This is a genomic window from Ruoffia halotolerans (genome assembly GCF_014049385.1).
In the GTDB taxonomy this organism is placed as follows: Bacteria; Bacillota; Bacilli; order Lactobacillales; family Aerococcaceae; genus Ruoffia; species Ruoffia halotolerans.
This window is the reverse complement of the sequence record NZ_JACAOA010000013.1, coordinates 1-54,110: the sequence shown is the minus strand read 5'-3', so window position 1 is coordinate 54,110 and position 54,110 is coordinate 1. Positions and strand designations below refer to the sequence as shown.

The window sequence follows — 54,110 nt, the reverse complement described above, 5'->3', positions numbered from 1 at the left end:
TTAATTACTTATTTATTTTTAATTTTATTTTATTGAAAAACGATCTGCTAATAACTCTAAAGCGTTGATTCGATTTTCGATTTTTGGCATTAATGGAATGATTAACATTTCATCCGCTTGAAATTGATTTACTAAATGATCCAATTGTTTCTTAACTGAATCAATATCTCCGACAACCATTCTTGTACGATTAGCTTGTACAATCTTTAAATCCTCTTGAGTAAATTGATAATTCTTTGCCGTTTCAACTGATGGAAATTGCTTAAATTCATCAAAGTGGTTTTTACCTAGTAACCAAACATCTAACGCTTTTTGAAGTTCTTTTGCTTCTGCATCTGTGTCAGCTACAACGACAAATGGCGAGAACATGACGATTGGTTGCTCTACTGCTTTTGATGCTTTAAATTCACTTCTATATATTTCAGCCGCATCTTTCCCAACATTCAATTTATCACTGCTTGCATTTGGAAATAAACCAAAAGTCAATCCAAGTCCATTTTTAGCAGCGTTTTTTGCACCTCTAGTACTAGTTGTTAACTGGAACATCTGGGGCACTGTATCGACCTTAGGATTGGCCGTAATATCATTTAAACGATGATCAAAGTCATTTGTATCTGTCACGTATTTATATAAATCTTGAATACTTTGATTATAAGGTAATTTTCGCTCTTTCGTTTCATTTAATGCTTTGTTAACTAAATTAGTTCCTAAAGAATTACCAATACCTAAATCAATACGGTTTGGATGAAATGCTTCTAACATTCTAAAGTTTTCCGCCACTTTATATGGGCTGTAATGAGGTATCATCACGCCTCCTGATCCAATTCGGATTCTCTTTGTCGAATCAGCAATATGCATCATTAACATTTCAGGGGAACTACTTGCAAACGCTGGAACATTATGATGTTCTGCCACCCAATAACGATGAAAACCTAATTTTTCTGCAACTTTCGCTAAGTCAGTGGATTCTTTTACCGCAGTTTGTACATCTTTTAATTCATCAATTTGAGCATAATCTAATACACTTAATTTAATCAATGATTTTCTCCTCTCAAATAACTGTTATAACTTATTATTATTACTGTATCATAATTATTATCTTTCTAATAGTGATTACCTTTAAAGTAGTCTACATCATGATTTTGTCTGTTATAGCAAATAATATGAACTATGATATAATGACCCTATTAAACTTATGAAGGGGTCGTATCATGTACGTAATTGAACATATTCGAAACGGTGTTGAGGTGTTAGATCATGCTACTCAATTAGCTATGCATATTTATGCTTTAGAAAACATTAAGTTGGATGAATCCTTAATTTTCCCATATCGACCAAGTGCTTCCGTCCAAATTGGAAAGTACCAAAATACCGTTGAAGAAGTAAACCAAGAATATATATCAGGAAACAATATTGATATTGTTAGAAGAGAAACAGGTGGTGGTGCTATCTATATGGATAGAAACCATGCGAATTTTGTTTTTATAATAGACGATCCTTCTACAAATTTTGATAAAAATTTCGATCGTATTTATCAACCAACAATAGATGGATTAAAACATTTAGGGGCTAAAAATGTCGGCCGTAAAGGTCGAAATGACCTTGAAATTGATGGTCAAAAAGTTTCTGGTGCAGCTGTCACTATTCAAAAAGGTCGATTATATGCAGGCTACTCTCTTCTTCTAGATATAGATTTTGATGCTGTCGAAAATGCATTGCGACCAAATCGCAAAAAAATAGAATCTAAAGGGATTAAGTCAGTGCGACGTCGTGTTACACCAATTCGTTCACATCTAGCCCAGGAATATCAAGATATCACAGTGGAAGATTTCGAAAAAACTATGTTAATGCATTTGTGTGGTGTTAATCATCCAGACGATATTAAGTATTACCGACTATCTGAGGAAGAATGGGCGGCCATTGATAAGATTGCTGAAGAAAAATTCGCTAATTGGGAGTGGAATTATGGTAAATCGCCACGTTACGATTATAATGCTGATGGTCGTTTTGAAGGCGGAACGGTATCGCTAACGCTCAATGTAGATAAAGGGAGAATTCAAAAAATCCGTATTTATGGAGACTTTTTTGGAAAAGCTGATATAAAAGATATCGAAAATGCTTTAATCGGAACACGTGTTGAACGTAAAGATTTATTAGAAGCTCTTACACCAATTGAACTTAATGAGTATTTTGGTAAGATTACAGCCGAAAATATCATTGATTTGATTTTAGAACAATAAATAGTATAAAACATAGTAAAAAGAGGCTTTATCCAACGATATAGCCTCTTTATCTTAAATTATGTATCCTACTCTAAGAAATCTTTTAATTGCTTAGAACGACTTGGGTGGCGTAATTTACGTAATGCTTTCGCTTCGATTTGACGAATACGTTCACGTGTGACGCCAAACACTTTACCTACTTGTTCTAAAGTGCGAATATTCCCGTCATCTAAACCAAAACGAAGACGTAATACATTCTCTTCACGATCAGTTAAAGTATCTAGGACATCTTCCAATTGTTCTCTTAATAAAGAACTTGAAGTAAATGCTTCTGGACTCATAGCCCCTTCATCTTCAATGAAATCACCTAAATGTGAGTCATCTTCTTCACCGATTGGTGTCTCAAGGGAAACAGGTTCTTGAGCAATCTTGAGAATTTCACGGACTTTTTCAGTCGGTAAATCCATTTCAGCACCAATTTCTTCTGGAGTCGGTTCTCTACCTAAATCTTGTAATAATGTTCTTTGTACACGTACTAATTTATTAATAGTTTCTACCATATGTACAGGAATACGAATTGTTCTTGCTTGGTCAGCAATCGCTCTTGTGATTGCTTGACGAATCCACCACGTAGCATAGGTAGAGAATTTAAATCCTTTATGGTAGTCAAATTTATCAACAGCTTTCATTAATCCCATATTACCTTCTTGAATTAAATCTAAGAAAGACATACCACGCCCAACATAACGCTTTGCAATCGATACAACTAAACGTAAGTTTGCTTCTGCCAATTCTTGTTTAGCTAAGTCATCGCCATCTTCAATTCGTTTTGCAATGGACACTTCTTCATCTGCTGTAAGTAAATCAACGCGTCCAATTTCTTTTAAATACATACGAACTGGATCGCTTACTTTGATTTTAGATACGGCTGCTGAAGACGCTGTTGTTGACTTGTCACCTTCTTCTGCTCGTACCATTTGTTGTTTAGTTGGTCCACCATCGTCACCAACGACCGCAATACCACTATCTTCAACTTGTTGAATTAATTTATCAATAGCATTTGCATCCAGTTCGTATGGACTAGCAATTGATTCTGTTAATTCATCATAATGAATTTGACCTAACGTTTCCTTTTCAGCAATTAATAGTTTCGTTGCTTGTTCTAACGTAAGTGATAACTCGTTACTTCTTTCTTCTTTTACATGCTCTTGTTGAGGATCTTTTTGCTCGATTGTTTTTCCATCTTGCTGTTGTTGCTGTTCTTCTTGAACTTGATCTTTTTCAGTCATATAAGTAAGCCCCCTAAATTTCTTTAATCTGACGCGTTAAATTCATGATTCTTGTTAAAGTATGATTCATTTCTGAATAATCTTGTTGTTTTTGATATTGAACAACTTTCTTTCTTAATTCATTGATCTCTTGTTGAATAAATTCTTGCTGTAAAACTTTAAAGCAATCATCTAACAGTTGACGAGTAAAATCGAATAATTCTTGTTCCCACATTAACGAAGTTAAAAAATGACTTACTTGGGTATCGTTTATTCTATCAATGATACCAGTGAGTGGCAAATGATTTCCTTCGTAATAATATCGATCTAGCTCAAAAAATGCTTTACTTGTAAAATCATGAAAAAATACTGGAGGATTACTTAACTCTTCCATATAATCCCATGCCTCTTCGAAATAAATCAAATAGAATATAATTTGCTTTTCACTATTAAATGCTCGTTTTGATTTAATTTGCAAAGCAAGTTCTTGTGTTATAATTGGAGCATTTGAAAAACTAGCTTGAGGTGGTTCCACACTATTATTTTGATTAGTGGGTTGCTTGTAATTATTAGGTCGAATATCACGAGCACGATTGACCTGCTCGGTAATGATTGCTTCCGAAAGATGATACTCATTCACTAAATCATTAATTCTTAATTGTTGTTCAATAGGTGATTTGATTTGGCTAATTAATTCGATAACTTTTTCAATATATTGTGCAAGTTCATATTCATCGTTTAAATTATAATCTTTCTTAAAAAAATCTCGATTAAACTCAAATTGCGAAATGCATTGATTAATTAATTGTTGGAAACTATCTTTCCCGTGTTCCTTAATCCATTCATCAGGATCAAGTTTATTAGGTATCTGAATTGCTTTGATTTCTGCATTCGTAATACCTTGAGCTGTCTGAAAAGCTCGACTCGTTGCTTTTTGTCCAGCATCATCGCCATCAAAGGCAAAAATTAAAGTGTTCGTCATTTTACTTAATTGTTTTAATTGATCCTCTGACAAACTTGTTCCCATCGAAGCAACCACATTCTCGTATCCTGCTTGATACAAACTAATGACGTCCATATAACCTTCTGCAATTAACACTTTATTCTGATTACGTATAGGTAATCTAGCATTGTCTAAATTATAAATTAACTTACCTTTTTTAAAAATGCTCGTTTCAGGTGAGTTTAAATACTTGGCCGACTTTTCACTATTCTCTTGAAACACACGTCCTGAAAAAGCCACAACATCTCCTCTACTATTACGAAGAGGAATCATAATTCGGTTACGAAAACGATCAATTAATTCACCAGAGTCAGCCATATAAAAAATACCTGAATCTACTAGCTGTTCGGATGTAAAACCAGCCTTTTGTAAATATTGGACTAATAATTGCGAGTTATTTGGCGCTAAGCCAAATTGAAACACTTCTAACACTTCTTTTGTTAGCTGTCTTTGAATTAAGTAATCATAAGCTTCTGCACCATTATTTGTGCTCATTAAGTAGTAGTGGTAAAAATCATTTGCTTTTTCGTGTATATCATATAAATAACTAAATTCTTGCTGCTTTGAAGGTTGAGCTTGAATATATTTTTCATCAACCGTAATATTCGCAAACTCAGCTGCTTTTGCTACAGATTCAGTAAAAGAAATACCTTCAATTTCTTGTAGAAAACTAAAGATATTCCCCCCTCTCCCACAACTAAAACACTTATAAATTTGCTTTGGCTGTGAAACTGAAAAAGAAGGATTGTTATCCTCATGAAAAGGACATGAGGCCATGTAGTTTGTCCCACGCTTATTCAATTGAACATATTGTCCAATGAGTTCGACGATATCAACATTACTTTTAACCTCGTTGATAACTTCCTCTGGAATATAACTCAATTGAAATCACCTCTATTATTTCGAGTTAATTAGTGTAACTTTTGCTTGGTTTTGCCATGTATAACAGAATCGCACCGATACTAAATTGCACAATAAGAGCAAACAATCCTTTTAAAGAATCGCCTGTTATCTGCGCTACAACTCCTAAAATAGTCGTCCCTAATACGGAAGAGAACTTCCCGAAAATATTATAGAAACCATAAAACTGATTACTTTTCTCTCTAGGAATAATCTGACCAAAGTAAGAGCGACTTAAACCTTGAATTCCACCTTGAGCCGTTCCGACTAGCACAGCTAAAATCATAAAATCGGTAAATGAATCTAAACTTAATCCGAAAATACAAATAACTATATAAGTAGCAATACCAACAAATAACATTGTTCTAGTGCCAAAACGTCTAGCTAAATACCCGTACATAATAGAACATGGGAATGCTACGATTTGAACGACTAGCAACATTATGATAAGTTCATTTGCTGATAAGCCTAAATCTGTACCTACTGAAGTGGCCATCGCAATGATTGTTCCGACACCATCTATATAAAAGAAATAACCAAATAAAAACAAATAGATATGTGGATATTTCTTTAATTCTTTTACAGTAGCAGTTAATGATTTCACCGTCGTTTGAATAATACCTTCAGTTTTTTCTAAGTAATTCACTTGATTCACATTCTTCCAATATGGAATTGTAAAGATAAACCACCAAGCAGCTGTAAGTAAAAATCCAATATTAACAGTGACATTCGCAGGAAATATCCCTGTTAATTGGAACACCATAAATATTAAAAAGGGAAATACGCTACCGATATAACCTAAACCAAAGCCAGTTGAACTGACTTGATCTAGTCGTTCCGGTGTTGTTACATCCATAATCGAACTATCATAGAATATATTAGCTACGTGAAAACCAAATGAAGAAATCGCATAAACAACTAATAATAAAAAACAGTTACCATTTCCAATAAACATCATTGAAAATACAGCAATAATACCTAAGAGTGTTGAAATAGTGAATAAAGGTTTTCGATACCCTTTATAATCAGCACTCGTCCCAAGAAAAGGGGCTAAAACAGCTGTTAGAACTGTGGCAATCGCATTGGTATATCCAAGATAAGCCGTTGAGTCTGCCCCACTTATACCTCCTGCATCCGCAACAGACTTATAAAATATTGGGAATATAGCTGTTGTTATCATTAAGGAATAGGCTGAGTTTGCCCAATCCTGAAACATCCAACTCCACTCTGCTTTATTAAACTGACCTTTAAGTTGCTTAAACATTGTATTCTCCTGTTCTCTTGTTAGTTGATTTGACTTTCAATTACTTCCCAAATATCTTCTTTCCCTTCGGCTGTTTCAGAAGAGAATAAAAACAATGCATCACTCGTTGGTAATTCTAGCTTTTTAGTGAACATCGAAATATGTTTATTTCGCTGGCTTCTTTTAATTTTATCAACTTTTGTTAAAACAATCGCATATGGAATGTCTAATTCATCAGCAAATTCTTTCATTTGAATGTCTAATTCTGTCGGTTCATGACGAAAGTCCATTAATAACAAGAGAGTTACTAAGTTGTCTCGGTTTGTTAAGTATTCAGTGATCATTTTAGCCCATCTAGCACGATCAGTTTTGGATACTTTCGCATACCCGTAACCAGGAACATCTACAAATCGGAATTTATCATCCATATTATAGAAATTTAATGTTTGAGTTTTACCTGGTTGGCCTGATGTTCTAGCTAAGCCTTTTCTTTCGATCAATGTATTAATAAATGATGATTTTCCTACATTTGATCTTCCTGCTAAAGCAATCTCAGGTTTATCCATCGATGGATACTGTTCAAGCTTTACTGCAGTTATTTCGAGTTTTGGATTTTGTACTTTCATATTATGCTGCCTCGCTTTTATGAAATTTTTCGATTGTCATTACTATAGTATTCAGGTTTATGTGCACCTTCGACATTTTCCTTCGTAATAATTATCTTAGCGATATCTTCACGGCTTGGCACTTCGTACATAATTTCTAACATCACATTCTCGATGATTGATCTTAATCCACGTGCACCAGTTCCGCGTTCAAGCGCTTGTTGAGCAATTGCTTGAAGTGCCTCTTCTTCAAATTCAAGTACTACATTATCCATTGATAATTGTTTTTTGTATTGTTTAACAAGTGCATTTTTTGGTTCTGTTAGAATTGAAATTAAATCTTCTTCTGTTAATTTCTCTAAGGCTGCAGTAATAGGGATACGTCCAATGAATTCAGGGATTAGTCCGAACTTAAGTAAATCTTCAGAAGTTACTTGTTGCATTAAACTCTTCGTTTCATCAACTTTTCCAGTTGTTTTACCAAAACCAATGACTTTACTTCCTAATCTTTCTTTTACAATCGTTTCGATTCCATCAAAGGCACCCCCAACGATGAATAAGATGTTCTTAGTATCTAATTTTAAGAATTCTTGGTTTGGATGTTTACGTCCACCTTTAGGAGGTATATTTGCTTCTGTACCTTCTAATATTTTTAATAAGGCTTGTTGGACACCTTCACCACTGACATCCCGTGTAATTGATACATTTTCACTTTTTCTAGAAATTTTATCAATTTCATCAATGTATATAATACCTTTTTCTGCACGTTCAATATCATAATCTGCGGCTTGAACTAATTTTAATAGAACGTTCTCAACATCTTCCCCCACATAACCTGCTTCAGTTAGTGTGGTTGCATCAGCAATCGCAAATGGAACATTTAATGTTTTTGCCATTGTTTGTGCTAAGAAAGTCTTACCTGATCCTGTTGGCCCAATTAAAGCGATGTTACTTTTTTGTAACTCCACTTCATCATCATCCATCATATTCTGGTTCACTCTTTTATAATGATTATAAACAGCAACAGAAAGTGATTTTTTAGCTGCATCTTGTCCGATAACATAATCATCTAAAACGTCTTTAATTTCGCTAGGAATTAGCATTTTTACAGGTTCATGAGTTCTTTCACTTTTCAGTTCTTCGTCGATAATGTTTTTACATAATTCGACACACTCATCACAAATATATACATCTGGTCCTGCAACAATTTTATTAACCTCATCTTGTGATTTTCCACAAAAGGAACAGTAGAAATTAGTCATATCCGATGTTTTTTTTGCCATTTATTATCCTCCTTAATTTCCTTTAAAAATATAAATAACATCAAAAGAGGGATGCAAAGAAGCCCCAAATTAAACACTAGTGACTCTTGCAATCCCTCTATAATATTAATCTTTAATCCTTATTATCTTACTTTTCTTCTGCAGAGTCAACAATGATGCTCATTGCTTTCTTCATCTTGATATCTGAATTTAACATGTCGTCAGATACAAATCCACGAACTTGGTCAACTTCCATACCATATTGTTCAGCAAGAGATTTTACTTCTTCTTCTTTTTCTTCGTCGCTTACTTCAAGGTTTTCAGCTTTAACGATAGCTTCTAATACTAGGTTCGTCTTAGTACGTAATTCAGCTTCTTCTTCGAATTGATCATGTAAGTCTTGAGATGTTGTACCAGTAATTTGGTAGTACATTTCAGGTTGAATACCTTGACGGCTTAAGTTATTTAAGAAGTAGTCCATTTGACGGTGAATTTCTTCATGAACCATTGCCCATGGAATGCCACCTTCAACTTCTGCATTGTCAACAGCCTGGCGTAAAGCTAAGTCTTCAAAGATGTCTTTCGCTGCTTGTTGTTTTTCTTCTTCTAATTGAACACGAATTTTGTTTTCTAATTCTGCTAATGTTTCAACTTCGTCATCAACGTCTTTAGCGAATTCATCATCTAATTCAGGTAATTCAGTAGCTTTAACTTCGTGTACTGTTACTTTGAACACAGCTTCTTTACCAGCTAACTCTTCAGCTTGGTATTCTTCAGGGAAAGTAACATTAACATCTACGTTATCGCCAGCTTTAGTTCCAACTAATTGCTCTTCGAAACCAGGAATAAATGAATTTGATCCTAATTCTAATGAATGATTTTCTGCTTTACCACCATCGAATGCTTCAGTATCTACGAAACCTTCGTAATCGATAACTACAGTATCTCCTTCAACCGCTTCTGAATCTTTAACAACTAATTCAGCTAATTTCTCTTGGCGAGATTTGATTGCGTTTTGAACATCTTCATCAGTTACTTCAGTATCTTGTTTTTCTACTGATAATCCTTTATATTCACCAAGTTGAACATCTGGTTTTAATGTAACTTCTGCTTTCATTACCCAAGGTTCTTTTTTACCGATTGTTTCGATATCAAATTTTGGTTGTCCAACCACATCTAAACCTGCTTCTTTAACTGCAGCTTCATATGCATCTGGTAATACAGCGTTTAAAGCTTCATCATATAATGCTTCTTCACCATATACGTTGTTAAAAATCTGACGTGGAACTTTCCCTTTACGGAAACCTGGAACTGATACAGTTTTTTGTACTTTTTTAAAGGCTTGGTCTAATCCTTTTTTTACTTCCTTTTGAGGAATTTCAAAAGTTAATGTACCTTCATTGCCTGTTGTTTTTTCAAAATTTGTAGTCATTAAGTTAACCCTCCAACACTTCTTGTTTTACATACCTTTGTATTCTAACCGATAATTGCCCTTTTGTAAACTGTTTTACTCAATAATTCGTACAGATATAGCCTACGCAAGTCTTTTTTCAATATAATATCACATATTATTCATGTTTCAACATGCAACTTATGATAAAATACAATCTATGTTTGAATAATTGTTTATTATTTTTAGTCAATTGAATTAAATTTATGTTTTATCTCTATTTTACCTATCTAACAGTTTAATTATTAGTTATAATGAAAAATAGTGATAAGGAGTGACATCATGGTGAAATATCCAATGGGACATGGTCCTAAAAAACAAATCAAATTAAAACGAAATAAGAGAATAAACTATGGAAGCCGAGGTATGTCTCTTGAAGAACGCTTGAATAAAAGTAATGAGTATTACCTATCTCATAACTTAGCAGTCATTCATAAAAAACCCACTCCGATTCAAGTTGTTCGAGTGGATTATCCAAGACGAAGTGCTGCTCGGATCACAGAAGCATATTACCGTCATGCTTCAACGACGGATTATAATGGCGTATATCAAGGCAAGTACATTGATTTTGAAGCGAAGGAAACTAAAAATAAAACAAGCTTTCCTTTATCTAATTTACCAGAACATCAACGAGAGCATATGCTTTCTTGTTTAGATCAAGGCGGTATCGCCTTTTTAATTGTATCTTTTAGTGAATTAGATGAAATTTATTTACTACCTTATCAATACATACATCAATATATAAATAATAATAACAAACAAAGTCTAACTTATGATTTTATCAAGGAGAATGGTTATGAATGCCCAACTGGTATTTTTCCGATGATTGATTACTTAAAAGCTCTTGATGAATACTTGTTAGAAAATAATTAAAGTTACTTTGTAGAAAGGATGTCGTAAATGGCAACTGGAAGTCGTGTAGAACGCAAAAAATATAGAAATAAAAATAATAATAAAGGAAACAAAAATAAACGCAATCGAAAACCGAAAAAAATCGTCAAACGAATTTTCATTTTGCTCATTATGCTATTTTTCATTGCTGTCATTGGAGGAGCAGGGGTTTTCGGTTATTACGCAATGAATTCCCCTGAAATTAGCTTCAGTGATTTGCAAGGTCAAGTTTCGAGTAAGATTTATGATAAGTCTGGTGACTTAGTTAAAGAACTTGGAGGTCAAAATAAAGATGTCATGGAGGCATCGGAAATCCCACAAGTATTAGAAGATGCGGTTATCGCTATTGAAGATACTCGTTTTTATAATCATAATGGCGTTGACCCGATAAGAATTGTTGGTTCACTAATTGCAAACCTTCGAGCTGGAGGAATTGTTCAAGGTGGTAGTACTATTACTCAACAATTAGTAAAACTATCTGTATTCTCAACTGATTTCCAAGACCAAACATTAGAACGTAAATCTCAAGAAGCTTGGCTCGCAATGCAGATTGAACAAGAATATAGTAAAGAAGAGATATTAACTTTATATTTAAATAAACTATTCTATTCAAATAATGTCTATGGTGCCAAAACAGCTGCTAAGGAATTCTTCGGAAAAGATATTCAAGAAATTAATTTAGCTGAAGCTGCCCTTTTAGCTGGTCTTCCTCAAGCACCTTCTATTTATGATCCTTATACAAATCCTGCTGAAGCTAAAGAACGTCGAGATTTAGTATTAGCAGTTATGTTAGATCGAGAAATGATATCCCAACAACAATATGATGAAGCTGTTAATACGTCGATTGAATCAATGTTAGTTCCCTTATCTAACAGCTCAACAAATAAAGTTGATTTAGTCATTGATGCTTACTTAGATGTTGTCGCTCAAGAAGTGCAAGATAAGATGAACATCAATATCTATACTGATGGCGTTGAAGTTTATACGAATATGGACTATCAAGCTCAAGAAAAACTTTACGATACGGTGAATAATAATCAAGCGGTTGTCTTCCCTGATGATCAAATGCAAACGGCTGCTTCTATTGTAGATGTGGATAATGGTCAATTAGTTGCCCTGATCGGTGGACGTAAACAAGAAGTTGCGATGGGGTTAAACCGTGCAAATACATTGAATCGCTCAATTGGTTCAACTATGAAACCTTTATCAGCCTATGGCCCTGCCCTAGAATACTTAAACTTCTCTACAGGTACATTGGTTGTTGATGAGCCGTATACCTATTCAAGCGGTCAAGAATTTTATAACTATGACTTTGAATATGAAGGTAATATGACACTTCGTGAAGCTTTAGCCGGCTCACGTAATATTCCAGCTTTAAAAGTACTTCAAGCTGTTGGATTAGATAATGCCTATGCCTTTTTACAAAAGATGGATATCAATATCCTCAATGACAACAAACGTGAATTAGTCGAAGCGAATGCCTTAGGTGGAGGAATTACACCTATTCAATTATCAGCAGCCTATGCTGCCATCGCAAATTATGGTGAATACAATAAGCCATATACGGTGAATCGTGTTGTTACTTCTGCTGGTACTGAAGAAATATTCGAAACTGAAACGCGTCAAGCAATGAAAGATACTACTGCTTATATGTTAACAGACATTCTCAAAGATGTGCCTGGTGTATTTGCTAGTAGTTCTGATATTGAAGGTATTTACCATGCTGGTAAAACTGGAACAACGAATTATACAGAAGACCAGTTAGCAACTCTTGGTTTAGACCAAGGAACATATGCTGCTCCTGATGGTTGGTATGTCGGAATGAGTCCTCAGTATTCAATTAGTTCTTGGGTAGGTTATGATAATCCAAATGAACCTGGTAATTACTTGACACTTGAAGAAACTGCCATTCCTCAGCATATCTATCGTGAAATGATGACTTATTTAATGACTGATGTACCAGTAACAGATTGGGAGAAACCAGAAAGTATAGTTGAAGTAGAAATTGAAAAATATACTGATCCAATTTTATTACCGGGTCCATATACTCCTGCAGAAGCTAAATCGAACGAATTATTTATTAGAGGTCAGGAACCTACAGAACAATCACTCGCTTACGGTCGTTATATTAATCCTCCAACTGGATTTTACGCAGAATATGATCAAGAGAATAAAGTAATTAATGCTCAATGGGCACCATTGACTGAATCTGGACAGTTCGAATTATCTGTGAACGGACAAGTTGTTTACACCGGAACGAATACTGCATTCCAAATTCCTGCAGAAAGTTATGGAGAATATGTCTTAAGATTACGAATCGTTGATGGTAATAGTAGTTCTGACGTGATGATTATTACACTAACGTTAACAACTCAGGAAGATTTTTCCGGGGATGAATCTGAAAGCGAAGATGAGACAACTTCTTCCGACGATGAATCAGAAGAATCTAGACCAGAAGGAACAGAAACTGAATCTGGACCAAATGGGAATGAACTACCTGAAGAAAATCCAAGTGTTTCCGGTACGGAATCTGAATCAGAAAATAATCCATTGTAACAAAAAGAGTGAAAGAGAATAAAATTCTCTTTCACTCTTTTTTTGCTTTTATGGTGACAACCATCGACCAATTTGTTGGTCGGAATGATAAACAGCCTTATCTTTATCTTCTTCACTTACTTCAAAATCACTTAAACTTTGCGGAACCAAATATGATACTAAAAATATTGAGGATGGATTAATAAATCCAATAGTTTCAAACTGTTGATCATTTAAATGATATTGAACTCCTAGTCTCTGTGGTTCATTGACTTGATCAGAGAAACTTAATAGTCGTTGAGAAGTATAGTATATATTTCCTTTAGCTTCTATATAATAATATGTACCATCACTCCCCTAGTATTCAACCTCTTGAGTTAATTGTTCTGCATCGTAAAATGGGAGTGCCTCAAAATATTTCTTCATATATCCTTGCTTATAAAGTGACAGTTCCGAATAGGAATAAGGAAAGTCAAAAAATATTTTCTTCTCATATTTGCGATTAGCAGCATTAATATAACTATTCAAAGCAATCATTTCATGATGTTCTTCGTACCCTCGGTAAACAAACATCCCAGTTATAAACCAGAAAATAATCGTTACTAATGCGATAACTTGTACGATTCTTTTTTTAATATAAGCAATTGAAGCAAAAAATATTATACCTAATACGCAACTGATTGCGACAAAAATCCACATATCATTAAAATAAAACTGTTCCATTGCAAGCCATTGTTCAAACATTTTGACGTCCCCAATCTAAAGTCATCTAATTTATTTAGTATAATTTTATAACTATATGATATAATAATTTACATAATAGTTATAAGGAGTTATATAATGAAAAGTAGTTATTCTAATAATAACGCAAGAAGACTAGTTATTCTAGGTCTTTTTATTGCATTAATCATCATTCAAAGTTGGGTACCCTTCCTTGGCTTTATTACCATTGGGCCAATTGCAATGACTATTATTCCCATTACGGTAATATTAAGTACATTGTGGCTCGGTACACGAGATGGTATGATTTTAGGCCTAGTTTTTGGTTTAAACTCACTTGCTCGTGCATGGCTTATTGGTAATCCGATAGAAAGAATGATCTTCACGTCGCCTTTAGTTAGTGTTTTACCACGAATTCTTATGCCACTTCTTTTAGGTTTATGTATTAAATATATTCTTGATCGTTTTTCTGATTCTACTAAAGGTGCTGTCGCAGGCTTCATTGGTAGCATCTTAAATACGATTCTAGTTCTTGGCGCTATTGGAATCTTCAAACCTACAGAATATATTGGCGCCATAGATGGCGCAAATGTCAGTCAATTATGGCCGATTTTATGGGGAATTGTTACGGCCAATGGTATTCCAGAAGCGATCTTAGCAACAATTATTACACCCATTATCTTCATAGGGGTTAATCGCTCAAGACGTTAAAAAAATAGCTTCAAAGTGATTTCACTTTGAAGCTGTTTTTTTATACGTCTTCTAAATATTCATAGCATTTCTTACTTCTAGCAGTACAGTAATATCTTCCGAATAGAACTAACAACTGATGTGCATGGCTCCAATATTTTTCAGGTAATTTTTCCATTAATATCTTCTCTACTTGTACGGGTGTAGCATCTTCAGGTACGATATTTAATCTCTTGCATACTCTTTCAACATGAGTATCTACAGCAATCGCAGGTGTATCAAAAACAACTGAAAGTACAACATTTGCAGTTTTTCGTCCTACTCCAGAAAGTGACATCAAATCTTTACGGTTATCAGGGATCTTCCCATCAAATTTATCAACAATATCTTTAGCAGCACTTACTATATACTTCGCTTTATTGCGATAAAGTCCAAGTGTTTTAATGTATGGTTCAACTTCCTGAGCTTTGACTTGACTCATTGATTCTGGATCTGGAAAAGCTTCAAATAAGGCAGGTGCTATCTTATTCACTTGTTTATCTGTTGATTGTGCACTTAACATTACAGCAACTAGCATGTGGAAGGGATCATCATAGTCTAATTCAGATTTCGCATCTGGAATTAATCGATCCATCCGGTGGATAATATCAAGAACTTCTTCTGAATTTAATGTCATATGTCTCTCCTATTAATTATTGTCCCAGTAATTAAGTGGTATTTCGATATGCTCATATTGTGAATCATCCACCATTTGTGAATTATTCTGATTATTTCGATTCTCAAATCGCTCGATGTCTCTTTGAGCTTCTTCTGCCGTTCGAATATTTTTCTTTTCCCAATTGAGTAAAATACGATCAATGTATTTTAAACTCAATGCTTGGTTTAAAACTGCTTGTTTTAAAGCTAATTGAATTAATTTTTCATCGTATTTGGAAATATTTACCCAGTCATTTAAGGTTTCTAACTCAATCTGTGTCAACTGTCTTCCAAATTCTTGTTCAAATGATGTTACAATATTTAATCCTTCATTTTTGGGAGTAGAAAGGTTCTTTTTCATATATTGTGCGCTCTGAGCACTTTGTTGGAAGTTTATCTCATCTAACTTGTCGAATAATGGTCTCAAAGTATAATGATCAGTTTGTTTGCCTTCATTATTCGGCACTAATTCGATTTCTAAGAAATCTTTATTCATAAGTTGACTTAATGTATCGCTCACTTTGTGACTACTCCAACCAAGATCAATGGATATACGGTTCATATCTTCAGATAATCTTCCTCGATTGATTTGAGAAAAAATATATAATAATAAAACCATTTGGTCACCGGTTAATTCAAGCTGATGGTATTGATCAAAAAGAATATTAGGTACCGACGTAAAACCGTCTTTAATCCAATCATAAGCCGTGCTTCTCATATCTTCTTTAACTCCCTTCTATTAAAATTTTCCCTATAAACGCATAAAAGCCATCTGAAAATGGCTTTTACACAATAAATAATTTGTCTTATGGATATAAACGGTTTAATAATCTTGGGAATGGGGCTGTTTCTCTAATATGCTCAATTCCAGATAACCAAGCCACTACACGTTCAAGACCCATTCCAAACCCACTATGTGGTACGCTACCATAACGTGAAATATCTAGGTACCATTGGTAAGCATCTAAATCTAAACCAAATTTAGTAATGTTTTCTTTCATGATTTCGTAATCATTCTCACGTTCTGAACCACCTATGATTTCACCATATCCTTCTGGTGCAATCATGTCGGCACATAAGACTGTACGAGGATCTTCAGGATTAATCTTCATGTAGAATGGTTTAATTGCTTTTGGATAATTAACAATAAAGATTGGACGATCGTATTTACTAGCGATAAATGTTTCATGAGGTGAACCAAAGTCGTCTCCCCATTCAATATCATCGAAGCCATTCTCTATTAATAATGCAATGGCATCAGTATAAGATACACGGGGGTAAGGTAATTTCGTATATTCTTCTAACGTAGCAACATCACGTTCTAAAGTAGATAAAGCTGAACCACAATGATCAATCACATTACGTACAATAAAAGCAACATACTCTTCTTGTACTTTTAAGCTTTCCTCATGATTGTAGTTTGCCATTTCAGGTTCCATCATCCAAAATTCAATTAAATGACGACGTGTTTTTGATTTTTCTGCTCTAAACGTTGGTCCAAATGAGAAAACTTTACCAAAAGCCATTGCTGCAGCTTCTAAGTATAATTGACCACTCTGTGATAAGAATGCATCTTCATCAAAGTATTTAGTATGGAATAACTCAGTTGTACCTTCAGGAGAGCTTCCTGTTAAGATAGGAGGATCCACTTTAATAAAACCACGATCATTATAGAATTCATAAGTTGCTCGAATAATTTCATTACGAATTTGCATTATAGCATGTTGTTTTGATGAACGTAACCATAAATGACGGTGATCCATTAAGAAGTCTGTTCCATGATCTTTAGGTGTAATTGGGTATTCATGACTTTCACCAATCACTTTAATTGATTCAACTAACAGTTCATAACCTAAACTTGAACGGTCATCTATTTGGATAACACCTGTTAATTCAACACTAGTTTCTTGTCCTAAGTGTTTAACTAACTCAAAAGTCTCTTCGCCTACTTGGTTTTTTAACACGACACCTTGGAAGTATTCGTGTCCATCGCGTAATTGTAGGAATGCAATTTTCCCACTACTTCTTTTGTTTGTAACCCACGCATGAATTTTTACTTGTTTATCTACATAGTCGCCTGCTTGGCGCATTGTAATTGTATCCACAATATTCCCCCTATAATCTTAAATATTAGCGATAGTTTGAATCCATTCGCCATTTGACGCATTAATATAATAATACGATAGTGTATTATTATCAGCTTTAAATGAAATCTCCCAAACGGGTTGCTTGCCCATCATCCCAAGACGTGGTCGTAATAGTTTCGTTGGTTCATTTTCACTGAGTGTAATTGATAAGGCATCTTGATGAGATATGATATCTTGAGAAGTAAAATACTGAATATCTCCTCCGTCTTGCGTAACAATTGCATATATTTGATTTCCATTTTCATCTGTAAAATCAAGTGTAAAGTAAGATTCATCAATAGTTACCCAATAGAAATCGTTAACTTCTTCGACAATATGATCTAAAGAAACTAAATCAACAGTTTCCTCTTGAGCTTGCACCATCGAACCCATACTTTGCGAATAGATAAATAATAATGCAACAAGTACAATTAACAATATAATTGTTAATCCTGATACTACTTTACGGTTCAACGTTTGGCCTCCTTCCAACATTACTTTCTAATTTTATGACCGTTATATAATAACATATTTTTGACGTAAATTGAATAAACACTTAATGTAGTTAGTTCAATATATTAATTTCAACCATTGACTCTAATTGATCTAATATTTCTTTTGTATAGTACTTTGTATATAAACGCTTATCCAAAATATAAAGCTTTTCATTCGCATAATTGTTACTAATAAAATTGATGACGTTTTTAATTCTTTGAATCATTTGTGGTAGTAATATATCATCAAATAATTCGGTTTGATCTTTTGTTTTCTTTAGATAATGATACTTCGCTTGGATTTTAGTTTCACCTGGAGATTGAAAAGGTAAATTATATAACAGAACTGAAATTTCAGTTTGCTTATCTCCCCAAAGAAGTTCAGTAAAACTTCTTTCTCTAAGAATAACAATAACTTTTTCAGTTTCATGAATCCGCCTTCTAATTCGATTTAAACTACCTGTTATGGACTCAGCTAAGATATGATAATCTTTAGAAATTTCATCATTAAGAATTAACTTATGGAACAAATCCGAAACTAAAAACTGATTCGGCATAATAATTATTATTTTGTCACCTAACAGCTTTCGATCACTATTTATAAAGTCAGATAAATCCGAAATTCGTGTGGCATTATCTTCACCTTGAATAAATTCAACAGGATGATTTATGATGTGTTTATTTTCTTTGAACAATGTTGGGAGTTTTAAATAATCGAAGGCTGCATCCAATTGAATCCAATTGGAATCTCCAGTCATTCTTGAATTATAATAGTTTCCTGAACTAACTAATAATACACTTTGCATTTCAAGTAGCCAAGTAAGACTTTCTTTCTTAATACGAATAGGCTTCACTTGAATAGAAATATTATAAAATTTATTATTGACTCGTGTTGCACTGATTGTCATATAATTGCTTTCGTCATTCATCAAATTCATTTGTTCTAGTTTGTTTATGAAGCGATGTAAAAGTAGCACTGGTTGATTAATTTTCTTCAGCTTTTCAGACTCAACATCTAATTGCTTATAAAAACTAGCTAATTTATCTCTAATCTTATTGGCAAAGTCCATGATCTTATTCGCGTCATCGGATTCAATATTCACGAAAGTTTGAACTTTTTCTTGTTGAATTCTGTTATCAAATGATTCTTCTTTTAATATATTGCTGATTATCGAAATCAAATTATTACTTAAATCTCTCATCGATAGAATCTCTTTGCTTAAATGAACAATATACTGATTATCACTGTAAACTTGTTGCATATCATCGAATAAATTAAGTAATTGATTATTAAAATCACTCAATTCAATATTACTTTGTTGAATAAAGCGAGCAGAATCAATAAAAGAATTAACATTACCTATAATTAATTTTCGACTGAATAAATACTCTATTTGATCTCTGTTTTTTAGCATCATACTGTTTAAATTAGCGTCATAAGTTATAATGATATTTGCTTTTTTAGCATACTCAATTACTTGATGAAAATTCGTATGATTCTTGACTAATAAGTCCTTTGTCTGATGTTTGTTTAATAAGTTTTTAATAGACAATTCTTTATTTATTTCGCTAAAATCGCCGAATTTTGACAAAGATTGCCAATGTATAGATGCCGCTATTACGAGTAATTCCTGTTGATTATTACGTTTAAAATTATATTGAAGAATATACTTCTCGAAAGCTTTTTCATGTAAATAATTTCCTTGAGACTTTAATAAAGCTATCTTTTCTAATGATGTGTGATTTACTATCAAGTCATTCCAATAATTCGATTCATCTAATGTTGGAAAAGATAATAAATAACGCCCCTCTTTTAAGTTTGTTTCATTAAATATCACATCATACGGAATGGGACGATGCGTATCTTCTAACACAGCATAAGGATGGTTTTGCCATTTTTCATTTATAAATTCAGAAAGGGTTAGGTTCTGTTTAGGTAAGTTTTCACTTTCTAAATTTACTTCTGTCCTTTTGTCACTAACTATCTCGTTTAAAATAAACTTATCTGGATTAGTAAAAAATTCTATTTCATTATACCTCAGGTTCCTTAAGAAAGGCTCCATTCGACTAAGAGTCTCAATCGGAATCTTTTTCGCAATTTTAGCTAACTCACTCACAATATCAACAGTGATTAATGCATCTGAATAGGCATCATGAGCTTCACTATATTCTAAATTAAAATGACGACTTAAATCAGTTAAATTAAACCCGATTGAAGTTGGAACGATAATTTTCGCAAGAACTACTGAATCTAAAGCGATAGGATCAAATTCCAGATCAAATCTTTCAAAACTTTCTTTAAGTATACGTAAGTCAAAGCCTAAATTATGAGCAATAAAGACACAATCTTTGAGTCTCTCATGCCATAAAGTTGCTACACTATTAAATTGTGGTGCATTCACCACATCTTCTTCTTTGATACCCGTTAACTTAGCAATGTGTTCTGGAATCTCGCGATTAGGATTTATTAACATCGAATATGTATTAACAATATTGCCTTCAGATATAATAATTGCTCCAATTTGGATGATTCGGTCACCCTCGTCAATATTTGGACCAGTCGTTTCAATATCAACGATTGCAATTTTATTCTTTAACCTAGGCATACAAACACTCCTAATCTATACTGCCACTATTTTTTATATAAGCTTCAATCATACTATAAGTATTTTCTAGTTCCATTTCAATAATTAATCGTTCTATCTTATCTAACCATGCCCCAATTTCTGGACCGCCTTTATTAAGATTAAGGATTGTCATAACATCTTTTCCATTAACGGCTATATCTTTTTTGCTTTTAATAGGTAATGCGTTGTAGATATCATCGACAAATTTATGGTCTAAAAATTGGGTTTCAAATAAAAAGTCTTCAACAAGTTGAACATTCGAGTAGTCATAATTGTAAACTTCCCAACTTGTAATTTGTTCTTCTTTAAAGTAGTCAAACAATTGAATCATTTGGATCACATCTTTAATAAATGCATTACTGTGTGTCCATTCTTTTAAGAAACTTCTGATTGTTTCTGGCTGAATGATTCCCATGTGCTTTAGCATTCTAGCCCACACTAAACGCTCATCTCGTAAAGTATTGTGGATGTTTTTAAAATCTTTACTTAATTCAGTCATGACTGTTTCTACTAACGCTTGCGTAAACCCAAGCAAATAATCGGCTAAGCCTGTGTTTACGAGTAACTGAGCTTTATCTGCAAATGAATCCCCTAGTAAAAATTTACTAAATTCAATTCTGATTCGTTCAATTGAAATATGTTGTAAATTTGCTTTTAAAGTTTGAATCGCTTTAAATGACTCTTCTTCTATCTCAAAACCTAGTTGAGAGGCGAATCGAATCGCTCTCATCATTCTTAAAGCGTCTTCTAAGAAGCGCTCTTGTGCATTACCAACACATCTGATTAGATGGTCATTTAAATCCTTTACACCACCGTGGTAGTCATATAATTTGCCATGACGGTCAAATGCCATCGCATTAATTGTAAAATCACGTCTTAATGTGTCTTCTCTTAAATTTCGAACAAAATTTACTTGATCCGGCCGTCTAAAATCAGTATAGTCGCCTTCCGTTCTAAAGGTTGTTATCTCATAAGGTGCTTTATCAACAACGACTACAATCGTACCGTGTTCTTTCCCGACATCAAATGTAATTGGAAACATGGCTTCAACTTCTTCTGGTCTTGCACTGCTTGCAATATCAATATCATTAATTTTTTTATTTAATAATGTATCTCTTACACAACCCCCAACAAAATAAGCCTCATATCCATGAGACTCAATTTGTCCTAATACAGGAATTGCTTCTTGAAATAATGGATCTGTCAGTGATACAAACATATTATTCACCTTTCAATTTTTCAATTTGTGTTAGATAATAACTCACTTTATCAAAGTCGTATTTCTCTAATGCGGTATTTAAATCTTTATTTAATAAAGATAGTTTCGTCTCCAATGAAATTTGATATAGACTGTCTTCTAAGTCCATCAAAAATTGTAGATTTTCTGGGATATACGGATTATCTTCAAAAACATCAAATCTGTATAGCTGCTGATAAAGGTGGGGAATATCCAATTCAACATAAAAATCTTGCTTTGAAAAACGATGATTCAAGCGAATATCATGAAAGGCTTGGTCGCTCAAAGTATAACTTAGCAGATCTTTATAATAAATAAAAGGCAGTTTTGTATTCGAATTAAAGGAAATGTAAATTCCACGCGGAGCGTACTTTGCCCCTTCAGAAAATAGTATATTATTCATTAGCTCAGAATTTGTTGATAGAAATTGCAATAAGTAATTCACAGATGGATTAGAATGTTGGTAATTTGAAATTAACCATTTTAAAAATTGTCTTTTTCTTTCATTTCTCTCCATTTTCTTACTCCCAATCTTTATATTGATCTAAATCTGAAAAGTCATTTTTAGACTGTATTTCTTTACTCAAAGCTTTCAATTTTGGTATATCATAAAATGTATTATTATATTGTTTAATGACTTCTAATGCCTTCTCTACTTCTTTATTCGTAAAATAAAAGTTAGCTAGACGGAAAGCTACTTCCTCGTGAGGAAGTAAATAATCAAGCGCACTTAAATAATCTTCTTCTGCTTTATCTTTAAGACCTAAAGCTTCATAAACAATCGCAAAGTGATAACTCATATATTCATGATCAATTTGTTGCCCTTCAAATACTCGTAAATAATGTAAGGCTTGTGCCGCATCACTTTTACCTAAGTAATAATTTACGATAATGTTAATTGCCAAATAAAAATCTTCACTATTATCAATTAAGTTTGTATAATCTATGAGCTTTTCTATGATGTCATCATTTAAATGATCCACATCATCGGCAACTGTTGCTATGTTTAATATCATTGGATTTAAAGGTGGTAATGTTTTAGCTGACCATGTTAATTCTTTATATAAATTAGATTTTTGTCCAGTTGTTTTGTATAAATCAATTAAAAGAATTGAATAGTTTATATTGTCTGAATCTTTTTGTAGTGCTTTTTTAGCGTAATCAATTGCTTTATCGAATTGAAATAATGACTTATACACATTAGAAAATACAAAGAACTCATCTTCTGTTTCTAGTGGAATTCGCTCGTCTTTTTCGAGTTTTTCAACAGCTGCTAAGTCAATAATTTCTTTTAAAGACTCAACTTCAACTAATTTCAGTCGAACATCACGGATATTTTCATAATCATCTAAATACTCATACACCGCTCTATAATAATTTTCTGCTTGCCTAATATTTCGCTGTTCTAAGTAAATATCTCCTAAATCTTCATAGGCTTCTCCTAATGTCGGATAGCTTTTAATAATCTGGCGATATATATCAATCGCTTCAGTATGACGATTTAGATTTTTAAGTAATCTTGCTTCCAATAAATTGATTTCAGGATCTTCATTGTCAGATTTCGCTAAATCTAACCAATAAAAGTACGCCTTGTCATAGGCTTCATATTGGTACAATTTGTTCACAATTTGCTTAGCATATTTCTTATATTTTTTTAATTCAAATAATTCAATTAATACAGTCAATCCTTGATCGACTGATCCCGTTTTAAATAGTATGTCAGCTAAGCTTTCAAGTGCGGGTATATAACTACTATCTTCACTCGCTCTTTCTATATAATCAATAATAACTAACCGTTGTTCTTCAATGGTATCCACATTGCCTAATTCTTCTAAAATCTCATCTAGGATTGTCATTATCAAACCCTCCTTTACTCATTCTTATTTATTATACCACCGACATGTATTGTTGCCAAAATTAATCGGCGAATAATTGAATATTATGTGTCGTATATTTAAATTGGAAGGAATAAACAAAATATGTAATATTAAAATATTTAGTCCGCAAGTGGTCCGCAGAACGTCCTAAACCCAAAAAGAAAACCCCTAAAGCCTTGTGGCTCTAGGGGTTAAAAGATTAAATTATTTTACAGCTTCTTTTAATGCTTTACCAGCTTTGAATCCAGGTACTTTACTTGCTGGAATTTGAATTTCTTCTCCAGTTTGTGGGTTACGACCTTTACGAGCAGCTCTATCACGAACTTCAAATGTACCGAATCCGATAACTTGAACTTTATCGCCAGAAGCTAAAGTTTCTTCGATTGTTTCGAATAAGGCTTCAACCGCTGCTGTTACGTCTTTCTTAGTTAAGTTAGTTTTTTCTGTTACTTTTTCTACTAATTGTGCTTTATTTGCCATTAGTATTCCTCCTTATATAAATCCTCATATTTGAGATATTTGAAATATACGACATCTCTTTAACGGATATTTCATTTATAAGAATAACACATAAAAGCTTATAATACAACGTTTTACGCTATTCTTGAGTAAATCTAAACTAATATTTAAACATTATGAACGCGCACGTGTAATTATATGTACCGGAGTACCTTCAAAATAGAAGCTTTCACGTAACTGGTTCTCTAGAAAGCGTTCATAACTGAAGTGCATTAACTCAACATCGTTCACAAACACAACAAATGTTGGTGGGTTGATCGCAACTTGTGTCATATAATAGATTTTTAATCGTCTACCTTTATCCGTTGGTGTTGGATTCATCGCAACAGCATCCATTACTACGTTATTCAATATAGAAGATTGAACACGTCTTGCGCGGTTCTCGTGAATCATATTAATTAGTTCAGGTAGTTTATTTAATCTTTGTCCTGTTTTTGCACTCACAAATAAGATAGGTGCAAAACGTAAATATTGAAATTCTTTACGAATTTCTTTAGTAAACTCGTCGAATTTATTATTACTTTTGTCAACGGCATCCCATTTGTTAACAATAATAATAATACCTTTACCAGCTTCATAAGCATATCCGGCGACGCGTTTATCTTGTTCGATAATTCCAGTTTCTGCATCTAATACCATACAAACAATATCACTACGTTCAATTGCAGATAAAGCACGCATAACACTATACTTTTCAGTGTTTTCCCAAACTTTACCTTTTTTACGAATTCCTGCGGTATCGATCATTGTATATTCTTTACCATCAGCTGTTTTGAACTTAGTATCAACTGCCTCACGAGTGGTTCCTTCAATATTTGATACAATGACGCGTTCTTCCTTCAATATTGCATTCACTAAACTAGATTTACCTACATTAGGACGACCAATAAAACTGAATTTAATTGAATCATCATCATCTGTATCACTAGAATCTGATGGGAACAATTCCACTATCTTATCTAATAAATCACCAATTCCGGTCCCATGTGAACCAGATATTGGGATAGGATCACCTAAACCTAAAGTATAGAAATCATAAATCATTTGTCGTTGTTCAGGATTATCTGCTTTATTAATCGCTAGAACAACTGGTTTATTTGTTCGATGTAGTCTTTGGGCTACTTCCTCATCCTCAAGAGTGACACCTTCTCTGACACTCGTCACCATTACAATGACATCCGCTTCATCCATAGCTAAATCTGCTTGGTAACGTACTTGATTCATTAATGGCTCATTACTCATATCAATCCCACCGGTATCAATCAAACGGTATTCTTTACCAATCCATCTACCTGTTGCATAAATACGGTCACGAGTTACTCCAGGATGATCTTCGACAATCGATACCCTCTCTCCAATAAGTCGGTTGAATATGGTTGATTTACCAACATTTGGTCGACCTACTAAAGCAACAACTGGTACTTTACTCATTCATTTCACCTCCATAAATTAAGAAAAGACTGACTAATGAAAAGTCAGCCTCGTTCTTTAAGTCAAATATTATTCCTATTCACCTTTGAATTGGTCTAATTGATCACCTAACATGTCAGCTAAAGTAAATCCTGAATCGCTATCATCAGATGAGTCTTGGAAGTTTCTTTGACGGTTTTGTTTTTTGTTTCCTGTGTTACGTTTGTTGTTCTCACGACGTGGTTTGTTAGAGCTAGCTGCAGGAGCTGGAGCTTCTTCCATACCTTCTGGTTGATCCAATAATGCTTTCACTGAAAGTGATAAGCGGTTTTGTTCTGGATCTACACTTAATACTTTAACATCAATTTCTTGACCTTCCTCAAGGCATTCGTGAGGTGTCGCAATGTGTTCGTGAGCGATTTGTGAAATATGTACTAACCCTTCAACTCCTGGGAATACTTCAACAAATGCACCAAAGCTAGTTAAGCGTTTAACAGTTCCTTTTAATTCAGAACCTTCTGGAGCTTTTTCTTCGATGTTATCCCATGGTCCTTCTAATGTATCTTTAATAGATAATGATACGCGGCCATCTTCTTCATCAACTGAAAGAACTTTAACGTTAACTGTTTCGCCTGGTGTTAAGTAATCACTTGGTTTATCAACATGCTCATGAGCAATACGGCTAATATGAACTAATCCGTCCACTCCACCTAAGTCGATAAATGCACCAAAGTTTACTAAGCGAGCTACAGTACCTTCAACAACTGAACCTTCTTCTAATTCAGCTAAACGTTCAGCGTGTTTTGCTTCGCTTTCTTTACGTGCAATTTCTTTATGTGATAAAATTAAACGGTTTTCACTTGGTTCAATTTCAACAATAACGAATTTTAAAGTTTGTCCAACGTATGGCGTGAAGTCTTCTACGAAGTGATCTTCAACCATTGAAGCTGGAACGAATCCACGTACGCCTGCGTCTACAACTAATCCGCCTTTTACAACGTTTTTAACTGGTGCTTCGATAGTTTCTTCGTTTTCAAATTTAACTTGTAATTCTTCCCAAACTTTTTTAGCATCTACACGTTTTTTAGATAATAAAAAGTTTCCATTTTCTTTATCTTTAATTGGTTTTAATACCACTAATTCGATTTCATCACCAATATTAACAACATCTGTTAATTCTTCAACAGGTGTAGCTGATAATTCATTGCGTGGAATAACTCCTTCAAGTCCGCCACTTTCTTGAATAGAAACACGTACTTGATTGTCATCAAAGGCTAATACATCACCTTGAACAGTATCGCCAACTTTAATTTCTTTAACACTATCTAAAGCGTCTTCCATAGTTTCCATAGACTCTTCTACTTCTGTAGATTCTGTCTCTTCAACCACTTCTTCATTTTCATTTAATTCTTGATTTTCTACAAACTCTGACATTTACCCAATTCCTCCTAAGCGTTACCTAAAAAATAGTGGTTCTTCTTATAATTTAAGAACCGTATATAAGCATATCATATCAAATATTCAGTCATCAGTCTAGTAAAATGACAATATAATAGCGATTTAACAGTACTTATTTCTTAATATGATTAATTATTGTATTTACAACTTGTTCCACTGATAAATGATCCGTTTCTAACTCGATTGCATCGTCTGCTTTTTTCAACGGACTGTGCTCACGATTTGAATCATAATGGTCTCTTGCGACAATACTTTCTTCAATTTCCTCAAGTGTTTGATTAGATAAGCCCTTTTCAATATTTTCATCGAAACGTCTTTTCGCTCGCACTTTCGCTGAAGCATTCAAGAAGAATTTATACTCCGCATGTGGTAGGACCACGGTCCCAATATCCCGACCATCCATGACTACTGAATGTGTACTTGCCATATTACGTTGGTCTTCCACTAGTTTTTCTCGAACAAATGGATAAGCTGAAATTTCTGATACATTTGCTGTGACCACATCCGATCGGATTTCACGACTAACATTTTGATTATTCAAATACATTTCTTGAATACCTTCATCTGATCTTTTAAAACTTAGATTAAGTGTTGATAATTTTTTTTCCACTCTTTCAGCATCACTTACGTTTATACTATCTTGTAAAACAGCTAAAGTGACCGCTCTATACATTGCCCCTGTATCAATATAGATAATATCAAGTTTTTTAGCAATGGCTTGTGCGACAGTACTTTTCCCTGATGAAGAGGGTCCATCTATGGCAATTTGAAAATTCGACATTAATAATTCTCCTTTTAATCAAAATAAATAGAGACCTTTTACAGATCTCTATTCTATAAACTTATATTCTATACTATGGTAATACGATTGTTTCTCCTGGGAAAATAGCTGTATCAGTTGTTGCCCCATTCGCACTTAATAATGCATAAAGATCTACGCCGGTATTTCTAGAAATAGCATACCATGAATCCCCTGCTTGAACTGTATATGTTCCGCCCGTTGTAGGTGGTGTCTCTACAGGTGTTTCAGGTACAACTGGTTCAGTTGGTGTAGGTGGTAATTCCGGTTCAGGCTCAACTTCTTCAACTGATTCTATTGGTTCTCTACTAATTTCTGAACTGGACTCTTCTTCACTTTCACTTTCACTTTCGTCTGAGCTTGATTTACTTTCATCAGCACTTGACGCTTGTGATAACTCAGAATTTCTAGAAAAATTAATTTGTTCAGCACTACGATTTGGTATTTCGTCATTATCTAATTGTGCATTAACAAAAATAAACAATAAGAAAGGCGCAATAACCGTAATTACAATAATTGCTAACAACACTTTAGAAAGCGTTGTTGCTTCTTTTGCTGGTTGGTTGCGTGCAGTTCTTGAATATTGACGGTTTTTTAAATTTTCATCTTCTCCAAATTTTCGATTCCAAGGTTTGCTTTCTTTCTTTGAAGGTGTCTCTTCAATAGTTTCTGCAACCTCAGATTCAAAAACGTCTTGATCTTTATCTTGTTCCTTAGACATAAGAATCCCTCCTAAATATGCATAGTTAATGATGATTCATTTTAATACATAGTTAACTTTCCCTATTATATTACCATAACTTAATCTTTTTTTTGTCAATAAAATAAATTTCTATTGTCAATAACATCATACTGAAAAGAATCTGTAAAGCAATGGTAATAGAACGAACAGGTTTGCTTTATCATTCTACATTATACATTAATTTTCTGCTTATTCCACCACTATATGAATATATTCGTCATTAGTTTTGTTTTTTATGTTTTAAATTGATATCTTCATATAATAATTTTAGTACAATCTTTAACTACAAACAAATAAAAAGCGAGCAATTCACAATTTAAGTGAACAACTCGCTTGTTTATATATTATTTGTTTTAATTTGTTTTCAATAAATTATATCCAGGATAAATAGTGTTTCTTTTTCGTAATAAATTTGGAACGATTTTGATGACCAAAATTTGACCTACACTTAAAAAGATACCTTTTATTAAATTAAATGGTGCTACAACAGTTAGAATATAACCGAAGTAATCATCAATTGGGAAATTCAACACGGTTGTATAAATTGGCAAAGCGATATAGTAATTTATTATCGACATTGAAACCACTAAACCGACTGTTAGAGTAATACTCATTAATACAGCTTTTAATTTCCAACTAACTTTCTTAAGAGAATTTAGAATGAAGTGTGTCGGAATAAACATAACAACTGATGCAGTAAAACTCATGACAGCTCCAATTGGAAATCCTGCTTGCCCGCCTTGTAATATATAGTTAATAGTATCTCTGATAAACGCGACTACAACAATACCAGCCGGTCCATGAATTAACATACCAATCAAAACAACTAAATCACTAAAATCAATCTTTAGAAACGGTGCAGCTGGTAAAATCGGGAAGTCAAAAAATCTCAAAATAACTCCCCAAGCACCTAATATAGCCAACAAAATCATCGTTCTAACATGTGATCTTTTTTGCATTTTTCTTCTCCTTTTTTGTCCCAAGACTAAAAAAATACGCCTTCTCACCCTACTTTTCCCAGGGTAAAAAGACGTACTTTAAAAGAATATACTCAAAAAAAGTGTATATCATTTAATCTTCTTCCATCCAGACTTTACTGTCGGTACTGGAGTTTCACCAGATCAGCTCGATGACTCGAGTTCGTGGACTTTACCACCGGTCGGGAATTACACCCTGCCCTGAAGACGTATTGTATTTTATTTAATCTTATCTTAGCATATTCATTTGAGTAAGGCAAGTCTTTTGTGAAAAACACACAAAATTTTAACTATCATAATTTCATACAATCAATTTATTACTTTAAAATTTATTCATCTAAAGCAATCTTCTTTAACTTATCCACTTCAAAAGCTGTTAAATCACGCCACTCACCTGGCTGTAATGTGCCTAAATCTAAGAAAGAGAATCGTTCGCGTTTCAAGCGGTAGACTTCATGTCCTACAGCCTCAAACATATTTTTCACTTGGTGATTCCAACCTTCATGTATTGTTAACTGTACAACGGAAGTTTTCTTTTCTTTATTAGTTGAAATAACTTTCGCACGGGCTTTAGAAGTTTTCTTACCATCTATCATGACACCATGCTCTAATTTAGTCAGTGCTTTTGTGTCAACAATACCGTTCACCGTTGCAATATATACTTTATCAATATTATAGCGTGGGTGAGTTAACAAATTCGCAAAATCACCATCATTTGTTAATAAAATTAAACCGGTTGTATCGAAATCTAAGCGACCGATAGGATAAATACGTTCTTCTACTCCCTGAATAAAATCAACAACTACTTTACGGTCAGTGGGATCACTCACAGCACTGATAACGTTTTTTGGTTTATATAACATAATATATTTTGGTTCTTCTTTATAAATAGGAACTCCATCTACTTCAATAACATCCGTCTTAGATACTTTTGTACCTAATTCCGTTACTAATTTACCATTTACTTTAACATGTCCATCTACGATTAAATCTTCACTTTTACGACGACTTGCGACACCCGCATTCGCCATTACTTTTTGTAATCTTTCCATTTAGTTACTCATCCTCATTCTGATTATTTTCTTCGTCATATAATTCAATTGGCCATTCTTTCAAGTCAAACAATTCTTCGGAGGAAAGTTCTGCATTTAATGCAATGGGTTCAATTTCTGGTAAATCTTCTAATGTTTTTAGACCAAAATAATCCATAAAGTAATCGGTGACCCCGTATAATACTGGTCGTCCCGGTGCTTCAATCCTTCCAATTTCTTTGATCAAATCTCGAGATATTAGTTTTTGTATTAAACTACTCGAAGAAACACCTCTAATCTCATCAATAGCCATACGCGTAATTGGTTGGCGATAGGCTACAATTGATAAAGTTTCAATCGATGCTCTGGTTAAGTTTTGTGAAAATGGAGCTTGTGCATATTTTTCTACATCTTTTGCCAATTCTTTTTTGGTAATTAATCGGTATCTTTGATTGAAATTCACAACTTCAAGCGCTGATGAATCATCCGTTTGAAAATTAAGTTTCAACTGTTCAAGACAGTCGTCAATACTACTAATTGGCTCTTCTAAACTCTGAGCCAACTCTTGCCGACTCACTCCGTCATCACCAGCTACAAATAATATACCAAATACTCTCTTTATTAACTCATTCACAAATCTTACTCCTCTAATTTCTTCATTTGAATTGGATCATCTTTACTTTTTTGAAGAAAGATTAGATGTTGCTTTCTTACTAATTCCAACATCGCTAAAAATGTCGTTATAATTTCATTACGTGTTCCGTATTGGAAAAACTGATCAAGAGTCACTGAATCATTATCTGTATCAGATTGAAATGCAGCCATAATCTTATCCATTTGATCTGAAACCGTTAATGATTCATGTTGTATTTGTCTTTCAAGTGGTTCTCGTCTCGCTGCTTTTTCAACAACACTGGCCATCGCCACAGTTAAATCAGTCAGTGAAAGTGCATCTTCATCCAATGGTACAAATTCTTGATACGAACTTAAATCAGCCATCGGACGTGAGAATAATCGCGCCCTCTCCTCTTGTTTGATTTGTAATTGAGTCGCAACAGTTTGGAATTGCTGGTATAAAAGCAATTGTTGAACAAGGATATCTCGTGGATCACCCTCATCGTAATCTTCTTCATAATCAGGACTTGGTTCAGTTGGTAATAAGATATTACTTTTAATCTCTAATAACGATGAGGCCATAACTAAATATTCTCCAATAATATCTAGTTCTAGCTCATTCATCGCCTCAATATACTTAATATATTGATTAGTTATCTCAGTCATGGGAATATCATTGATATCTACTTCCATCTGTTTGATCAAATGAAGAAGTAAATCAAATGGTCCTTGAAATGATTCTAATTCAATTCTTAATTCTGTGTTTTGCAAACAATCTCCCCATTACATTCGAAAATTCTATAAAGATTGATTATATTTTGTACTCCATTTTGCTAAGATATCTACCGTATTCATCGCACCGATAACAGTGGCATTAGGGTGTTGCTTACGCAGTAGTTCATACATTTTATAACCGATACCTTCATCTCTAAAAGAAGGCACAATCGCAATTCGATGTACGATAATTGTTGTCGATGAGGGTGTATCTTCATTTTGAGACTCTAGCGTATTTTTTTCAATACATATTAATCCAATAAAATTTTCACTTTCATCATTTTTATATAACAAAATATCAAAATTAGGATCTTCTCGGTATGACTCTAATAGACTGCTCATTTCACTCAAATTCGCTTTCTCATCGTCATAAGTGTAAGAAAGTAACCCTAATATAATTTTTTCGTTTTTGTTTTTTGAACTAATTAACATGGAAACCTCCTCGTCCCTTAATCACTTGAGTGATATTACCATGTTATGATAATTATTTCAAGAAATTGTACATTAAGTTGATTCTATATATAAACAAACACATTAAAAAAAGACATGATACTTCTTTATAATTCAAACTGTTTTTTAGTAGACAAAGAAATTTAATTGGCAACGAAAAAACTCAATTTCTCATTATAAACTTATCCTGTCTTTTTTCAGATGCATTGGCTAAATTTGATTAATTAATTCTGTAATAAGTAATTTAAATCTTGGTTTTACTTTAGTAGAAACTTCAACAACCTCTTCATGATTCAATTCAGCTTGCATACCTGCAGCTAGATTAGTAATACAAGAAATACCAAATACTTCTAAACCACAATGTTTTGCAACAATGGCTTCTGGTACAGTTGACATTCCAACTGCATCTCCACCCATCACACGTGTCGCTCTAATTTCAGCAGGTGTTTCATAAGTTGGTCCTGTAAACCAAGTATAAACACCTTCTTTAATTGGGAAGTCATTATCTTTAGCAATATCTTTTAATAATTGTTGACCACGTAAACTATATGTTTCAGTCATGTCTACGAAACGTGGTCCATGTTCGCTAATATTTTGACCAATGAGTGGGTTGGAACCCGTAAAGTTCAAGTGGTCAGTAATAATCATTAAGTCACCAGGATTAAACGATTCATTTACTCCACCTGCAGCATTTGTAATAACAACTGATTCAACACCTAATTCATTAAATATACGCACAGGGAAGGTTACTTTGTCTAAGTCATAGCCTTCATAATAATGAAAACGTCCTTTTAAAGCGATAACTTTTTTCCCGGCAAGTGTTCCATATACTAATTTTCCGTCATGTCCTTCAACGGTCGACACTGGGAAATTCGGAATATCAGAATAATCAAGTTGAATAGACTCTTCAATTTCGTCAGCTAAATCACCTAAACCAGATCCTAAAATCAATCCAACTTTTGGTTCTGTGATTCCTTTACTTTTAATATAATCAATAGCTTCTGTAAACATAGTTTATACCCCTTTTATTTTATTTGATCTAGGAAAGATTGCCCTTCTTCAGTTTGTTTCACTGAAAAGTTATCAGAGATTGTCGCAGCAATATCACTGAAGTAAGTTGCATCTAATTCTTTTGGTTCGTTGATTGCTTTGCTATAAACTAATACTGGTATATATTCACGTGTATGATCAGTTCCAGAGAAAGTTGGGTCATTCCCGTGATCAGCCGTAATAATTAATAAGTCATTCTCTGCTAAGTGGTCTATCATTTCTGGAATACGGGCATCAAATTCTTCTAATGCGTCTGCATATCCTTGTGTGTTACGACGGTGACCGAATTTAGCATCAAAATCAACTAGGTTTGTAAAGCTTATGCCTTTAAAGTCTTTTTCCATCACTTTGATTAATTTATCGACACCATCCATATTACTTTCAGTTCGGTGACCTTCGGTAATTCCTTGACCGTTAAAGATATCTTCGATTTTACCAATAGAAATAACATCAAATGATTCGTCTTTCAAGTAATCTAAGGTTGTATTTCCAAAAGGACTTAATGCGTAATCATGTCTATTACTTGTTCTTTCAAAATTACCCTCTTCACCTAGATAAGGACGAGCGATAATTCGACCAATCATATAAGGATCTTCTAAAGTTATTTCTCTTGCATACTCACAAATTTTATATAATTCTTCTAATGGTATTACTTCTTCATGAGCTGCAATTTGAAGAACAGAGTCCGCTGATGTGTAGACAATTAAATCACCTGTTTCAATTTGGTGTTGGCCTAATTCATCTAAAATTTCAGTTCCTGAAGCTGGTTTATTCCCGATAATTTTGCGACCTGAAAATGTTTCAATTTTTTTAATTAATTCATCTGGGAAGCCTTCTGGGAAAACTCGGAATGGTTGGTCAATACGAAGACCCATGATTTCCCAATGTCCAGTCATTGTATCTTTTCCTGCAGATACTTCTTCTAATTTAGTAAAATATGCAGTAGCATTTTCAACTGGTTCGATGCCTTTAATTGGCGCTATATTTCCTAAACCCATCTTTGTTAAGTTTGGTAATTTTAAACCAACCGTGTTGGCAATATTACCTAAAGTATTTGATCCAACATCGCCAAATTCTTTAGCGTCTGCTGCTTCTCCAATACCTACTGAGTCCATAACTAATAAATGTATTCTATCAAATGTCATATTTTTACTCCTTTAATCTATCGCTCTTGGAAATGAGTTACGATATATTTCTTGTAGTCGCTGTTTGGATACATGAGTATAAATTTGTGTGGTGGAAATGTCTGAATGCCCAAGTAATTCTTGGACCATTCTTAAATCAGCCCCATTCTCTAACAAATGTGTCGCAAAAGAATGTCGCAAAATATGAGGTGACACTTCGTGATCAATCCCAGCCAAGTTAACATATTTTTTTAAGTTTTTCCAAATTCCTTGCCGGGTAAAGTGTTTACCACGTTGGGTTAAGAATAGAATGGTAGAATCGGTCGATTTTTTAGCGTAAATTGGATAAACTTCTTCAAGATACTTTTTAATCCAAAAAAGAGCTTCTTCACCGATGGGGATAATTCGTTCTTTATCTCCTTTACCGACTGTTTGTATAAAGCCTAATTCAAGATGAAGTTCATTCATCTTTAAATGAGTTAACTCGCTGACCCGTAACCCCGTCGCATACATCACTTCTAATATCGCTCGGTCACGGATACCATTGTTAGTTTCCGTATCCGGTGCTTCAAGTAAACGATCAATTTCTTTTGAACTTAATGTTTTTGGTAAATGATTGCGATTCTTTGCCCCTTGGATTAAATCCATTGGGTTGTGATCCATCTTTTGTTCTCTAATTAAATAGTGGAAAAAGTTTTTTAAGGTCGAAATCATTCGATTCGTTGTACTCGCTGCAAATCCCGCTTTGTTCAGGCTTATAATATACAATTGGATAGTGTCTTTATTAATATTGTTAATTTCGACAATTTCCTGTTTGTTAATAAATGTAACAAACTTCTTCAAATCTCTCATGTAACTTTGGATGGTGTTTTGTGATTTTCCTTGGTCAATCAATAAATAACGTTCGTAATCATCTATTAATTCTTCCATTCAATCACTCCTATACTAATCCTTCAGAAAAATTCCTTTTTCCTTCTCTTGTGTAACACGACCGTTCTTCATCAATCTTCCAACGGCACGTTTGAATTGTGATTTACTCAACCCTAAATAATTTCTGATTTCTTCAGGATCTGATTTATCGTGTAGAGGTAAGAATTTATCAGGTGTCTTACTTAAAACCGCATAAATCATTTCTGAATCATCATCTAATGCTTCAAATGCACGTGGTTTCGTAGATCCATTTAAAGTACCATCTTTATGAACATGAATAATTCTTAATTGTACTGGCTCACCTACACGAAGTCGGTGTTCCATTTCACTTTCATGAACAAATATCTCGAAACCTTCGACAGATATGGCTTGAACACCCACATCTTTATTGCTTATTACTGTTGCGCTAACTTCCTGATTCATCATACGGGCTGGTGCTTTGCGTTTTAATTTATTTAAATCCTCTTCTTGTGCTAGAACACCCCAAAAACGGTCTTTATTATCAACTTGATATGTTAAGTATAACTTATCTCCGTGACGAGGCCATTTTTTATTATCTTCTGGTAAATCATCCAGAGATACTACGACGTCTTTATTAATTAAACCAACATCAACGAAAATTCCAAGACTATATATTGATTGAATCACTCTTCCCCATCCATAATAGCCTGGGCGAATATCTGGTAATTCTACTTGTAAGATGTTCGTCTCGTCTTTATCTTGATAGATTAATCCCTCTACTGTTTCACCATTTTCATAAGTTTCATCAGTAGAATCCTTTGGAATATTAAATGTAATACCATCTTTTTGGGCAAAATAACTTAGATCATTTTCATCTATAATTTTTGCTTCAATTATTTCTCCAAATTGAACCATTTAAGCCCTCCTTCTTATAATTTTTACTGCTATTTAATTTCTATTTTAACATAAAGTCGACATGGATTTCTTCTTAAACATCCAATATATACCTTTTATAATCTTTGTTACCTGTATTTTATGCGCAAATTCATAAAAAAATGAGCACCATCAAATCAAAGTTAAAATACGTAGATTTGATGGTGCTCTTAATTAAAATGTAAGATTAGATACTTACTGTTGCTCCACGGTAAATGCGTCCACGACGAGCATCTACTGTAACTAATTCGTCAGCTTTAATTGAAGATAATGCTCCTTCAACTGCAACAATAACTGGAATTCCACGTTCAAGTCCTACAACTGCAGCATGAGAAGTAATTCCACCTTCTTCTACAATAAGTGCTCCAGCTTTATTGATTGCTTCAGAGTAATCAGCGTCTGTGTTTTTAGCAACTAATACTGAACCAACAACTGTTTTAATATTTGCTTCTTCAGCAGAGTTTGCAATAACAGCTTTACCGATGTAGTTTCCGCTACCAATACCTTCACCTTGCGCTAACAATGTTCCGATTAATTGGATCTTCATTAAGTTAGTTGTACCAGATTCAGTTACTGGAACACCTGCAGTGATGATAATTAAGTCACCTTCACTTGCAAAACCTTTTTCTTGAACCAATTGAGTTGCTGAGTCTAACATCTCATCTGTTGATCCTGGTGCTTCGATTTCGAAAGCTTGTACTCCCCATGTTAATGTTAATGAACGACTAATTTCGTTATCGAATGTCGCTGCAATAATATTAGCTTGTGGACGGTATTTAGAAATCATTTGAGCAGTATGTCCAGAACTTGTCGCTGCTACAATTGTATTAATAGCTAAGTTTCGAGCTGTATGTCCTACAGCTTGACCAATCGCTTCAGTTAAGTCACGTTTGTCATATTCTTTAAGAGTAACTGCATCTTGACCAACTAATGCTTCTTCCGTACGTAATGCAATACTTGACATTGTTTTAACAGCTTCAACTGGGTAATCACCTGCGGCAGTTTCACCTGATAACATGACAGCGTCTGTTCCATCAAAGATTGCGTTCGCAACGTCACCGGCTTCGGCACGTGTTGGACGAGGATTACTTTGCATTGAATCGAGCATTTGAGTTGCAGTAATTACAACTTTACCAGCTTCATTACATTTTTTGATAATGTGTTTTTGCACAATTGGAACTTCTGGCGTTGGGATTTCTACCCCTAAGTCACCACGGGCAACCATGATACCATCAGAAACTTCTAATATTTCATCTAAGTTGTCTACACCTTCTTGGTTTTCAATCTTAGAAATAATTTTAACATTAGGACGTCCTTCTTCTTCAAGTACTTGACGAATTTCCATAACGTCTGATGCACGACGTACGAAACTTGCTGCAATAAAGTCAGCTCCTTCACGTACTCCGAAACGAATATCATTTTCATCTTTTTCAGTGATACCTGGTAGGTTAAGTGATACGTTTGGTACGTTCACACCTTTACGAGATTTAAGAATACCGTTGTTTTGGATTTCTGTTACGATATCACCATTTTCGTGGTCGATTTCAGTGATTAATAAATCAACTAAACCATCATCTAATAAGATGTGCCCGCCAACTTTAACGTCGTTAATTAATTGATCGTAAGAAACAGAGAATCTTTCTTCAGTACCTGCAACTTCTTCCATAGAAATGCGAACAGTTTTACCTTGTTCTAAAGTAACAATATCTGTTGCCATTAAGTGAGTTCTGATTTCTGGTCCTTTAGTATCTAATAAGATACCAACGTTACGTTTAGTTGCTTCACGAGCAGCTTTTAAAGTGTTGAAACGAACTAATTGCTCTTCATGATCACCATGTGAAAAGTTAAAACGAGCAACGTTCATTCCAGATTCAATTAATTGCTCCATTGTCTCTTGAGCGTCACTTGCTGGTCCTAAAGTACAAACAATCTTAGTTTTTTTAATATTCATTGATAATATTTCCCCTTTTAATTAAATTTAATTTCCACGATCAGTTAATTTTTGATTTAATTGAAAAAGATCTTGTCTAACTTGATGTTCAGTTTTTTCTAAAGTTTCTACTATATCAAAAACAGTTAATTGCTCTTCACGAACACCTAAGTAGATAGCTTTTTGTCCTTCGATTAGTAAGTCAACAGATCGAGCTCCCATTAAAGTTGCAAAGACACGGTCACGTGCAGTAGGTGTTCCACCACGTTGAATATGTGATAATGTAACACCGCGAACACTTTGATCCGGCGCTAATATTTGGAATTGTTCAACGAAATTGTCAACATCCATCGCCCCTTCAGCTAGAACAACAAGTGAATAATCTTTACCTGCTGAGCGTCCTGCTTCAGTACGGCGAACAACATCTTCAATTAAAAATTCTTCTTCAGGGATAATAATTGCATCTGCACCCGCAGCTACACCCGCCCAAATTGCGATATCTCCAGCGTGTCTTCCCATTACTTCTACAACAAATGTACGATTATGTGATGCAGCAGTATCTGAAATTTTATCAATTGCGTCTAAGGCGACACTGACAGCTGAATCAAATCCGATAGTGTATTCTGTTCCAGGGATATCATTATCGATTGTTCCAGGAATTCCTACGGCTGGGAAACCTAATTTAGATAAACTTAAAGCTCCGGCAAATGATCCGTCACCACCTATAACCACTAAAGCATCAATACCAAATTTTTCTAATTGGCTAATTGCTTTTTCTTGATACTCTTTGTGTTTAAATTCAGGATAGCGTGCTGAATATAACATTGTTCCACCACGTCGAATGTTATGATGCACATCTGAGAGTGTTAGTAGTCGGAAATCTCCTTCTACTAAACCACGATAACCATAGTATACTCCATAAACTTCTAAACCATGATGAATACCCTGCTCAACAACTGCACGAATAGCTGCGTTCATACCAGGTGCATCACCACCACTAGTTAAAACGGCAATACGTTTGATTTCCATTTTCCACCTCTAATTCAATAATACAGATTGGTAAGATTTTTACCACTGCCGTTATTTTATCATTATTCATATATAAAGTCATATCATTTCAATTCTTTTTTTATGAAAGGAACGTTTTCACTTTCATTTTATTGCTTTAATATCAGTAATTAAATGATTTATTTAAAAACTACTCGTTCCTGACCAAAAATTTCTTTAAGTTGTTGTTGAACTCGGTAACTATAACTAATTGTATAAGGCGAATCCAATTGAATTGTTTGGCGATTTCGGTCGACTAAAATGATATCAGCGGGTCCAAAGTTGTCCAAGGCCAATTGCTTCACATTCTCAATTTTTGCTTGGTCTTGGGCGAAATCTTCTATTTGTATAAAACAACGACGAATGGTATTCGTTGGTTGTGGTGTTTTTTGATTATTATTATATTTACTGACGGGTTTTAATCCATCAACGACGATTTGTAAGTTGTCGCGCCGGTCAACACCTACCGTACCTTCGATAATTAATATATTATTCTCTTTCAGCAATTGCATACTTTTTTGATAAATCATTGGAAAAACAACAAGATCGATGGCGTAAAATTCATCTCCGATTGTTGAGAAAGCCATTAAATCATTTTTCTTTGTTCGAATTACTTTTACAGTTTGAACCATTGCGATTAGTTTTACTTTTTTCTTTAATGGAGCGTTCAAAGCTTCAGAAATATTAATAAAATCAGGATCATTATTAATGATATCTTTATACGCATCTAGCGGATGCCCTGAAATTGTAAATCCGAGTGCTTCTTTCTCATAATTCAAACGTTCAATCAGTGAAAAATCTTCTTTCCATTCAATTTTAGGTTCCATTTCTTGGAATAAATTAATATTTTGGCCACTGAATTCAACGGATTGAATCATAGCGGGTAAATTGTGTACTAATGTTGCCCGATTCGCACCAAATCCATCAAAAGCGCCAGCATAAATTAATGGCGATATCATATCTACTTTTAATAAATTGAGTGGTAATCGCTGAAGAAAGTTCAATAGATTTTTATATGCTCCCATTTGACTCCGGTCTTCCAGTATATGGTCAATAAGTTCTCCCCTAACACCATTGACTGAGTTGAAACCAATGCGCAAACCTTCATCAACATTAAATCCTGCCCCACTTTTATTAATATCCAACGGTAATAATTTCTGTAATTTACGTTTAGCCTCTTGGATATAATGATTAAAAGAAGTCGATTGCGAGCGCCCATTGTTTAATATCGCTTGATAAAATTCTTCTGTATAATTAGCTTTCAAATAAGCTAATTGATAGGCCAAGGTTGAGTAAACAACGGCATGAGCTCGATTAAACCCATAATTACTAAATTCATATATATAATTGTAGACAACTTTAGCAGCCTGTTCTGTATGACCCTTATTGATGGCACCATTTACAAAGTGCTCTCTTTCCTTTTCCATGACGTCTACTTGCTTTTTCCCCATAGCACGCCGTAAAATATCCGATTCTCCCAGAGAAAACCCAGCCATATCAACGACGATTCGCATGACCTGCTCTTGATATACAATAATTCCATAAGTCGTATTCAATATTGGTTCTAAGACTTCGTTGACGTACTCAATTTTTTCCTTGCCGTGCTTTCTTCGAATAAAGGAATCAATTTGTTTCATTGGTCCTGGTCGATACAGTGCATTAACGGCGACTATATCTTCAAAGTTTTCTGGCTTTAATCGTTTTAGTACATCTTTAATTCCGTCTGATTCAAATTGAAATACCCCATTTGTATCGGCTTCTTGAAACAGTTTAATCGTTTCATAATCATTCATCGGAATATCTTGTACTAAGAGATCGATATTTTTATTTACTTTAATATTACGGATAATATTATCAAGAATTGTTAAGTTTCTTAATCCTAAAAAATCCATCTTTAATAAGCCCATTTGTTCGACATCGTTCATTGTAAACTGTGTGATTAACAAATCATTCTCACGATCTTTGACGGGAATAATCGAATCAAGCGGAAAATCATTAATTACTACTGCTGCCGCATGGGTCGAATTATGACGGGGTAATCCTTCTATAGTTTGTGCCGCATTAAAAATGTCTCGATTAAATTCGCTTTGTGAAACAATTGCTTGTAATGATTTGGATTGCTTGACTGCTCTCTCTAAAGTCATTAATTGGTTTTGATCCGATGGTATTGCTTGCGACCAGCGTTTTAGTTGATCACTATCCGCACCAACGACACGCAAAGTATCTCGAATTGAAGCTTTCGCACCAAAGGTTCCCATAGTTACAATTTGAGCGACTTGTTCATGTCCGTATCTTTTTTGAATGTATTTTAATACTGCTTCTCTTTTATTATCTGGAATATCGATATCAATATCGGGCATATTGTAGCGTTCTGGGTTTAAAAAACGTTCGAATAATAAATCATATTCGATAGGGTCAACTAATGTAATTTGTAATAAATAACTGACCAGTGAACCCGCTGCTGAACCCCTACCCGGTCCGATTCGAATATTTTTCTCACGACAATATTTGATAATATCCCATACAATTAAGAAGTAGTCACTGAAGCCCATCCGATCAATGACTTGCAATTCATGATTTAATTGCTGGATGTATGTTTCATCTTGACTTTTGCCTATCTTCTCTAGTTGATTGAACGTCAATTCTTTGACATATTCTGAGGCCGTTAAATCATCAGGCGATTGATATTTTGGCAAATAAGATTGGCTTGAATCAATGGCTACATTCAATGTTGCTACGAGGTTTTCCGTATTCTCCCAAACTTCTTCTAATCCGTTATTAACATACATTGAACGAAGTGTTTCTTTTGGAAATAAAAAGTTTGAACCTTTGGAATAACGTAATGAATGATCAATCGTTTCATTGTCTTTTATGGCTTCGAGGATCTGTAAACTGAAAGCTTCATCTTCATTTAATGAATTTACTAATTGAGCTACCACTTGCTGGATATGATTTTTCTGCGCAAAATGTGATAACATCTCAATTTCGGATTTATTGTATGGATAGATTGTCATTCCCATAAATACATGTTTATTTCCGAATACTTGATTAAGATAAGTTACTATCTTCTTTTCATGTTCGCCATCCTCATGAATAATGGCTTGTTCCATCTCACTCAGTCTTCCCGATGATATATATACTAAATCAGTTGCTTGTTGTTCTAAATAAGCCCAAACTTCTAAATCATCAATGTGATTATTTTCAACCATTCTTGAAATTTTAATTAGATGGTGATAACCTGCTTCACTCTTTGCATACAGCATAAATGGGTAACGCTCATCTTGTCTGATTCCACCAATTAGCGTAATGTTTAAACCGATTAAAGGCTTCAAACCCATCTTTCTCGCTTGTGTGTAAAATTGTAACGCTCCGTGAAGCACTTGATTATCTGCTAAGCCAATCGCATCATAACCTAATCGTTTGGCTTCTTCAATATAATCATTGATTCTTAACGTACTACTCAAAAGTGAATACTCACTTTGAACATTTAATAACATCGGATCACCTCCTAATCATTCTCGTTCATATCATACCATATCGCTTCTATTCCCTCTATCCTCAATCTTTAAGAGAAAAAAACGCCTTGTTGGTTTGTCCAACAAAGCGCTCTAATTTACTTACAGAATTAACATCGCATCTCCAAAACTAAAGAATCGATATTCTTTGTCTACCGCATGTCTATAAGCTTGGAGTGTTCTTTCTCGGTTATAGAATGCACTAACTAACATCACTAACGTTGATTGAGGTAAGTGGAAGTTCGTTATTAAATGATCCACTGCTTTAAACTCATAACCAGGTGTAATAAAGATTGATGTCCAACCTGAACCTGCTTTAATTTCTCCGTTATTATCATTTGCAATTGTTTCTAAGGTTCTAACAGAAGTTGTTCCAACTGCTACAATTTTACCGCCATTATCTTTAATTTTGTTAATGCGCTCAGCACTTTGAGCACTTAAGTTATAAAACTCAGAATGCATTTCATGTTCTTCTAGATTTTCAACAGACACTGGTCTAAATGTTCCTAAACCTACATGCAGTGTTAGTGGAATAATTTCAATTCCTTTTTCTTTTGCTTGTTCAAACAACTCATTTGTAAAATGTAAACCGGCTGTTGGTGCAGCTGCCGAACCATTTTCTTTCGCATAAACCGTTTGATAACGCTCTGGATCTTCGAGTCTTTCTTTAATATATGGTGGGAGCGGCATTTGACCTAGTGTCTCCAATATTTCTAAAAAGACACCTTCGTATTCAAATTCAATTATTCGCCCACCATGCTCTAATTCTTCTTTAACTACTGCGCGAAGTTGAGCTTCTTTACCAAATACGATGACCGTTCCTACTTTAGCTCGACGCGCGTGTTTAACTAACACTTCCCACTCATTACCTTGAGTATTATTTAATAGTAATACTTCTAGATGTCCACCGGTATCTGGTTTTACACCAACGATGCGTGCTGGAATTACTCGCGTTTCATTGACTACTAAAGCATCTCCAGGATTTAAATAATCTAGGATATGTTTAAAGTCTGTGTCTTCCAAGGTATCATCTTCTCTATTAAGAACTAAGAGACGCGAAGCACTTCGGTCTTCTAGCGGCGTTTGAGCGATTAAATGCTCTGGTAATTCATAATCAAAATCTTTTGTCGTTAACATTTTATTCCTCTTTCGTTTCCATCCATAGGTAGCCTAAGTGTTCATATGTCTTTTTAGTTGCTACTCGGCCTCTGGGTGTTCTTTGGATAAAGCCATTCTGTAATAAGTAAGGCTCATACATATCAATGACTGTCTCTGTATCTTCACTGATGTTTATCGCAATCGTACTTAGCCCAACCGGACCACCATCATACAATTCAATCATTGTTGATAGTAATTTTCGGTCTACTCGATCTAAACCGTACTCATCAATATCAAGAATTTGCAGAGATTCGTCTGTTACTGATTGAGTTATTCTACCATTACTTTTAACTTGTGCAAAATCTCGCACACGTCTAAGCAATCGATTCGCAATTCGGGGAGTTCCTCGGCTTCTTAAAGCAATTTCTTGCGCGCCATGATCATCAATCTCAATTTGAAAAACATTTGCTGTTCGATTAACAATCGCTTTTAAATCCTCTGTATTATAGTATTCCAAATGAGACACAATCCCAAATCGGTCTCTTAAAGGTTGTGAAAGCATTCCTGCTCTCGTTGTTGCCCCTATCAGTGTGAACGGCGGCAATTCAAAGTGGATAGGCTGACTGGCTGATCCTTGCCCAATGACGATATCAACAAAATAATCTTCCATCGCAGAATACAATACTTCTTCAATTATACGAGGAAGACGATGAATCTCGTCGATAAAGAGAACGTCGCCTGGATTTAGTTCATTCAATATCGCTAATAAATCCCCAGGTCTTTCAATGGCTGGACCACTCGTTGTTTGTATTCCAACTTCTAACTCATTCGCAATAATCATTGCTAATGTTGTTTTACCTAAGCCTGGAGGGCCATAAACTAAAATATGGTCTAATACTTCTTCACGCATTTTAGCTGCTTGTAAATAGACTGACAATTCTTTTTTTAATTTGTCTTGACCAATATAATCTTTAAGTAATTTAGGTCGAAGCAGTAATTGTTCTTGCATTTCTTCTGCTTCATTTAACGGTTCGTTTTGTAAAATACGGTCTTCATGACTCATACTCTGCCCTCCTTGTTAGTTTTTAATTAATAATTTGAAAGCATAACTCAAGCCGTCTTGGGTTGAGTTAAATTGCTCAGCCTTTATTGCTTTCTCAACACGTTTAATTTCACGTTGCGAGTAACCAAGACCTTCGAGTGCTTCGATGACTTTCTCATTAATCTCATCTGATGCACTTGTGCTTTGTGATGTGTCACTCTTAGCTACTCCAGAGGCAAAGCCTAATTGCCCTCTTAAGTCTAGTACCATTTGTTGGGCAGTCTTTTTACCCACACCTGGAAATTTCGTTAAATACTGGCTATCTCCCGATTCAATCGCTTGAATTAACCCATCGTGATCATCTAAAGCTAAGATAGATAAAGCACTTTTAGGTCCAATCCCGGATACTTTATTTAATTTATGGAACAATTGTTTTTCGTTGGCATCATAAAAACCGTATAAAGTCATCGAATCTTCTCGAGTGACTAACTCAACTTGACATTGAACGGTTTGACTTAAGGAGTCTTGCCAACGAAAAGGATTGGCTGTAATAATTTTATAGCCAATCCCATTCACATTAATAACAATATATTGTGGTGTAACAGAGTGTAATATTCCTTCTATAAACTCATACATAGTCTAATTACTCCACCTGGCTTTTATATTCACTGTAGCCCGCTTCATCCATTTCCTCAAAAGGAATGAATTTTAATGAAGCTGAGTTAATACAATAACGTAATCCACCTTGATCTTGTGGTCCATCGTTAAATACATGTCCTAGATGTGAATCAGCATCGGTACTTCTCACTTCAGTTCTAACCATCCCATGACTTAAATCAGTATTTTCGACAATATTTGTCTTCGTGATTGGTTGTGAGAATGATGGCCATCCGCAACCCGCATCATATTTAGTACTACTTGAGAATAAAGGTTCACCACTTACGATATCTACGTAAATGCCTTTTTCATAAAAGTCATCATACTCACCCGTGAAAGGTCTTTCTGTTCCTTCGTTTTGTGTTACTTGATATTGATTTTCATTTAAATTTTTAATTTGTTCTTGATAATCTAATTTAGCCATTATACTCACTCCTATTTTACATATTTAAGATATTCGCTATATCCTTTTTCTGCCATCTCTTCTTCAGGAATAAATCTTAATGCCGCTGAGTTAATGCAATAGCGCAGGCCACCCAATTCCTCAATCCCATCTGGAAATACATGACCTAAGTGTGAATCGGCATCAGAACTGCGGATTTCAGTTCGTTTACGGTTCAAGCTGAAATCATCATGTTCAGTAACAAATGATTCTTCAATTGGCTGTGAAAATGATGGCCAACCACAACCCGCATCATACTTATCTGAACTTGAGAACAACGGTTTTCCACTGACAATATCGACATAAATACCTTTTTCATAGAAATCATCGTATTCTCCAGTGAACGGACGCTCCGTCGCACTTTCTTGTGTCACCTTATACTGTAATTCATTTAATTTTTTAATGTTTTCATTGTATTTTTCTGCTTTACTCATCTAAATGCCCCTCTCTCGTGTGTATCTTGGATTCGTTTGAATAGTTTTTCTAATGTGTTTTGATCAAATTCGACAAACACAGGACGGCCATGTGGACAATGGTATGGATCTTCTAATCCATCTAGTCCATGAATTAAAGCAATTGCTTGTTTATCATCTAAATAATGATTCGCTTTAATCGCGCCCCGACAACTTTGCATAATAATTGATCGTTCTTTTAATTCTTGAACTGTCAAATTCGGCTGCTTATTCAAAAGTTCTACTAAATCCGTTACTAATCCTTCGACCTCTTCATAATACAACCAATCCGGATAACTTTCCAACTTATAGCTTGTAGGCCCCATCAATTCCAAATAAAGACCTAATTTCTCGAATTGATCTTCTAATTCGCTAATGATCTCCATTTCACTTGTCGTAAAATTGATGATAATTGGCATAAGTAGCTGTTGTTGGATTGTAACATCGACTTCTTCGTTCATTAAGTCTTCATAACGGATGCGTTCTTGAGCCGCATGTTGGTCAATTAAATAAAATCCAGTCTCATTTTCTGCGATTAAATAGGTCCCATGAATTTGACCGACATATCTTAAATTGTAAAAGTCTAAGGAATATCGTTCGCTTTCTTCTACAGGGTGCTTGTTTGTTGTTGAAGGATCGAAGTCATTTGTTTGAATTGTTTCGTTCGTTGGTTCACTTCGCTGATAGATTACACCAGTTGGTTCTCCAATGGAACCACTTCGCTTTGTGTCATTATTATTGAGCGCATGTTGCAATTGTTCTTTATAATCCATCGGTTTCGCTTCGGGTTCTGTGTTTTGAACCCAGTCCGGCTCGATATTTGTTAGTGGTGCTTTTTGCGAAAAGTTAAACTGAACTAGGTCATAATTTGTATTGTTTCTATTAACATTGGGCAAATCACTTTCTTCTAAAGAAGGAATTGGATTGACTACATCTAACGTTTGGTGCACCGCTTGTGTAATTAACTCACTTAATTCATCTTCCTTACTTAAACGTACCGTTTGTTTCGTTGGATGCACATTCACATCCACCAGTCTTGGGTCGAGTTGAATTCGAATAATAGCGATGGGGTAACGCCCAATCATCAATTGTCTACCATACGCTTTAATTAACACTTCATCTAACATATAACTCTTCACTGAACGACCATTAATAATCCAATGGATATATTGTTTGCTCGTACGAGTTAAGGTCGGTTTAGATATAAATCCATTGATTGAAAAATCATCCGATTCGCTTTGGATTGGAATTAAATCTCTTGCTAATGCAGGTTGATACACACTCGCAATCACTTGTTGGAGATTACCGTTTCCATGACTGGCGAAAATCTCTTGACCATTGTGGGTCAGTTTAAACCGAATATCAGGATAGGCTAAAGCAATATTTTGTATGAATTTCAAGGAATGACTTAATTCTGTCTTGATTGTCTTTAAATGCTTAAGACGGGCTGGTGTATTGTAGAATAAACTATTCACTTCAACCGTTGTACCAATTTTTGCTTGAGTCAATCCTTCTTCAATGATTTTAGACCCTTCTATCTCAATAAAATGTCTACTATCGTCATCTTCTGTCATTGACTCGACACGAACCTTACTTACAGAACCAATACTTGCTAGAGCTTCTCCACGGAAACCTAAGGAATTGATATTGAATAAATCTGTTGATTCATATATCTTACTTGTTGCATGTGCCATAAACGCCATTGGCAAGTCTTCGGCAATAATCCCCTTACCGTTATCTGTCACTTTAATTTGTTGAATACCTGCTTCGATTAATTCAACAATAATTTGTGTACTTTCAGCATCTATGGCATTCTCCACTAATTCTTTTACAACCGAGGCTGGTCGTTCAACGACTTCCCCTGCAGCAATTTGATTCGCCAAAAAGTCTGGCATTTGCTTAATAATTCCCATTATATCACCTCCAACAGTATACTATAGTTCTTGATTCCATTCGTAAAGTTTTTGCATTGCTTCGATGGGAGTCATTTGATTAATATTAAGTGAACGTAAATCATCCACAATTGATTGAATATTATCTGTTACCACTTCTTGAATGACTTCGGCTTCTCGTTCATCGAATAAATCTAATTGAACTGCTCCAGATTCACGTAAGTTTTTCGCATTGGTTTCGAGTTCGACTAAAATTTCTTGACTCTCCTCTAGGACGCTCTCGGGTAAACCTGCTAACTTAGCCACATGAATTCCATAACTTTTATCTGCCGGTCCATCAAGAACTTTATGTAAGAATATCAAGTTTCCATCGTATTCTTGGGCACCGACATGAATATTTTTCACTTCATCAATGGTTTTATCCAATTCAGTCAGTTCATGATAGTGTGTTGAGAAAATAGTCAACGCTTTGACGTTTTTAGCAATGTATTTAATTATTGCTTCAGCCAAGGCCATCCCATCGAAGGTCGCTGTTCCTCGTCCTATCTCATCAAATAAAAGTAAACTATTCTCTGTCGCTTCTTCCAAAGCCACATTCGTCTCCATCATCTCAACCATGAATGTACTTTGACCACTTGTCGTGTCATCTGAACTTCCAATACGTGTAAAGATTTTATCTATGATTGGTAGTTTTGCTCGTTTAGCCGGAACAAAACAGCCGATTTGATTTAAAATAACACAAAATGCAATTTGACGCATAAATGTACTTTTACCTGACATGTTTGGCCCAGTTAGTAAGAATAAAGATCGATCATCATCTGAGGATAAAGAATTAGGCACAAAATTGGCTTTTCCAATTAAACTTTCGACAACTGGGTGTCGCGAATCTTCTAATTCAATACTTTTAGCTTCATGGGTTAATTCCGCTCGAACATAGTCTTCAGACTCACTAATATTCGCGAAGTTGACTAGTACGTCTAATGTAGCTACTTCATGAGCTAGCTCTTGTAAGCCGCTCACATATTTTGCTACGTGTTCTCTCAGTACAATAAATAAATCATACTCTAAAGACGTTGATTTCTCTTGGGCACCGAGAATAGTCGCTTCAATTTCTTTCAATTCTTCAGTAATATATCGCTCAGCATTCGTCAACGTTTGTTTACGAATATAGCGGTCATCATTAAAGTTTGCTGCTTGAAGTCGGCTAATTTCAATATAATAGCCAAATACTTTATTGTAACCAACTTTTAACGTTTTAAGACCTGTCTGTTCGCGCTCTCTCTTTTGTAGCTCTGAGAGCCATTTTTGTCCGTTTTCCAAGGCGTCTCTATATGTATCTAATTGTTCATTGACCTTATCTTTTATAATATTTCCTTCAGTGATTGAAATGGGAGGATCATCCACTAATACTGAATCGACGTATTCTAATAACGGTTTATATTCATCTAATAATTTAAATGACGTACTATTGACATCATGCGCTAAATGATTATTAATGACTTCTAATATTTTGTTGATTCTAGGAATGCCTTGCAATGAATTACGTAATTGATTTAAATCACGTGCAGTTGCATTCCCTAAACTAATCTTTGTTACAAGTCGTTCTAAATCATAGATTTGACTCAAACTGTCCATTAAGTCTACACGTTCAAAATAAAAACCCATTAAGTTTTCAACTTTTTGATGTCGATCAGTTAAATCGTTCATATCTAGCAAGGGTTTGTCTAACCATTGATGTAATTTTCGGCCGCCCATGGCTGTTTTAGTTTTGTCAATTAAGTCGAGTAAGGAACCTTTTTTCTTTTGAGAACGCAATGAGCGAGTCAATTCTAATTGTGACTTCGCATAATAGTTCATTTGCATATAAGAACTGAGTTCGTAACGTTCAACTTCTTTTATATGTTCTAAATTAGTAATATAAATACTTTCCAAATAGCCATAAAGCATATTTAAGTTTATTAATTCATCATTTGTTGGTTCAGCTATCTTCCATGAATGTGTTATTTCATGGTTACTTTCGAATAAAGTAAAGAAACTACCTAAATGTTGTTTTAATTTCTCTAATAATTCGCTATCAATCTTGGAATCAATGACCACCTCTGAAGGATTAATGCCTTTGACTTCATTTACTAATTGATTCCAGATAGTCGTTTTGGTCAAATATAATTCCCCCGTTGAGATATCAATGTAGCTTAAATAATAGCCATTATCACCGATATGAATACATGCAAGATAATTGTTCTCTTTTGTTGGTATCGCATCATCTTCAAGAATTGTCCCGGGTGTCACCACTCTGACGACTTCTCTTTTGACCATCCCTTTTGCTTGTTTAGGGTCTTCCATTTGTTCACAAATCGCAACTTTATAACCGGCTTCAATTAAGCGTTTTATATACTCTGTTGAAGAATGATACGGAACCCCACACATAGGTATCGGATTATCAGCATTTTTATTTCTGGATGTTAAAGTGATTTCTAATATTTTCGATGCTTGGATTGCGTCCTCATGAAATAACTCATAAAAATCACCTAACCGATAAAATAAAAACGCATCCGGATAACTTTCTTTAATTTTTAAATATTGTTCCATCATTGGCGTTTGTTTCGTCTTTTTTGCCATTTATATCTTCCTATCTAATTTGCTGATATATTGTTTTAATTGATTTTGCTAATCCTGTTGACGAATTGATATCGATGACAACTGCACTAATAACAGCTTCATTCGAAATTTCTTGTTCTAATCGCGTTGGCAATTGGCTTATAAAACGCCGAATGGAATCCTCTTTACGGAAACCAATCACACTATTTAAAGCACCTGTCATGCCGACATCTGATATATAAGCGGTTCCCTGTGGCAGGACTCTGCCATCATTTGTTTGAACATGTGTATGCGTTCCTACAAGTGCAGAGATTTGTCCATCAAATAAAAAGCCCATCGCTTGTTTTTCACTCGTTGTTTCACCATGAAAATCAATAAAAATATGGTTTGTTCTTTTCTTAACCGATTCAATTAACGGCTTCAAGTAATTAAATGCATCGAGTGAAGGCTTCATAAATACATTCCCTATGACGTTGATAATAGCCAATTCCTTATCATTTACTCTAACATAGTGAACACCTTTACCTGGAGTTCCTTCTGGCATATTGACCGGGCGCACTAAACACTTTGCGTCTGAAATAAATTCGTAAATATTTCGGTTATCAAAAGCGTGATTTCCTAGTGTAATCGCATCTACTCCTGATGACATTAGCCATTTATAAAGTGTTTCTGTAATTCCATGTCCGTCTGCAATGTTTTCACCATTTGCAATCGTAACTTGTGGTTTGTGTTCTTGTTTCAGTTGAGTTAAATATTTTTTTATTGCCTCTTGCCCACTCACTCCAACAATGTCGCCTATAAATAATATTTTCATGCGAGTCCTCTTTCCAGTTAATCTTACCTAATATCATATCAATATTTTCATGTAAAATAAAGCCGACAGTATTATCCGACTTCTTCTGATTATTGCATTATATTTATCGTTTTTAGCTTTTAAAAATACATTAATACCAAAAAAATAAACTACGAGCATTAACGCTCGTAGTTTTAACTCAATTATTTGGCATATTCGACAGATCTTGTTTCGCGAATTACCGTTACTTTAATGTTTCCTGGATAATTCATCTCAGACTCGACACGTTTTCGAATGTCATGAGCCACCTTAGCCGCTTGTGCGTCATTGATTTTGTCTGGTCTAACTGCTACTCTGACTTCTCGTCCAGCTTGAATTGCGTAAGCATGAGAGACACCATCAAAACTTGTTGAAATTTCTTCCAATTGTTCAAGTCGACGTATATAATTCTCAAGTGATTCACTTCTAGCACCAGGTCTTGCTGCAGAAAATGCATCTGCTAAAGCAACTAACACTGATATCATTGAAGTTGGTTGAGTATCTCCATGATGGGAAGCAATTGCGTTAACAATAACGTCTGATTCTTTATAACGTTTAGCAATCTCTGTCCCAATCTCAACGTGTGTACCTTCAATTTCATTATCTAATGCTTTACCTAAATCATGTAGTAAACCAGCTCGTTTAGCTACGACAACGTCTTCACCTAATTCACCCGCCATATAGCCCGTTAATTTAGCTACTTCGATGGAATGTTTTAGGACGTTTTGACCATAACTAGTGCGATAAGCTAATCGACCAATGATTTTAATCAAGTCTGGATGCAGTGAATGAATGCCTAATTCAAATGTAGCTTCTTCACCGACTTCTCGAATTTTTTCATCGACTTCTTTTCTAGCTCTTTCAACCATTTCTTCAATTCGAGCAGGATGAATCCGTCCATCTTGGATTAATTTTTCTAAAGCAATTTTTGCAATTTGGCGTCGAATTGGATCAAATCCACTTAATACGACAGTATCTGGTGTATCATCAATAATTAAATCGATACCAGTTAAGCTTTCGAATGTTCGAATATTTCTACCTTCTCTACCTATTATACGACCTTTCATATCGTCGTTAGGTAATTGAACAACACTCACTGAATTGTCAGTGACAATATCGGTGGATGTTCTTTGAATTGCTTGTAGTATAATATTCTTCGCATTACGGTCTGCTTCATCTTTAGCTTGTTGCTCTGCATCACGAACCATTATTGCTATGTCTTGAGTTAAACCATCTCTTGTTTCGTCAATAATTAACTCTCTTGCATCGTCTCGAGACAATGCTGCGACACGTTCTAATTCATCTTTTTGTTGTTGAATTATTTCATTCACTCTTGCTTCTTTATCAGTAACACTTTGTAGTCGTTTGTTCAAATCATCTTCTTTAGATTCAATATTTAATTCTCTTTTGTCTAAATTATTACCTTTTTGATCTAAATTTTCTTCTTTTTGAATTAAACGATTCTCGGATCTACTGACTTCATTGCGACGCTCTTTTAATTCCGCCTCCATCTCATTACGGTACTTTAGATTTTCTTCCTTCGCTTCGAATAGCGCTTCTCGTTTAAGATTTTGAGCTTGTTTAATTGCATCGTCAATAATGACTTCAGCATTTGCTTTCGCACCCTCAATACGTTTATTGTCTGACACTTTTTTGAATAAAAAGCCGATTATAATTCCAACTATTAAAGCAACGATCGCGAAGGCGATTGACATAAAGTCCATATGAGTCACCTCCTGATCTATGTAATTTTAAAGTATTCATTTTAGTGTTAAAATTAAGTAAAATAAATAGTGTGCAACCACACATACTATCATATGACTATTTTGTCAATTAGTCAATCAATCACAATTATATAATATAGATAATTTCAAATTACTTTCTAATAGAAATCTCGGAGTAAGTGCTCAGGTCTATGAATGCTTAAGTTTTGAGTTACCAGATGTAAATCGCTTACTATTTTTTTTTTTATAAAATATTATTTAA

46 protein-coding genes and 1 riboswitch are annotated in these 54,110 nt (G+C 34.4%); of the genes, 4 read left to right on the top strand and 42 right to left on the bottom strand.

Annotated elements, in window-relative coordinates:
* Positions 1 to 24: 24 nt before the first annotated feature.
* A complete protein-coding gene (locus tag HW423_RS06260; RefSeq protein ID WP_218931083.1) occupies positions 25 to 1,035 on the bottom strand; it encodes an LLM class flavin-dependent oxidoreductase in 1,011 nt (336 codons plus the stop codon).
* A gap of 176 nt (positions 1,036 to 1,211) precedes the next feature.
* Here HW423_RS06260 and HW423_RS06255 point away from each other — a divergent pair, with 176 nt between their 5' ends.
* Complete coding sequence (locus HW423_RS06255; protein ID WP_218931078.1) at positions 1,212 to 2,240, top strand: lipoate--protein ligase; 1,029 nt, start codon at positions 1,212 to 1,214, stop codon at positions 2,238 to 2,240.
* A 68-nt stretch (positions 2,241 to 2,308) separates the two neighbouring features.
* Here the strand turns inward: HW423_RS06255 and rpoD are convergent, their stop codons facing one another.
* The 6 genes from rpoD to tig all read right to left on the bottom strand — a co-directional run bounded on the left by rpoD (position 2,309) and on the right by tig (position 9,935).
* Positions 2,309 to 3,511 (bottom strand): RNA polymerase sigma factor RpoD, encoded by a 1,203-nt coding sequence (gene rpoD, locus HW423_RS06250; RefSeq protein ID WP_235956346.1) that lies wholly within the window; start codon positions 3,509 to 3,511, stop codon positions 2,309 to 2,311.
* Between the two features lie 13 nt (positions 3,512 to 3,524).
* Positions 3,525 to 5,375 (bottom strand): DNA primase, encoded by a 1,851-nt coding sequence (gene dnaG, locus HW423_RS06245; RefSeq protein WP_218931077.1) that lies wholly within the window; start codon positions 5,373 to 5,375, stop codon positions 3,525 to 3,527.
* Between the two features lie 25 nt (positions 5,376 to 5,400).
* A complete protein-coding gene (locus HW423_RS06240; RefSeq protein WP_218931076.1) occupies positions 5,401 to 6,657 on the bottom strand; it encodes an MFS transporter in 1,257 nt (418 codons plus the stop codon).
* 20 nt (positions 6,658 to 6,677) lie between these two features.
* On the bottom strand, positions 6,678 to 7,262 hold the full coding sequence (gene yihA / locus HW423_RS06235) for a ribosome biogenesis GTP-binding protein YihA/YsxC (RefSeq protein ID WP_218931075.1): 585 nt from the start codon (positions 7,260 to 7,262) through the stop codon (positions 6,678 to 6,680).
* Positions 7,263 to 7,279: 17 nt separating this feature from the next.
* Positions 7,280 to 8,524: an ATP-dependent Clp protease ATP-binding subunit ClpX gene (gene clpX, locus HW423_RS06230; RefSeq protein ID WP_218931074.1), complete on the bottom strand. Its 1,245-nt coding sequence runs from the start codon at positions 8,522 to 8,524 to the stop codon at positions 7,280 to 7,282.
* Positions 8,525 to 8,651: 127 nt separating this feature from the next.
* Positions 8,652 to 9,935, bottom strand: a complete 1,284-nt coding sequence (gene tig, locus HW423_RS06225; RefSeq protein WP_218931073.1) for a trigger factor — start codon at positions 9,933 to 9,935, stop codon at positions 8,652 to 8,654.
* Positions 9,936 to 10,232: 297 nt separating this feature from the next.
* Here tig and recU point away from each other — a divergent pair, with 297 nt between their 5' ends.
* On the top strand, positions 10,233 to 10,826 hold the full coding sequence (recU, locus tag HW423_RS06220) for a Holliday junction resolvase RecU (RefSeq protein WP_408014885.1): 594 nt from the start codon (positions 10,233 to 10,235) through the stop codon (positions 10,824 to 10,826).
* A gap of 27 nt (positions 10,827 to 10,853) precedes the next feature.
* Positions 10,854 to 13,400 carry a PBP1A family penicillin-binding protein gene (locus HW423_RS06215; RefSeq protein ID WP_218931071.1) on the top strand — a complete coding sequence of 849 codons (2,547 nt, stop codon included), beginning with the start codon at positions 10,854 to 10,856 and terminating at the stop codon, positions 13,398 to 13,400.
* Positions 13,401 to 13,736: 336 nt separating this feature from the next.
* Here HW423_RS06215 and HW423_RS06210 read toward each other — a convergent pair whose 3' ends face one another.
* Positions 13,737 to 14,123 (bottom strand): hypothetical protein, encoded by a 387-nt coding sequence (locus HW423_RS06210; protein ID WP_218931070.1) that lies wholly within the window; start codon positions 14,121 to 14,123, stop codon positions 13,737 to 13,739.
* Positions 14,124 to 14,219: 96 nt separating this feature from the next.
* On the opposite strand from HW423_RS06210, the gene HW423_RS06205 reads away from it, so the two are divergent.
* Positions 14,220 to 14,810, top strand: a complete 591-nt coding sequence (locus HW423_RS06205) for an ECF transporter S component (RefSeq protein ID WP_218931069.1) — start codon at positions 14,220 to 14,222, stop codon at positions 14,808 to 14,810.
* A gap of 40 nt (positions 14,811 to 14,850) precedes the next feature.
* Here HW423_RS06205 and nth read toward each other — a convergent pair whose 3' ends face one another.
* From nth to rny, 34 genes are all read right to left on the bottom strand, one after another.
* Positions 14,851 to 15,465, bottom strand: a complete 615-nt coding sequence (gene nth / locus HW423_RS06200; RefSeq protein ID WP_218931068.1) for an endonuclease III — start codon at positions 15,463 to 15,465, stop codon at positions 14,851 to 14,853.
* A 12-nt stretch (positions 15,466 to 15,477) separates the two neighbouring features.
* Positions 15,478 to 16,203, bottom strand: coding sequence for a DnaD domain-containing protein (locus tag HW423_RS06195; protein WP_235956344.1), 726 nt, complete (start codon positions 16,201 to 16,203; stop codon positions 15,478 to 15,480).
* Between the two features lie 88 nt (positions 16,204 to 16,291).
* Entirely contained in the window at positions 16,292 to 17,575 is a 1,284-nt protein-coding gene (gene asnS / locus HW423_RS06190; protein WP_235956350.1) for an asparagine--tRNA ligase, read from the bottom strand.
* 33 nt (positions 17,576 to 17,608) lie between these two features.
* The gene (locus HW423_RS06185; protein WP_218931066.1) at positions 17,609 to 18,085 is read right to left on the bottom strand and encodes a PepSY domain-containing protein; all 477 of its coding nucleotides are present in this window, start codon (positions 18,083 to 18,085) and stop codon (positions 17,609 to 17,611) included.
* Positions 18,086 to 18,176: 91 nt separating this feature from the next.
* Positions 18,177 to 20,711 (bottom strand): exonuclease domain-containing protein, encoded by a 2,535-nt coding sequence (locus tag HW423_RS06180; RefSeq protein ID WP_218931065.1) that lies wholly within the window; start codon positions 20,709 to 20,711, stop codon positions 18,177 to 18,179.
* Positions 20,712 to 20,721: 10 nt separating this feature from the next.
* On the bottom strand, positions 20,722 to 21,951 hold the full coding sequence (locus HW423_RS06175; protein ID WP_218931064.1) for a CCA tRNA nucleotidyltransferase: 1,230 nt from the start codon (positions 21,949 to 21,951) through the stop codon (positions 20,722 to 20,724).
* Between the two features lies 1 nt (position 21,952).
* On the bottom strand, positions 21,953 to 22,486 hold the full coding sequence (locus HW423_RS06170; protein ID WP_218931063.1) for a YpiB family protein: 534 nt from the start codon (positions 22,484 to 22,486) through the stop codon (positions 21,953 to 21,955).
* A 4-nt stretch (positions 22,487 to 22,490) separates the two neighbouring features.
* Positions 22,491 to 23,825, bottom strand: a complete 1,335-nt coding sequence (locus HW423_RS06165) for a tetratricopeptide repeat protein (protein ID WP_218931062.1) — start codon at positions 23,823 to 23,825, stop codon at positions 22,491 to 22,493.
* A gap of 225 nt (positions 23,826 to 24,050) precedes the next feature.
* The gene (locus HW423_RS06160) at positions 24,051 to 24,326 is read right to left on the bottom strand and encodes an HU family DNA-binding protein (protein ID WP_218931061.1); all 276 of its coding nucleotides are present in this window, start codon (positions 24,324 to 24,326) and stop codon (positions 24,051 to 24,053) included.
* Positions 24,327 to 24,479: 153 nt separating this feature from the next.
* Positions 24,480 to 25,796 carry a ribosome biogenesis GTPase Der gene (gene der, locus HW423_RS06155; protein WP_218931060.1) on the bottom strand — a complete coding sequence of 439 codons (1,317 nt, stop codon included), beginning with the start codon at positions 25,794 to 25,796 and terminating at the stop codon, positions 24,480 to 24,482.
* Positions 25,797 to 25,871: 75 nt separating this feature from the next.
* Positions 25,872 to 27,209 carry a 30S ribosomal protein S1 gene (gene rpsA, locus HW423_RS06150; RefSeq protein WP_218931059.1) on the bottom strand — a complete coding sequence of 446 codons (1,338 nt, stop codon included), beginning with the start codon at positions 27,207 to 27,209 and terminating at the stop codon, positions 25,872 to 25,874.
* Positions 27,210 to 27,345: 136 nt separating this feature from the next.
* On the bottom strand, positions 27,346 to 28,014 hold the full coding sequence (gene cmk / locus HW423_RS06145; protein ID WP_218931058.1) for a (d)CMP kinase: 669 nt from the start codon (positions 28,012 to 28,014) through the stop codon (positions 27,346 to 27,348).
* A 73-nt stretch (positions 28,015 to 28,087) separates the two neighbouring features.
* Positions 28,088 to 28,753 (bottom strand): LysM peptidoglycan-binding domain-containing protein, encoded by a 666-nt coding sequence (locus HW423_RS06140; protein WP_218931057.1) that lies wholly within the window; start codon positions 28,751 to 28,753, stop codon positions 28,088 to 28,090.
* A 374-nt stretch (positions 28,754 to 29,127) separates the two neighbouring features.
* Entirely contained in the window at positions 29,128 to 29,733 is a 606-nt protein-coding gene (locus tag HW423_RS06135; protein WP_218931056.1) for an ECF transporter S component, read from the bottom strand.
* Positions 29,734 to 29,844: 111 nt separating this feature from the next.
* Positions 29,845 to 29,964: riboswitch (FMN riboswitch) on the bottom strand.
* A 116-nt stretch (positions 29,965 to 30,080) separates the two neighbouring features.
* Positions 30,081 to 30,803 (bottom strand): pseudouridine synthase, encoded by a 723-nt coding sequence (locus HW423_RS06130; protein ID WP_218931055.1) that lies wholly within the window; start codon positions 30,801 to 30,803, stop codon positions 30,081 to 30,083.
* 4 nt (positions 30,804 to 30,807) lie between these two features.
* Complete coding sequence (gene scpB, locus HW423_RS06125; protein WP_218931054.1) at positions 30,808 to 31,416, bottom strand: SMC-Scp complex subunit ScpB; 609 nt, start codon at positions 31,414 to 31,416, stop codon at positions 30,808 to 30,810.
* Positions 31,417 to 31,421: 5 nt separating this feature from the next.
* Positions 31,422 to 32,168 (bottom strand): segregation and condensation protein A, encoded by a 747-nt coding sequence (locus HW423_RS06120; protein ID WP_218931053.1) that lies wholly within the window; start codon positions 32,166 to 32,168, stop codon positions 31,422 to 31,424.
* Positions 32,169 to 32,195: 27 nt separating this feature from the next.
* Positions 32,196 to 32,603, bottom strand: coding sequence for a GNAT family N-acetyltransferase (locus HW423_RS06115; RefSeq protein WP_218931052.1), 408 nt, complete (start codon positions 32,601 to 32,603; stop codon positions 32,196 to 32,198).
* 228 nt (positions 32,604 to 32,831) lie between these two features.
* Positions 32,832 to 33,632: a purine-nucleoside phosphorylase gene (locus HW423_RS06110; protein WP_218931051.1), complete on the bottom strand. Its 801-nt coding sequence runs from the start codon at positions 33,630 to 33,632 to the stop codon at positions 32,832 to 32,834.
* 14 nt (positions 33,633 to 33,646) lie between these two features.
* Entirely contained in the window at positions 33,647 to 34,816 is a 1,170-nt protein-coding gene (gene deoB, locus HW423_RS06105) for a phosphopentomutase (RefSeq protein ID WP_218931050.1), read from the bottom strand.
* A gap of 12 nt (positions 34,817 to 34,828) precedes the next feature.
* Positions 34,829 to 35,725, bottom strand: a complete 897-nt coding sequence (gene xerD, locus HW423_RS06100; protein WP_218931049.1) for a site-specific tyrosine recombinase XerD — start codon at positions 35,723 to 35,725, stop codon at positions 34,829 to 34,831.
* 15 nt (positions 35,726 to 35,740) lie between these two features.
* Positions 35,741 to 36,601, bottom strand: coding sequence for a CvfB family protein (locus tag HW423_RS06095; RefSeq protein WP_218931048.1), 861 nt, complete (start codon positions 36,599 to 36,601; stop codon positions 35,741 to 35,743).
* A 205-nt stretch (positions 36,602 to 36,806) separates the two neighbouring features.
* On the bottom strand, positions 36,807 to 38,564 hold the full coding sequence (gene pyk, locus HW423_RS06090; protein ID WP_218931080.1) for a pyruvate kinase: 1,758 nt from the start codon (positions 38,562 to 38,564) through the stop codon (positions 36,807 to 36,809).
* A 33-nt stretch (positions 38,565 to 38,597) separates the two neighbouring features.
* Positions 38,598 to 39,572 (bottom strand): 6-phosphofructokinase, encoded by a 975-nt coding sequence (gene pfkA, locus HW423_RS06085; protein ID WP_218931079.1) that lies wholly within the window; start codon positions 39,570 to 39,572, stop codon positions 38,598 to 38,600.
* 164 nt (positions 39,573 to 39,736) lie between these two features.
* A complete protein-coding gene (locus HW423_RS06080; protein WP_218931047.1) occupies positions 39,737 to 43,093 on the bottom strand; it encodes a DNA polymerase III subunit alpha in 3,357 nt (1,118 codons plus the stop codon).
* A 120-nt stretch (positions 43,094 to 43,213) separates the two neighbouring features.
* Entirely contained in the window at positions 43,214 to 44,248 is a 1,035-nt protein-coding gene (queA, locus tag HW423_RS06075) for a tRNA preQ1(34) S-adenosylmethionine ribosyltransferase-isomerase QueA (RefSeq protein WP_218931046.1), read from the bottom strand.
* Between the two features lies 1 nt (position 44,249).
* Positions 44,250 to 45,272 (bottom strand): Holliday junction branch migration DNA helicase RuvB, encoded by a 1,023-nt coding sequence (gene ruvB / locus HW423_RS06070; RefSeq protein ID WP_218931045.1) that lies wholly within the window; start codon positions 45,270 to 45,272, stop codon positions 44,250 to 44,252.
* A 15-nt stretch (positions 45,273 to 45,287) separates the two neighbouring features.
* Positions 45,288 to 45,887: a Holliday junction branch migration protein RuvA gene (ruvA, locus tag HW423_RS06065; RefSeq protein WP_218931044.1), complete on the bottom strand. Its 600-nt coding sequence runs from the start codon at positions 45,885 to 45,887 to the stop codon at positions 45,288 to 45,290.
* 7 nt (positions 45,888 to 45,894) lie between these two features.
* Positions 45,895 to 46,332, bottom strand: a complete 438-nt coding sequence (gene msrB / locus HW423_RS06060) for a peptide-methionine (R)-S-oxide reductase MsrB (RefSeq protein ID WP_218931043.1) — start codon at positions 46,330 to 46,332, stop codon at positions 45,895 to 45,897.
* An 11-nt stretch (positions 46,333 to 46,343) separates the two neighbouring features.
* Complete coding sequence (gene msrB / locus HW423_RS06055) at positions 46,344 to 46,784, bottom strand: peptide-methionine (R)-S-oxide reductase MsrB (protein WP_218931042.1); 441 nt, start codon at positions 46,782 to 46,784, stop codon at positions 46,344 to 46,346.
* A complete protein-coding gene (gene mutL, locus HW423_RS06050) occupies positions 46,781 to 48,715 on the bottom strand; it encodes a DNA mismatch repair endonuclease MutL (RefSeq protein ID WP_218931041.1) in 1,935 nt (644 codons plus the stop codon). Before mutL ends, msrB (HW423_RS06055) begins: the two co-directional genes overlap by 4 nt.
* A 21-nt stretch (positions 48,716 to 48,736) precedes the next feature.
* Positions 48,737 to 51,313 carry a DNA mismatch repair protein MutS gene (gene mutS / locus HW423_RS06045; RefSeq protein ID WP_218931040.1) on the bottom strand — a complete coding sequence of 859 codons (2,577 nt, stop codon included), beginning with the start codon at positions 51,311 to 51,313 and terminating at the stop codon, positions 48,737 to 48,739.
* 10 nt (positions 51,314 to 51,323) lie between these two features.
* Positions 51,324 to 52,106, bottom strand: a complete 783-nt coding sequence (locus tag HW423_RS06040; RefSeq protein WP_218931039.1) for a TIGR00282 family metallophosphoesterase — start codon at positions 52,104 to 52,106, stop codon at positions 51,324 to 51,326.
* A 182-nt stretch (positions 52,107 to 52,288) separates the two neighbouring features.
* Positions 52,289 to 53,848, bottom strand: coding sequence for a ribonuclease Y (rny, locus tag HW423_RS06035; RefSeq protein ID WP_218931038.1), 1,560 nt, complete (start codon positions 53,846 to 53,848; stop codon positions 52,289 to 52,291).
* Between the last annotated feature and the right edge of the window lie 262 nt (positions 53,849 to 54,110).

Coding starts and splice junctions, on each gene's coding strand:
- HW423_RS06140 (WP_218931057.1), bottom strand. CDS start 28,753: ATGTCTAAGGAACAAGATAAAGATCAAGACGTTTTTGAATCTGAGGTT.
- HW423_RS06160 (WP_218931061.1), bottom strand. CDS start 24,326: ATGGCAAATAAAGCACAATTAGTAGAAAAAGTAACAGAAAAAACTAAC.
- rny (WP_218931038.1), bottom strand. CDS start 53,848: ATGGACTTTATGTCAATCGCCTTCGCGATCGTTGCTTTAATAGTTGGA.
- HW423_RS06110 (WP_218931051.1), bottom strand. CDS start 33,632: ATGTTTACAGAAGCTATTGATTATATTAAAAGTAAAGGAATCACAGAA.
- cmk (WP_218931058.1), bottom strand. CDS start 28,014: ATGTCGAATTTTCAAATTGCCATAGATGGACCCTCTTCATCAGGGAAA.
- HW423_RS06255 (WP_218931078.1), top strand. CDS start 1,212: ATGTACGTAATTGAACATATTCGAAACGGTGTTGAGGTGTTAGATCAT.
- HW423_RS06210 (WP_218931070.1), bottom strand. CDS start 14,123: ATGTTTGAACAATGGCTTGCAATGGAACAGTTTTATTTTAATGATATG.
- HW423_RS06130 (WP_218931055.1), bottom strand. CDS start 30,803: ATGGAAAGATTACAAAAAGTAATGGCGAATGCGGGTGTCGCAAGTCGT.
- nth (WP_218931068.1), bottom strand. CDS start 15,465: ATGACATTAAATTCAGAAGAAGTTCTTGATATTATCCACCGGATGGAT.
- HW423_RS06165 (WP_218931062.1), bottom strand. CDS start 23,825: ATGACAATCCTAGATGAGATTTTAGAAGAATTAGGCAATGTGGATACC.
- der (WP_218931060.1), bottom strand. CDS start 25,796: ATGAGTAAAGTACCAGTTGTTGCTTTAGTAGGTCGACCAAATGTTGGT.
- rpsA (WP_218931059.1), bottom strand. CDS start 27,209: ATGTCAGAGTTTGTAGAAAATCAAGAATTAAATGAAAATGAAGAAGTG.
- HW423_RS06175 (WP_218931064.1), bottom strand. CDS start 21,951: ATGTTTGTATCACTGACAGATCCATTATTTCAAGAAGCAATTCCTGTA.
- clpX (WP_218931074.1), bottom strand. CDS start 8,524: ATGGCAAAAAAAACATCGGATATGACTAATTTCTACTGTTCCTTTTGT.
- HW423_RS06215 (WP_218931071.1), top strand. CDS start 10,854: ATGGCAACTGGAAGTCGTGTAGAACGCAAAAAATATAGAAATAAAAAT.
- mutS (WP_218931040.1), bottom strand. CDS start 51,313: ATGGCAAAAAAGACGAAACAAACGCCAATGATGGAACAATATTTAAAA.
- ruvA (WP_218931044.1), bottom strand. CDS start 45,887: ATGTATGAGTTTATAGAAGGAATATTACACTCTGTTACACCACAATAT.
- msrB (WP_218931042.1), bottom strand. CDS start 46,784: ATGAGTAAAGCAGAAAAATACAATGAAAACATTAAAAAATTAAATGAA.
- queA (WP_218931046.1), bottom strand. CDS start 44,248: ATGTTAACGACAAAAGATTTTGATTATGAATTACCAGAGCATTTAATC.
- HW423_RS06195 (WP_235956344.1), bottom strand. CDS start 16,203: ATGAGAAGCACGGCTTATGATTGGATTAAAGACGGTTTTACGTCGGTA.
- HW423_RS06115 (WP_218931052.1), bottom strand. CDS start 32,603: ATGTTAATTAGTTCAAAAAACAAAAACGAAAAAATTATATTAGGGTTA.
- HW423_RS06080 (WP_218931047.1), bottom strand. CDS start 43,093: ATGTTATTAAATGTTCAAAGTGAGTATTCACTTTTGAGTAGTACGTTA.
- HW423_RS06170 (WP_218931063.1), bottom strand. CDS start 22,486: ATGGAGAGAAATGAAAGAAAAAGACAATTTTTAAAATGGTTAATTTCA.
- deoB (WP_218931050.1), bottom strand. CDS start 34,816: ATGACATTTGATAGAATACATTTATTAGTTATGGACTCAGTAGGTATT.
- yihA (WP_218931075.1), bottom strand. CDS start 7,262: ATGAAAGTACAAAATCCAAAACTCGAAATAACTGCAGTAAAGCTTGAA.
- tig (WP_218931073.1), bottom strand. CDS start 9,935: ATGACTACAAATTTTGAAAAAACAACAGGCAATGAAGGTACATTAACT.
- asnS (WP_235956350.1), bottom strand. CDS start 17,575: ATGCGCCAAGCAGGCGACTATGTAGATAAACAAGTAAAAATTCATGCG.
- ruvB (WP_218931045.1), bottom strand. CDS start 45,272: ATGAGTCATGAAGACCGTATTTTACAAAACGAACCGTTAAATGAAGCA.
- mutL (WP_218931041.1), bottom strand. CDS start 48,715: ATGGGAATTATTAAGCAAATGCCAGACTTTTTGGCGAATCAAATTGCT.
- HW423_RS06135 (WP_218931056.1), bottom strand. CDS start 29,733: ATGCAAAAAAGATCACATGTTAGAACGATGATTTTGTTGGCTATATTA.
- xerD (WP_218931049.1), bottom strand. CDS start 35,725: ATGGAAGAATTAATAGATGATTACGAACGTTATTTATTGATTGACCAA.
- rpoD (WP_235956346.1), bottom strand. CDS start 3,511: ATGACTGAAAAAGATCAAGTTCAAGAAGAACAGCAACAACAGCAAGAT.
- HW423_RS06240 (WP_218931076.1), bottom strand. CDS start 6,657: ATGTTTAAGCAACTTAAAGGTCAGTTTAATAAAGCAGAGTGGAGTTGG.
- HW423_RS06180 (WP_218931065.1), bottom strand. CDS start 20,711: ATGCCTAGGTTAAAGAATAAAATTGCAATCGTTGATATTGAAACGACT.
- HW423_RS06095 (WP_218931048.1), bottom strand. CDS start 36,601: ATGGTTCAATTTGGAGAAATAATTGAAGCAAAAATTATAGATGAAAAT.
- HW423_RS06205 (WP_218931069.1), top strand. CDS start 14,220: ATGAAAAGTAGTTATTCTAATAATAACGCAAGAAGACTAGTTATTCTA.
- HW423_RS06040 (WP_218931039.1), bottom strand. CDS start 52,106: ATGAAAATATTATTTATAGGCGACATTGTTGGAGTGAGTGGGCAAGAG.
- msrB (WP_218931043.1), bottom strand. CDS start 46,332: ATGGCTAAATTAGATTATCAAGAACAAATTAAAAATTTAAATGAAAAT.